Source organism: Klebsiella sp. P1927, assembly GCF_018204675.1.
Lineage (GTDB): Bacteria > Pseudomonadota > Gammaproteobacteria > Enterobacterales > Enterobacteriaceae > Klebsiella > Klebsiella pneumoniae.
Genome location: NZ_CP073377.1, coordinates 2,814,334 through 2,869,615 on the forward strand (window position 1 = coordinate 2,814,334; position 55,282 = coordinate 2,869,615).

At 56.3% G+C, this 55,282-nt stretch carries 60 protein-coding genes, 2 pseudogenes and 1 other annotated feature (2 of these 63 running past the window's edge); of the genes and pseudogenes, 33 read left to right on the forward strand and 29 right to left on the reverse strand.

Annotated features, from left to right (window positions below):
- Positions 1 to 568: the 3' portion of a hypothetical protein gene (locus KB892_RS14310; RefSeq protein ID WP_004218530.1), read on the forward strand. The gene continues 461 nt to the left of window position 1, outside the view; only the last 568 of its 1,029 coding nucleotides appear in the window; its start codon lies off the left edge, out of view; it ends in the stop codon at positions 566 to 568.
- Positions 569 to 775: 207 nt separating this feature from the next.
- Here KB892_RS14310 and KB892_RS14315 read toward each other — a convergent pair whose 3' ends face one another.
- The 6 genes from KB892_RS14315 to KB892_RS14340 all read right to left on the reverse strand — a co-directional run bounded on the left by KB892_RS14315 (position 776) and on the right by KB892_RS14340 (position 3,656).
- A complete protein-coding gene (locus KB892_RS14315) occupies positions 776 to 1,021 on the reverse strand; it encodes a hypothetical protein (RefSeq protein ID WP_004196831.1) in 246 nt (81 codons plus the stop codon).
- A gap of 55 nt (positions 1,022 to 1,076) precedes the next feature.
- Positions 1,077 to 1,379, reverse strand: coding sequence for a MarR family transcriptional regulator (locus KB892_RS14320; RefSeq protein ID WP_004218528.1), 303 nt, complete (start codon positions 1,377 to 1,379; stop codon positions 1,077 to 1,079).
- Entirely contained in the window at positions 1,376 to 2,224 is an 849-nt protein-coding gene (locus tag KB892_RS14325) for an ATP-binding protein (protein WP_004201118.1), read from the reverse strand. The genes KB892_RS14320 and KB892_RS14325 overlap by 4 nt, the downstream gene beginning before the upstream one ends.
- The gene (locus tag KB892_RS14330; RefSeq protein WP_004201117.1) at positions 2,221 to 3,081 is read right to left on the reverse strand and encodes a replication protein; all 861 of its coding nucleotides are present in this window, start codon (positions 3,079 to 3,081) and stop codon (positions 2,221 to 2,223) included. Before KB892_RS14330 ends, KB892_RS14325 begins: the two co-directional genes overlap by 4 nt.
- A gap of 85 nt (positions 3,082 to 3,166) precedes the next feature.
- Complete coding sequence (locus tag KB892_RS14335; RefSeq protein ID WP_001548453.1) at positions 3,167 to 3,388, reverse strand: CII family transcriptional regulator; 222 nt, start codon at positions 3,386 to 3,388, stop codon at positions 3,167 to 3,169.
- A gap of 40 nt (positions 3,389 to 3,428) precedes the next feature.
- A complete protein-coding gene (locus tag KB892_RS14340) occupies positions 3,429 to 3,656 on the reverse strand; it encodes a helix-turn-helix domain-containing protein (protein ID WP_004201115.1) in 228 nt (75 codons plus the stop codon).
- Between the two features lie 111 nt (positions 3,657 to 3,767).
- Between KB892_RS14340 and KB892_RS31675 the strand changes: the two genes are divergently transcribed.
- Positions 3,768 to 4,466 (forward strand): XRE family transcriptional regulator, encoded by a 699-nt coding sequence (locus KB892_RS31675; protein WP_004201113.1) that lies wholly within the window; start codon positions 3,768 to 3,770, stop codon positions 4,464 to 4,466.
- Between the two features lie 287 nt (positions 4,467 to 4,753).
- Positions 4,754 to 5,515 (forward strand): annotated as a pseudogene (locus KB892_RS14350) (ParA family protein); the annotation flags it as partial.
- Here KB892_RS14350 and KB892_RS31530 read toward each other — a convergent pair.
- Positions 5,416 to 5,652 carry a hypothetical protein gene (locus KB892_RS31530; protein ID WP_306430929.1) on the reverse strand — a complete coding sequence of 79 codons (237 nt, stop codon included), beginning with the start codon at positions 5,650 to 5,652 and terminating at the stop codon, positions 5,416 to 5,418. The pseudogene KB892_RS14350 and the gene KB892_RS31530 overlap by 100 nt on opposite strands.
- Positions 5,634 to 6,614 (reverse strand): IS5-like element ISKpn26 family transposase, encoded by a 981-nt coding sequence (locus KB892_RS14355; RefSeq protein WP_000019473.1) that lies wholly within the window; start codon positions 6,612 to 6,614, stop codon positions 5,634 to 5,636. The genes KB892_RS31530 and KB892_RS14355 overlap by 19 nt, the downstream gene beginning before the upstream one ends.
- 68 nt (positions 6,615 to 6,682) lie before the next feature.
- Between KB892_RS14355 and KB892_RS14360 the strand changes: the two are divergent.
- Positions 6,683 to 7,030, forward strand: a pseudogene (locus KB892_RS14360) (ParA family protein); the annotation flags it as partial.
- 81 nt (positions 7,031 to 7,111) lie between these two features.
- On the opposite strand, the gene KB892_RS14365 reads toward KB892_RS14360, so the two are convergent.
- Complete coding sequence (locus KB892_RS14365) at positions 7,112 to 7,315, reverse strand: hypothetical protein (RefSeq protein ID WP_004201108.1); 204 nt, start codon at positions 7,313 to 7,315, stop codon at positions 7,112 to 7,114.
- 310 nt (positions 7,316 to 7,625) lie between these two features.
- On the opposite strand from KB892_RS14365, the gene KB892_RS14370 reads away from it, so the two are divergent.
- From KB892_RS14370 to KB892_RS14405, 8 genes are all read left to right on the forward strand, one after another.
- Entirely contained in the window at positions 7,626 to 7,751 is a 126-nt protein-coding gene (locus KB892_RS14370; RefSeq protein WP_004219883.1) for a hypothetical protein, read from the forward strand.
- Positions 7,744 to 7,938, forward strand: a complete 195-nt coding sequence (locus tag KB892_RS14375; protein WP_004135674.1) for a hypothetical protein — start codon at positions 7,744 to 7,746, stop codon at positions 7,936 to 7,938. The genes KB892_RS14370 and KB892_RS14375 overlap by 8 nt, the downstream gene beginning before the upstream one ends.
- An 88-nt stretch (positions 7,939 to 8,026) precedes the next feature.
- Complete coding sequence (gene gamL, locus KB892_RS14380) at positions 8,027 to 8,311, forward strand: host nuclease inhibitor GamL (RefSeq protein ID WP_004201105.1); 285 nt, start codon at positions 8,027 to 8,029, stop codon at positions 8,309 to 8,311.
- Positions 8,312 to 8,326: 15 nt separating this feature from the next.
- Positions 8,327 to 9,172, forward strand: a complete 846-nt coding sequence (gene bet / locus KB892_RS14385; RefSeq protein ID WP_004201103.1) for a phage recombination protein Bet — start codon at positions 8,327 to 8,329, stop codon at positions 9,170 to 9,172.
- Entirely contained in the window at positions 9,169 to 9,456 is a 288-nt protein-coding gene (locus tag KB892_RS14390; RefSeq protein WP_088224434.1) for a hypothetical protein, read from the forward strand. Before bet ends, KB892_RS14390 begins: the two co-directional genes overlap by 4 nt.
- Before the next feature lies 1 nt (position 9,457).
- Entirely contained in the window at positions 9,458 to 10,138 is a 681-nt protein-coding gene (locus KB892_RS14395) for a lambda exonuclease family protein (protein WP_004201102.1), read from the forward strand.
- Positions 10,135 to 10,563: a hypothetical protein gene (locus KB892_RS14400; protein WP_004151898.1), complete on the forward strand. Its 429-nt coding sequence runs from the start codon at positions 10,135 to 10,137 to the stop codon at positions 10,561 to 10,563. The genes KB892_RS14395 and KB892_RS14400 overlap by 4 nt, the downstream gene beginning before the upstream one ends.
- Entirely contained in the window at positions 10,560 to 11,222 is a 663-nt protein-coding gene (locus tag KB892_RS14405) for an MT-A70 family methyltransferase (RefSeq protein ID WP_004151899.1), read from the forward strand. The genes KB892_RS14400 and KB892_RS14405 overlap by 4 nt, the downstream gene beginning before the upstream one ends.
- A 207-nt stretch (positions 11,223 to 11,429) precedes the next feature.
- On the opposite strand, the gene KB892_RS14410 is transcribed toward KB892_RS14405, so the two are convergent.
- Positions 11,430 to 12,647 (reverse strand): tyrosine-type recombinase/integrase, encoded by a 1,218-nt coding sequence (locus KB892_RS14410; RefSeq protein WP_004151900.1) that lies wholly within the window; start codon positions 12,645 to 12,647, stop codon positions 11,430 to 11,432.
- Positions 12,648 to 12,793: 146 nt separating this feature from the next.
- On the opposite strand from KB892_RS14410, the gene sapC reads away from it, so the two are divergent.
- Genes sapC through sapF form a run of 3 tightly spaced genes read left to right on the forward strand, consistent with a single transcriptional unit; the run spans position 12,794 to position 15,487 of the window.
- Complete coding sequence (sapC, locus tag KB892_RS14415) at positions 12,794 to 13,684, forward strand: putrescine export ABC transporter permease SapC (protein ID WP_004151901.1); 891 nt, start codon at positions 12,794 to 12,796, stop codon at positions 13,682 to 13,684.
- Complete coding sequence (sapD, locus tag KB892_RS14420; protein ID WP_004140266.1) at positions 13,684 to 14,676, forward strand: putrescine export ABC transporter ATP-binding protein SapD; 993 nt, start codon at positions 13,684 to 13,686, stop codon at positions 14,674 to 14,676. Before sapC ends, sapD begins: the two co-directional genes overlap by 1 nt.
- A 1-nt stretch (position 14,677) precedes the next feature.
- The gene (gene sapF, locus KB892_RS14425; RefSeq protein ID WP_004140269.1) at positions 14,678 to 15,487 is read left to right on the forward strand and encodes a putrescine export ABC transporter ATP-binding protein SapF; all 810 of its coding nucleotides are present in this window, start codon (positions 14,678 to 14,680) and stop codon (positions 15,485 to 15,487) included.
- A 44-nt stretch (positions 15,488 to 15,531) separates the two neighbouring features.
- Here the strand turns inward: sapF and KB892_RS14430 are convergent, their stop codons facing one another.
- Entirely contained in the window at positions 15,532 to 16,911 is a 1,380-nt protein-coding gene (locus tag KB892_RS14430) for a purine-cytosine permease family protein (protein WP_004151902.1), read from the reverse strand.
- 247 nt (positions 16,912 to 17,158) lie between these two features.
- Between KB892_RS14430 and KB892_RS14435 the strand changes: the two genes are divergently transcribed.
- The 7 genes from KB892_RS14435 (at position 17,159) to osmB (ending at position 23,705) form a co-directional block, all read left to right on the forward strand.
- Positions 17,159 to 17,701 (forward strand): HutD/Ves family protein, encoded by a 543-nt coding sequence (locus tag KB892_RS14435; RefSeq protein WP_004152967.1) that lies wholly within the window; start codon positions 17,159 to 17,161, stop codon positions 17,699 to 17,701.
- Positions 17,702 to 17,899: 198 nt separating this feature from the next.
- Complete coding sequence (gene fabI, locus KB892_RS14440; RefSeq protein ID WP_004140277.1) at positions 17,900 to 18,688, forward strand: enoyl-ACP reductase FabI; 789 nt, start codon at positions 17,900 to 17,902, stop codon at positions 18,686 to 18,688.
- 190 nt (positions 18,689 to 18,878) lie between these two features.
- The gene (locus KB892_RS14445) at positions 18,879 to 20,036 is read left to right on the forward strand and encodes a CMD domain-containing protein (RefSeq protein WP_004151905.1); all 1,158 of its coding nucleotides are present in this window, start codon (positions 18,879 to 18,881) and stop codon (positions 20,034 to 20,036) included.
- A gap of 81 nt (positions 20,037 to 20,117) precedes the next feature.
- The gene (locus KB892_RS14450; protein ID WP_002901787.1) at positions 20,118 to 22,052 is read left to right on the forward strand and encodes an exoribonuclease II; all 1,935 of its coding nucleotides are present in this window, start codon (positions 20,118 to 20,120) and stop codon (positions 22,050 to 22,052) included.
- 158 nt (positions 22,053 to 22,210) lie between these two features.
- Positions 22,211 to 22,390 (forward strand): YciZ family protein, encoded by a 180-nt coding sequence (locus KB892_RS14455; protein ID WP_002901786.1) that lies wholly within the window; start codon positions 22,211 to 22,213, stop codon positions 22,388 to 22,390.
- 71 nt (positions 22,391 to 22,461) lie between these two features.
- Complete coding sequence (locus KB892_RS14460; RefSeq protein WP_002901785.1) at positions 22,462 to 23,211, forward strand: DNA-binding transcriptional regulator YciT; 750 nt, start codon at positions 22,462 to 22,464, stop codon at positions 23,209 to 23,211.
- Positions 23,212 to 23,486: 275 nt separating this feature from the next.
- Positions 23,487 to 23,705: an osmotically-inducible lipoprotein OsmB gene (gene osmB / locus KB892_RS14465; protein WP_002901783.1), complete on the forward strand. Its 219-nt coding sequence runs from the start codon at positions 23,487 to 23,489 to the stop codon at positions 23,703 to 23,705.
- 131 nt (positions 23,706 to 23,836) lie between these two features.
- Here the strand turns inward: osmB and yciH are convergent, their stop codons facing one another.
- The 5 genes from yciH to pgpB all read right to left on the reverse strand — a co-directional run bounded on the left by yciH (position 23,837) and on the right by pgpB (position 27,479).
- Positions 23,837 to 24,163, reverse strand: a complete 327-nt coding sequence (yciH, locus tag KB892_RS14470) for a stress response translation initiation inhibitor YciH (RefSeq protein ID WP_002901782.1) — start codon at positions 24,161 to 24,163, stop codon at positions 23,837 to 23,839.
- Positions 24,163 to 24,900: an orotidine-5'-phosphate decarboxylase gene (gene pyrF / locus KB892_RS14475; protein WP_004151907.1), complete on the reverse strand. Its 738-nt coding sequence runs from the start codon at positions 24,898 to 24,900 to the stop codon at positions 24,163 to 24,165. Before pyrF ends, yciH begins: the two co-directional genes overlap by 1 nt.
- A 191-nt stretch (positions 24,901 to 25,091) precedes the next feature.
- Positions 25,092 to 26,261, reverse strand: coding sequence for a lipopolysaccharide assembly protein LapB (gene lapB / locus KB892_RS14480; RefSeq protein WP_002901781.1), 1,170 nt, complete (start codon positions 26,259 to 26,261; stop codon positions 25,092 to 25,094).
- 6 nt (positions 26,262 to 26,267) lie between these two features.
- Positions 26,268 to 26,576 (reverse strand): LapA family protein, encoded by a 309-nt coding sequence (locus KB892_RS14485; RefSeq protein ID WP_002901780.1) that lies wholly within the window; start codon positions 26,574 to 26,576, stop codon positions 26,268 to 26,270.
- 135 nt (positions 26,577 to 26,711) lie between these two features.
- Positions 26,712 to 27,479 (reverse strand): phosphatidylglycerophosphatase B, encoded by a 768-nt coding sequence (gene pgpB / locus KB892_RS14490; RefSeq protein WP_002901779.1) that lies wholly within the window; start codon positions 27,477 to 27,479, stop codon positions 26,712 to 26,714.
- Positions 27,480 to 27,642: 163 nt separating this feature from the next.
- Here pgpB and ribA point away from each other — a divergent pair, with 163 nt between their 5' ends.
- Positions 27,643 to 28,245: a GTP cyclohydrolase II gene (ribA, locus tag KB892_RS14495; protein WP_002901778.1), complete on the forward strand. Its 603-nt coding sequence runs from the start codon at positions 27,643 to 27,645 to the stop codon at positions 28,243 to 28,245.
- 46 nt (positions 28,246 to 28,291) lie between these two features.
- Here ribA and acnA read toward each other — a convergent pair whose 3' ends face one another.
- The 4 genes from acnA to topA all read right to left on the reverse strand — a co-directional run bounded on the left by acnA (position 28,292) and on the right by topA (position 35,683).
- Complete coding sequence (gene acnA, locus KB892_RS14500) at positions 28,292 to 30,964, reverse strand: aconitate hydratase AcnA (protein ID WP_002901777.1); 2,673 nt, start codon at positions 30,962 to 30,964, stop codon at positions 28,292 to 28,294.
- A 388-nt stretch (positions 30,965 to 31,352) separates the two neighbouring features.
- On the reverse strand, positions 31,353 to 31,520 hold the full coding sequence (locus tag KB892_RS14505; protein ID WP_002901776.1) for a YmiA family putative membrane protein: 168 nt from the start codon (positions 31,518 to 31,520) through the stop codon (positions 31,353 to 31,355).
- 245 nt (positions 31,521 to 31,765) lie between these two features.
- A complete protein-coding gene (gene cysB, locus KB892_RS14510; RefSeq protein WP_002901772.1) occupies positions 31,766 to 32,740 on the reverse strand; it encodes an HTH-type transcriptional regulator CysB in 975 nt (324 codons plus the stop codon).
- Between the two features lie 345 nt (positions 32,741 to 33,085).
- Entirely contained in the window at positions 33,086 to 35,683 is a 2,598-nt protein-coding gene (gene topA, locus KB892_RS14515) for a type I DNA topoisomerase (protein ID WP_002901763.1), read from the reverse strand.
- Between the two features lie 406 nt (positions 35,684 to 36,089).
- Here topA and KB892_RS14520 point away from each other — a divergent pair, with 406 nt between their 5' ends.
- Positions 36,090 to 36,341 carry a YciN family protein gene (locus KB892_RS14520; RefSeq protein WP_002901761.1) on the forward strand — a complete coding sequence of 84 codons (252 nt, stop codon included), beginning with the start codon at positions 36,090 to 36,092 and terminating at the stop codon, positions 36,339 to 36,341.
- A 47-nt stretch (positions 36,342 to 36,388) separates the two neighbouring features.
- Here the strand turns inward: KB892_RS14520 and sohB are convergent, their stop codons facing one another.
- Together sohB and KB892_RS14530 are read right to left on the reverse strand one after the other, a co-directional pair.
- Positions 36,389 to 37,435: a protease SohB gene (gene sohB / locus KB892_RS14525; RefSeq protein WP_002901758.1), complete on the reverse strand. Its 1,047-nt coding sequence runs from the start codon at positions 37,433 to 37,435 to the stop codon at positions 36,389 to 36,391.
- 44 nt (positions 37,436 to 37,479) lie between these two features.
- The gene (locus KB892_RS14530) at positions 37,480 to 37,695 is read right to left on the reverse strand and encodes a hypothetical protein (RefSeq protein WP_004148112.1); all 216 of its coding nucleotides are present in this window, start codon (positions 37,693 to 37,695) and stop codon (positions 37,480 to 37,482) included.
- Between KB892_RS14530 and KB892_RS14535 the strand changes: the two genes are divergently transcribed.
- Complete coding sequence (locus KB892_RS14535) at positions 37,690 to 38,451, forward strand: YciK family oxidoreductase (RefSeq protein ID WP_002901754.1); 762 nt, start codon at positions 37,690 to 37,692, stop codon at positions 38,449 to 38,451. The two genes, KB892_RS14530 and KB892_RS14535, sit on opposite strands and share 6 nt — an antisense overlap.
- The gene (gene cobO / locus KB892_RS14540) at positions 38,448 to 39,038 is read left to right on the forward strand and encodes a cob(I)yrinic acid a,c-diamide adenosyltransferase (protein ID WP_002901749.1); all 591 of its coding nucleotides are present in this window, start codon (positions 38,448 to 38,450) and stop codon (positions 39,036 to 39,038) included. The genes KB892_RS14535 and cobO overlap by 4 nt, the downstream gene beginning before the upstream one ends.
- Before the next feature lie 59 nt (positions 39,039 to 39,097).
- Here the strand turns inward: cobO and rluB are convergent, their stop codons facing one another.
- Together rluB and gcvA are read right to left on the reverse strand one after the other, a co-directional pair.
- Positions 39,098 to 40,000 (reverse strand): 23S rRNA pseudouridine(2605) synthase RluB, encoded by a 903-nt coding sequence (gene rluB, locus KB892_RS14545; protein WP_211778014.1) that lies wholly within the window; start codon positions 39,998 to 40,000, stop codon positions 39,098 to 39,100.
- A 281-nt stretch (positions 40,001 to 40,281) separates the two neighbouring features.
- Positions 40,282 to 41,178 carry a transcriptional regulator GcvA gene (gene gcvA / locus KB892_RS14550; protein ID WP_004151909.1) on the reverse strand — a complete coding sequence of 299 codons (897 nt, stop codon included), beginning with the start codon at positions 41,176 to 41,178 and terminating at the stop codon, positions 40,282 to 40,284.
- A 111-nt stretch (positions 41,179 to 41,289) separates the two neighbouring features.
- On the opposite strand from gcvA, the gene KB892_RS14555 reads away from it, so the two are divergent.
- Entirely contained in the window at positions 41,290 to 42,198 is a 909-nt protein-coding gene (locus tag KB892_RS14555; RefSeq protein ID WP_002901739.1) for a DMT family transporter, read from the forward strand.
- Positions 42,199 to 42,219: 21 nt separating this feature from the next.
- Here the strand turns inward: KB892_RS14555 and KB892_RS14560 are convergent, their stop codons facing one another.
- Both KB892_RS14560 and rnm read right to left on the reverse strand, forming a co-directional pair.
- Positions 42,220 to 42,840 (reverse strand): L-threonylcarbamoyladenylate synthase, encoded by a 621-nt coding sequence (locus KB892_RS14560; protein WP_002901738.1) that lies wholly within the window; start codon positions 42,838 to 42,840, stop codon positions 42,220 to 42,222.
- A 16-nt stretch (positions 42,841 to 42,856) separates the two neighbouring features.
- The gene (rnm, locus tag KB892_RS14565; protein WP_002901735.1) at positions 42,857 to 43,720 is read right to left on the reverse strand and encodes an RNase RNM; all 864 of its coding nucleotides are present in this window, start codon (positions 43,718 to 43,720) and stop codon (positions 42,857 to 42,859) included.
- Positions 43,721 to 43,879: 159 nt separating this feature from the next.
- Positions 43,880 to 43,975: a sequence feature (Trp leader region), on the forward strand.
- A gap of 33 nt (positions 43,976 to 44,008) precedes the next feature.
- Between rnm and KB892_RS14570 the strand changes: the two genes are divergently transcribed.
- From KB892_RS14570 to trpA, 5 genes are read left to right on the forward strand one after another with little or no spacing between them, the layout of a single operon-like run.
- Positions 44,009 to 45,571: an anthranilate synthase component 1 gene (locus KB892_RS14570; RefSeq protein WP_004198226.1), complete on the forward strand. Its 1,563-nt coding sequence runs from the start codon at positions 44,009 to 44,011 to the stop codon at positions 45,569 to 45,571.
- A complete protein-coding gene (trpD, locus tag KB892_RS14575) occupies positions 45,571 to 47,166 on the forward strand; it encodes a bifunctional anthranilate synthase glutamate amidotransferase component TrpG/anthranilate phosphoribosyltransferase TrpD (protein WP_004148109.1) in 1,596 nt (531 codons plus the stop codon). The genes KB892_RS14570 and trpD overlap by 1 nt, the downstream gene beginning before the upstream one ends.
- A 3-nt stretch (positions 47,167 to 47,169) precedes the next feature.
- A complete protein-coding gene (trpCF, locus tag KB892_RS14580; protein WP_002901733.1) occupies positions 47,170 to 48,528 on the forward strand; it encodes a bifunctional indole-3-glycerol-phosphate synthase TrpC/phosphoribosylanthranilate isomerase TrpF in 1,359 nt (452 codons plus the stop codon).
- Positions 48,529 to 48,537: 9 nt separating this feature from the next.
- Entirely contained in the window at positions 48,538 to 49,731 is a 1,194-nt protein-coding gene (gene trpB / locus KB892_RS14585) for a tryptophan synthase subunit beta (RefSeq protein ID WP_002901730.1), read from the forward strand.
- Positions 49,731 to 50,540, forward strand: a complete 810-nt coding sequence (trpA, locus tag KB892_RS14590; RefSeq protein ID WP_002901728.1) for a tryptophan synthase subunit alpha — start codon at positions 49,731 to 49,733, stop codon at positions 50,538 to 50,540. The genes trpB and trpA overlap by 1 nt, the downstream gene beginning before the upstream one ends.
- A gap of 218 nt (positions 50,541 to 50,758) precedes the next feature.
- Here trpA and KB892_RS14595 read toward each other — a convergent pair whose 3' ends face one another.
- The 3 genes from KB892_RS14595 to KB892_RS14605 are packed head-to-tail and all read right to left on the reverse strand — an operon-like array spanning position 50,759 to position 54,434.
- The gene (locus KB892_RS14595) at positions 50,759 to 52,018 is read right to left on the reverse strand and encodes a glycerate kinase type-2 family protein (RefSeq protein WP_002901726.1); all 1,260 of its coding nucleotides are present in this window, start codon (positions 52,016 to 52,018) and stop codon (positions 50,759 to 50,761) included.
- A gap of 2 nt (positions 52,019 to 52,020) precedes the next feature.
- Positions 52,021 to 53,109, reverse strand: a complete 1,089-nt coding sequence (locus KB892_RS14600; RefSeq protein WP_002901724.1) for a tartrate dehydrogenase — start codon at positions 53,107 to 53,109, stop codon at positions 52,021 to 52,023.
- 14 nt (positions 53,110 to 53,123) lie between these two features.
- The gene (locus tag KB892_RS14605) at positions 53,124 to 54,434 is read right to left on the reverse strand and encodes an MFS transporter (RefSeq protein ID WP_002901722.1); all 1,311 of its coding nucleotides are present in this window, start codon (positions 54,432 to 54,434) and stop codon (positions 53,124 to 53,126) included.
- A 128-nt stretch (positions 54,435 to 54,562) separates the two neighbouring features.
- Between KB892_RS14605 and KB892_RS14610 the strand changes: the two genes are divergently transcribed.
- Positions 54,563 to 55,282 carry the 5' portion of a LysR family transcriptional regulator gene (locus KB892_RS14610; protein WP_002901720.1) on the forward strand. Its footprint extends 189 nt past the window's final position, so only the first 720 of its 909 coding nucleotides appear in the window; the start codon lies at positions 54,563 to 54,565; its stop codon lies off the right edge, out of view.

Sequence of the window (55,282 nt, forward strand, 5' to 3'; positions counted from 1 at the left end):
GAAAACAGAGGAGACAAAATTCTCAACAGCAGAAAGAGCAGCAGAGTCAAAATATAACATTAAAGAATTGCAAACCCAGCATGCCACGCTAAAAACTGAAGTCGCTCAACTTGAAAAGCAGAAGCAAAGTATGGAAACGATTTTAAGCGAGCAAGAAAAGAGAAGAAAAGGAGTTGTTGAAGAAATAACCTTACTCCAAGAAAAAGTCGCACCAGAAAGGGAAAGCGTCCAGAGAATTGAGCGAATAATAAATAGAAATATAGAATTAGAAAACCTTTTAACCACAAAGGAATCTCTGATTAATAGCAAACTTGATGAAACAAATCAAAAATATGCATTTTACTTCAGCAACATGGTAATGCTTGATATGTATAAAGTTGAGTGCGAAAATTACAGAAAAATATTTAAGGAATTAGAAGAAAAAACCACTCAGATTTTTAGTTATGTTGAATCTGATGACCCTACCAGAGGTAGGAGCAATGAAGGGTATTTCATGTTAAAAAGCGATATAAAGGAACTAGTAAGCAAAGGGCTAGATCACGAGCAGAAATTTAGAAATTCTCACTAAAAGTAAGGGGCGTAAACAGTTATGACGCGCCCCTGCTGCAGCCCCGTCGTGTTGAACTGTTTCTTCATCATCGGGTAAGCATAGGTCAGCACATAAGCATCAGCGTTGTTCGGCGACCGACCCAACGTCTCTTTGATCTCTTCTTTATCCTAAAGAATTTTCCGGCTGTCCATCAGGCGCACCTTGTACTCCGGTGCGCTCAGCTGTTCAAAGCCAGGCCTGTCCAAATTTTGTTTCTGGCCTGGCCAGTGATGACATGATTACGCCACGATATGCACCCATTCGAATTGTCTGTTTCTTTGGCAAGCGCTTCATCAGTGACTGACGACGGCGTTCAAACTCAGCTTCTGAATAAACTCGCTTAACAATCTGCACAGGTTTACAGCCGATTTGCAGGAGGATATTACGAGCGAAGTCGACAGTTAAATCATGCTCGTTGTCAGTATCCGCCATCACGTTCCGCACCCGTTCGCCGAGCAGGTGATGAGCTCGTTAATTGTTGAGATGTTCATTTCCTTACTCCCGCCAGGCACTGGTTAAACAGGTTGGTCATTGGGTTTACGCCTCCAGGACGCTGGCGATACTGAACAGATGGATCGCTTTCGGTTACGGCTGTCGTGTCGATCAGGGTGTAGCGATAGCTCCTGCACTCTCCCTCACGCTTAACCTGGCCGTCACGGTGCATCTGCCACAGGGAGGAATTGACCACTGAAGAGTCAAGCCCGGTACCGCGGCGGATATCCTGAAAGCTGCAGCCAGGGTGCTGGCCGATGAAGTTAATAACGGCTTGTTTGCCAGAGTTCTTTTTCATGACCGGTTCTCCCGATAGCTGTCCCAGGTAAACGAAATCGTGCAGCCTCCGCCGTCGTTCATGCGGTCGATGACGCGCTCGCCGATAAACTGCGTCAGCTCATCCTTCGGCAGGTTGCTGATCAGGATCGTCGGTTTCAGGCGCTCGTAGCGGGTGTTGATGATTTCAAACATGATCATCTCCTCGGCTTTGCTGCCGAACTGAATGCCTACCTCGTCGATAATCAGCAGGTCCGGCTTGGTGAAGAAGCGGATCACGTCTTCCTCGGAGCGGGTCGCCGTCTTTGACCAAGTGGATTTAAACTCCCGGGCGATTTTCAGCGCGGTGGTGAACACAACCGGGCTCTGGTGTTCTGCGATAACGCTTTTCGCAATTGCATAAGCCAGGTGGTTTTTTCCCGTGCCGGGTTTGCCGCACATAACCAGGCCGCCGCCGTTCTTCCGTCGATCTGGCCAGCGGGTGGCATACGCTCGGCAGACTTTCAGCGCAAACTCCGCGTCTTCGCTCACCGGCAGGTAGTTATCCAGCGTGCAGGCTTCAAACCGGGCCGGGACCTTGAGCTCCAGCATCAGGCGTTCAACATTCGCAGTGCGAGTTCTGTCATCCGTTTTGGCCTTCTCGTTTCGCAGGAAAACGAGCTCATCTTTCAGGCATCCCGGGCAGCTTGTCGGCGCACCTGGCAGACGGACAAGGCCAGTTGATACGCGCTGGCGTTGCTCATAGTCGCCGTGCTTTTCGCAGACCACTAACTGCTTAATGACTTCGGTGTTTGGGATGTCCAGCGCTGGCTGTGACAGCTCCTGCAGCTGTTTTTCGACCAGGGTGATTCTTTCGTCCAGGTTCATTGCTGATCCCTCATCCAGTTCGGAATTTCGGTTTTGCCGTAGTCTTTGTCAGCGAACCGCTCAGTGACGCGGGACTCCTGCCGGCGCTGCGCCTTGGCAACTTTCGGCTCAAAAAGTCCCTGCCAGCCATTAGCGATGCTCTGGTTAATAATTTCGTCAGGGGAGTAACCGTTCAGCCGGCAACGGTCCAGCAGGTTGATAGCCTGGGTGACGGTCTGCTGAGACTTGATCGGCTTTTTCAGGTCGCGACGGTATGCCACCCATGACGACCAGATTTCTGCAGAAAGCCAGTCAGGCAACTGAACAGCTGACGCATCGAACGAAACCGCCCGGGGGGATTTAGGGGGGTTATTAATATTGTCTTTATTGTCTTTTGTATGTTTGTCTTTTGTGTTTACCTGATTCGGGTAATAGGCGTTACCTGATTCGGGTAAACTTTTCTTACCTGATTCGGGTAATGTTACCTTTTTCAGGTAAGGTTTCTTTTCTGTACCTTTTATGGGTAAAGATGACCATTCGCTGACCGCTTTATTAATCCCGATTACGCGACCGGTTTGGGTTAATATCCCACGCTTAACCAGAGCGCTTTTTGCAGCTGAACACTTATGCGGAAGAATGCCGGTCAGCACGGAGATCTGCTCGTTACTAACCCAGTCAGATTTCTTGTTGAAGCCGTATGTTTTGCGCATGACAGCCATGAACACCAAAAGCTGATGCTGCGACAAACCCGCATGCATGACAGCTTCAAGGAGCTCATTGGCGATGCGCGTAAACCCATCGTCGAGATCTGCCACGCGCAGCTCCTGTAGTGCCACGACAGGCACAGGGAAATTGATTACTTCGGCAGTATTTGCCATAATTACTCCTGTGAATTGATCCAGTTAATTCGCGTAGAAAGCCGTTGGTGTCCTACCACCGCGGCTTTCGCCTTTCTGTTCCCACTCATGCTTCAAAATCACCTTTCTCTCCCGGCCTGTTAGAAATCAGGATGGCCAGCAGCAGCGACATGTTCGGCAGCAGACTTTCCCGCCAGCGACTCACCGTCGACTTATTCACTCCGGCCACTTTGGCGATATTCGTGGTTCCCAGTTCAGCTATCTGGCTGTGTAACCAGCTTTCTATCCTGCGAGCCTCCACTTTGTTGCGTGTCGTTGAACTCTCCATTTGCGATACTTCCTCTGGTGTTGTTTGGAATGGCCGCTGGTTAGGCGGCCGGTGAATGCGCACTTAGCAACTGTGCAAGGTCAGGCCGGATCTCTGCCGCCTTAATCTTGCCGTTAGTCGCAGACACGATTTTCATCACATAGCGGGCATCTATTCCGCCGCCATGCAGCCAGCGCCAAACTGTCGGCTGTGCTACGCCACACAGATCGGCCAATTTTTTCTGACTTCCAGCGATATCAATTGCCTTCTGGATGGTTTTGTTCGTCATGTTCCAATTCCTATAAGTATTGGTGCAAAGTGATAATAGCAATGCGTATTGGCTTTAGCAATAGCAAAACGTGTTTTGACCAGTAATACGCAAGCGTATAAATTTGAAATTATGAAAAAAGAAACTCTTGCAGATCGTCTAAACGAAGCCATGAATTTGGCTGGAATGTCCCAGGGGGCGCTTGCTAAGGCCTCAGGTATTGCTCAGCCGACCATTTGGCGCCTTGTAAGCGGAAACGCCAGGGGATCAACAAAAATTGTCGAGATAGCTAATGCTTTAGGCGTCAGGTCTGAATGGTTATCAACCGGCAATGGACCGATGCGCGATGATGGCCAGCTTCCTCGTGCTGCCCAGGTTAAAAGTCAGGATACTGATGCATTCAGGATTGATGTGCTGGACCTTATGGTTAGTGCCGGTCCGGGCATCGTGAACCAGGAGTTCGTGGAGATCCTCCGCTCCGTAGAATATGCACCGGCGGAAGCGCGCCACATGTTCGATGGACGCAAGGCTGAGAGCATCCGTATCATTAACGTCCGCGGAGACAGCATGTCTGGGACGATCGAGCCTGGCGATCTGCTGTTCGTGGACATCAGCGTTAAGAGCTTTGACGGCGACGGGATATATGCGTTCCTGTACGACGACACTGCTCACGTGAAGCGCCTTCAGAAGATGAAGGACAAGCTGCTGGTTATCTCAGACAACAAGAGCTATGCAGCATGGGACCCGATCGAGAAAGACGAGATGAATCGGGTGTTCGTGTTCGGCAAGGTGATAGGCAGCATGCCGCAGACGTACAGGAAGCATGGGTAAAGCCTTAGCACGCAGAGGAAGCATGTCTGATCTGATTATCCCAATACTCATTACTTTGCTGATTATCGGACTAGTTGGGATAGCGCTCAGGTTGGAGAAGGTATTCTTCAAGCGAAGGGAGGAGCGGAATGACTTTGAATAAATCAGTGCAGAAGGTTGATTTGATGTATTGAGGGAATGAATCATCTCCAACGCAATGATTATTAATATCTTTTTGTAAGTCTATGATGACCGGATAATTTTCTGGTCGCTTTTTTCATTACACACGGTAAACTTAGGATTAAATTATGAAGTCGGAACTGGCGGAAGTTGCGAACGATATGGTAGATACAAATAAGAAATATTTGATCTGGAACAATAAAGGCGGCGTTGGGAAAACGTTTTTGACCTATAATCTTGCTGTCGAGTATGCAATAGCGCATTCGGATGAAGATGTAGTCGTTATAGATGCCTGCCCTCAATCAAATGTTTCTGAGATTATTTTGGGCGGCAATGGAGTTGGAGAAGAAAATCTTAACAACCTCCGTGATAGAAATACTACTATAGCTGGTTACATTAAAGAGCGCTTTAGCAACTCTCCACTTGCACGCCTGGGGAATGAGTCTTCATATTTTGTTAAGGCTCATTCTGTAAATCCAAAAATGCCAAACAATCTTTATCTTTTACCAGGTGACGTAGACTTAGATATTTGTTCAAGGCTTATTGCGCATATTGGATCCTCACCGGTTAAAGAAGCTTGGAAAAAAAGTCGATCACTTTTGATAGACCTCATCGCTTCATTTGAGGCAGATAAAACTATTTCCGAGAGGCCTAAAACGTTTTTTATTGACTGCAACCCTAGTTTTGCAAGCTACACAGAACTTGGAGTTGTCGCATCAAATCGAGTAATTATTCCATGTACAGCCGATGCTGCCTCAATTCGTGGTATCAAAAACTTAGTTAAATTGATTTATGGAGTTTCTATTGATAGCACTGAACAAGACGAAATGTTCCTTGATTTCAACAAGGAAGCAAAACAAAGGAAGGTGCGAATAAGCAGGTCATTTCTTCCCAAGCTGACTCGCTGATTAAAATTTCGCGGATCTGGGCCGATTTTTTTCCCGCAAACACATCGAATCAGCCTATTTAGGCTATTTTTTCCACCATTTCTGGCGTTATTTCCGGTTTTTACTGAGATCTCTCCCACTGACGTATCATTTGGTCCACCCGAAACAGGTTGGCCAGGGTGAATAACATCGCCAGTTGGTTATCGTTTTTCAGCAGCCCTTTGTATCTGGCTTTCACGAAGCCGAACTGCCGCTTGATGATGCGAAACGGGTGCTCCACCCTGGCACGGATGCTGGCTTTCATGTATTCGATGTTGATGGCCGTTTTGTTCTTGCGCGGATGCTGCTTCAAGGTTTTTACCTTGCCGGGACGCTCGGCGATCAGCCAGTCCACATCCACCTCGGCCAGCTCCTCGCGCTGTGGCGCTCCTTGGTAGCCGGCATCGGCTGAGACAAATTGCTCCTCTCCATGAAGCAGATTACCCAGCTGATTGAGGTCATGCTCGTTGGCCGCGGTGGTGACTAGGCTGTGGGTCAGGCCACTCTTGGCATCGACACCAATGTGGGCCTTCATGCCAAAGTGCCACTGATTGCCTTTCTTGGTCTGATGCATCTCCGGATCGCGTTGCTGCTCTTTGTTCTTGGTAGAGCTGGGTGCCTCAATGATGGTGGCATCCACCAAAGTGCCTTGGGTCATCATGACGCCTGCTTCGGCCAGCCAGCGATTGATGGTCTTGAACAATTGACGGGCCAGTTGATGCTGCTCGAGCAGGTGGCGGAAATTCATGATGGTGGTGCGATCCGGCAGGGCGCTATCCAGGGATAATCGGGCAAACAGGCGCATGGAGGCGATTTCGTACAGGGCATCTTCCATGGCACCGTCGCTCAGGTTGTACCAATGCTGCATGCAGTGAATACGCAGCATGGTCTCCAGCGGATAGGGCCGTCGGCCATTGCCCGCCTTGGGATAAAACGGCTCGATGACTTCCACCATGTTTTGCCATGGCAGAATCTGCTCCATGCGGGAGAGGAAAATCTCTTTTCGGGTCTGACGGCGCTTAGTGCTGAATTCACTATCGGCGAAGGTGAGTTGATGGCTCATGATGTCCCTCTGGGATGCGCTCCGGATGAATATGATGATCTCATATCAGGAACTTGTTCGCACCTTCCCAAAGTAAAATAGAATTCCCCAAGCTACATCTATTCGTCCAAAACCGATCTCGAACCAACGAAAGCGACGCTGCAAAAGCATTCAAGTCGCACGCTGAAGAAATAAAAAGAATCACATCTGAATTATTAAAAACACACCCTCATTTATTTACTGATGAAAGCATTGATGATCGCGTTAAGCACGTTAAAGATGGCAACACTCTTGCCGCAATCATTAATCATGAAGGCTGCCCATTAAGCAATCTTCAACACAAAAGTTACACTATTTATGGTATGGCAACACAAGCAAATAAAGCTCAAATTGATGCTTTAGAAGCTGATGTAAATGGTGTTGTCTCCTGTATCTGATTAGTTAACTTGATATTGTAACCAACAATCATTATCTATTTACAATCCACAACCCGGCCCCCGCGCCGGGTTTTTACTGCCCTACTCTTCCCGCGGCATCAACACATCCAGTGCCAGCTCTACCGCCAGATCTACCTGCTCACCCTGCCACAACACCTGAATCATCTCTATCAGCGCCTCTCTTGAGGGCTCGCGCTTCTCAACCAGCAGCTGCATAACCGCTATCCCGATGACCTGCGCTATCTGCTGATGCATCTCTGTGAAAAACTCATCCTCATTTGACATGCCGCCACCCTTGCTGATGTTTTTTTGAGCACAACAGCACAATAGCAAAAAATAAATTCATTTAGCTATCAATGGTTTAATAGCCATTGCTATCAATTAATATCAATACGTATTGCTATGGTTAATACTCATTGCTATTATCATCTCATCCAAACAACACCGGCAACGCCGGGTAATCGTAACAACGCTCAGCTGGCCGGCTTTAAGGCAAAGGTGAAGAGATGATCCGCAAAGAAGACAAGCCTGCATGGCGTAATTTTTGGTTAAAGGTCGTTCCGTTTTTGGTTGCTGTTATCGCAGTTAGCTATCCGTGCTGGGGTGGCAAATGAGCAAACAAGGCATTCGTTCACTGATTTACTGCCTGCTGATCTGCGGCGTTATCTGGACAGCGTTGATTATCAAAATTCTGCACGTTACGGGGGTGTTCAATGGCTAACTCAATTCCTAACAACGGACGCGCCGTGATGATGCGCAATCGCCGCACCGGAGCCGCCTGGCTGGTCAGCTTCGACTATCGCGACGGCAGCTACTGGCATGAGCCGCAGGGCAATCTGCGCCACATCCGCCGGCCATACGCATCACGCAATATCGAGCCGAACCTGGTTCCAGCCGGGACGCATTAACCACGCATATCAGCGCACGAATTTAACTGAGCTATCAGGCAGCCATTACGGTGCCGGGATTCTTACAACCAAATTTCAGGAGCGAGCTATGAACGCATACCGCGCATATGACGCTATCGAAGAACGGAAATGGGCTGAACAGTCGCTCACCGAAGAGAAGCAAAAGTGGATTGACGATCGGGCGCAGGAAATTATCGACTCGCTGCCGAAAGAGCCGTCAGGGCTGTTCCGCTTCTCTGTGCCGATGGACAAAAGCCCATATGAAGGCCTCCGCAGCGATGCAGCTGGCGAGGCATATAACGATCTCATCTCGGCAGTAGCTTACGCCCAGGCGGAATACGACTGGGATCACCGCACCGGCTGCCCGTTTTAACTTTGGGGAATAGCAATGGCTAACGAACTTGTGATTACAGCCAGCTCTCTTGCTGAGCGAGGCATTGACAGCGCTACCTGGAGCGCCCTCAAAAACAGTATTTACCCTGGCGCCAAAGACGAATCGGTAATGATGGCGCTGGACTACTGCCGGGCCAGAAACCTAGATCCGCTTCTGAAGCCCGTTCATCTGGTGCCAATGAGCGTTAAGGACTCGAAGTCGGGTAAAAGCGAGTGGCGCGATGTGGTTATGCCAGGCATCGGGCTTTATCGGATTCAGGCCGATCGCTCCGGTGATTACGCTGGCGCAAAAGAACCAGAGTTCGGCCCGGACGTCACTCTGACGCTTACCGGTATTGAAGTGACCGTACCTCAATGGTGCAAGTACACGGTCAGCAAGCGCATGCCAAGCGGGGAAATCGTCGAATTCAGCGCGAAAGAATACTGGGTTGAGAACTATGCCACCGCCGGCCGCGACACTACCGCGCCAAACGCAATGTGGAAAAAGCGCCCTTACGGCCAGCTGGCGAAGTGTGCCGAGGCCCAGGCTCTGCGTAAGGCGTGGCCTGAAATTGGCCAGCAGCCCACTGCCGAAGAGATGGAAGGTAAAACGCTGGAAGTGGATATGCGTGACGTTACGCCGCGCAACACGACAGAGGCTCTCCCCCTGGTGGCCAGTGGGGAAACGTTGCAGGCAATTACTGACCTCCTGACGTCCCTGAATAAGGACTGGGAGCAGGACTTCCTGCCTCTGTGCAGCAACATCTTCAAGCGTGACATTTTCCAGGCATCACAGCTCACCGAAGAAGAAGCGCAGAAAGGCTTTAGCTTCCTCCAGAAAAAAGCGCAGGTGGCAGCATGACCGGAAAAACTGTTGAAGTGACCTGCAAGTGCTGCCCGGACAAATTCCTTGCCCGAGTTGCTGACAGAAAAAGAGGCTGGGCGCAGTTTTGCAGTAAGTCATGCGCAGCTTATTGGAAGCAATATGGCCGTCGTAGAGGCCATCAATCATTAGAGATGCGTCAGGCGGCCATTGACAGAAATTCTATTGAGCGACTTCAGCGCGATAAACATGGGCGCGATTCATCTAGCGGTTTTGTTTATGTAGGTGGATTTGGGCCATGGGATGACCATAAGGACTGCTGACATGACACCAGAAATTATCCTCGATCGAACTGGCATTGACGTTACCCGCGTTGAACAGGGAGATGAATCCTGGCACCGCTTACGCCTGGGCGTGATCACCGCCTCGGAAGTCCATAACGTCATTTCGAAGCCGAGATCAGGCACCAAGTGGACTGACATGAAAATGTCTTATTTCCACACGCTGCTCGCAGAGGTTTGCACCGGCGCGGCGCCGGAAGTTAACGCCAAGGCGCTGGCCTGGGGGAAACAGTATGAGGCCGACGCTCGCACTCTTTTTGAGTTCACCACCGACGTGAAGGTAACGGAGTCACCGATCCTTTTCCGTGACGAAGGTATGCGCACCGCCTGCTCACCAGACGGCCTGTGCAGTGATGGCCGCGGCCTTGAGCTGAAGTGCCCTTTCACCTCTCGCGACTTCATGAAATTCAGGCTTGGCGGCTTCGAGGCTATCAAATCCGCCTACATGGCCCAGGTGCAATTCAGCATGTGGGTAACCGGTAAGGATGCCTGGTACTTCGCGAATTATGACCCTCGCATGAAGCGAGAAGGCATTCACCACGTGGTTGTTGAGCGCGACGACAAATACATGTCCGACTTCAACGAAATGGTGCCGGAGTTCATCAGCAAGATGGATGAATCGCTGGCTGAGATCGGGTTCATCTTCGGGGAGCAGTGGAAATGAAACGCACTCCATTTTACCGCAGGCCCGGCAAAGCAGGGAAATTCTCCGGCCTTCGCGAGCGCGTGATCTGGATGATTCAGACGCGCGGCCGCCCCGTTACCGGCAGCGAAATAGCGGAGAAATTCGGCGTGACGCTTGTCGAATTTAACCGCGTTGCGAACGGCATAACCAAGGGAGAAGGCCGCATTGCACAGCTGATCGCATCGGAAACCTGGCTCAACGAGGATGGCATATGCGATCGCACCTTTGACCTGATCACAAGGCCAAAGGTCATTACCCCGCAGGGTAAAACGCGCCTGTTCACTAAGCGCTCGATAGCTCAGGCCGCCTCTGGCAACCGCCAGAAATGTATTGATAAAGCGGCCCGGCGCCGCCGGCTTATCGCATCTGGACTCTATTTCGATGAAATGGAGTCAGTCCTATGAACCGCTACTCACTTATCTATGCTGACCCGGCCTGGTCTTACGGGAACACGATAAGCAACGGCGCCGCCGTCGATCACTACCCCACCATGAGCTTGCTCGATATGAAGCGGCTCCCGGTGTGGGAGCTCTCCGCGGATAACGCTGTGCTGGCGATGTGGTACACCGGCACCCACAACCAGGAGGCGATCGAGCTGGCCGAGGCCTGGGGATTTACGGTGCGCACGATGAAGCTATTCACTTGGGTGAAGCTGAACCAGCTGGCCGAGCTACGCATTACCAAGGCCCTGGCAGAGGGTGACGTCGCCGACTTTTACGACTTCCTCGACCTGCTGAATGCTGAGACGCGCATGAACGGCGGCAACCACACCCGCGCCAATACCGAAGACGTGTTGATCGCCACCCGCGGCGCCGGGCTGGAGCGCAAGCACGCCGGCATTAAGCAGGTGGTCTACAGCCCGCTCGGCGCGCACAGCGAGAAACCGTGGGAAGTTCGCCACCGCCTGGAACTGCTCTACGGCGACGTGCCGCGGATTGAGCTTTTCAGCCGCAGCGCAGAGCCAGGCTGGAGCCACTGGGGCAACCAGTGCGCCTCCGCTTCCGTTGAGCTGATACCCGGCTACACCATCTGCCTGGACAATGTAACTAAGGGGTTTTTATGACTAATACATCTCATAAATCAGATGAAATTTTGATAACCGATGACGTTCTGTCCAGATACAAAATATCGCGCAGCACACTCTATTTCTGGAGCACCCCATCCCGGATGCCCTCTTACTTTGCTCAGCCATTCCCGCAGCCTAAAATAAATGGCAGCCCTAAAAGGTGGAGACTTTCAGACCTGCTGGCCTGGGAGGATAACGTGGGGATCAAACCAGAGGCTGACCAACCAGCTTCTCAAGGTGATCCTGCCAAACAGCAAGCCAGTGACGCTGATCATCCAGATAATCATGCAGGTTATAACGTGCCATGACACCTGCCATATGATGGCCAAGCAGTTTTTCCACAACATGTGGCGGCGCACCTAATTCAGAAAGGCGTGTCGCCACTGTTCGTCTGAGGTCATGGAGAGACCAGGGCTTCATGCCTGTTTTAGCTATAATCTGAGCAGAAAACAGAGCGACGTTTGGTTGTTGTGGCGGTCTGTCATCTTCTGGCCCTCTGTAGCGTGACAGTGTCACAACGTGTTTTGAAACTGACGTTTCCTTCTCTGCTAACATCATTCTTACTACTGCCTCGGGAAGTGCCCTTCTGACCGATTTCCCGGTTTTATAATCGCTTGCCGGAATGGTCCACGTTTGCTCATGGAAATCGAACCACTCCCATCTTGCTGTCCTGATCTCCGTACTCCGGCAGCCAGTCATGATGAGAAACTTCATTATCAGCTGTTGTCTGTACTTCATTTCAGGAAGGATGTTCCAAACTGTTTTGATTTCCTCATCACTCAATCTGCGATCTTTTACGGATGCTGTGAGACCTACGTCAGAGCGCCTAAGGCTCTCAATTGGGTTCACATTAATGACCCCTCGATTGGAGCAAAAACGGAACGTACGCTGCATCAGCCCAAGCATCTGACCAGTGACAACTCTTCGCCCCATGCCATCAAAAAGGTTAAGCCAGTGCGCTTTAGTGGTCTGATCAACAATCATGTTCCCCAGCACAGGCGCTATATGGTTATTGAAGTCCCGCCGGTTAACCTTGATTTTCACAAGACCTTCAGGGATGCAGTAATACTTTTCCCAGTAATCGAAAGCCTCTTTAACGGTGAGTGCTTCGACTTTTTTCTGTTTCTCCAGAACTGTTTGCCGTCTCGGATCGAGTCCTTCTGTCAACCAAGCCCTGAACTGCTGTCTACGTTCGCGAGCTTGAGATAAGGAGGTGGTGGGATAATCGCCAATCGTTAGCTGAGCGGCTTTCCCGTTCCATCTGTAGCGGTAAAAGAATGTTATACTGCCGGAAGTAGACAACCGGACATTCAGACCATGAGCGTCCGATATGACCTCGATCTGGTCTCTCTTTTTGCCAAGAGCTTTTCTTAATTTTGTGTCGGTAAGCAATGTGTACACCCCGGAAGATGATATACACATCAGTGTACACATTTTGGTTAAATTGATAACCTTCAAATCAATGCAGAACACACAAAATTAAAGCACTCAATGCTGGCAAGGTGTTGGTATTAGCGGGATTTTTGAAAAGACTTAAAGCATGACTAACAAACTTAAAACGGATTCATATGCCCTACGATAGCGTTTATCTGGAAAAGCGTCCGCCCGGCGCGCTGCGCACCGTATGGCGTAAGTTCTATGGCGACACCACGGCGATGATCGGTCTGTACGGCTGCGCGGGCCTGCTGCTGCTCTGCGTCTTCGGCGGCTGGTTCGCCCCCTACGGCATCGACCAGCAGTTCCTCGGCTACCAGCTGTTGCCGCCGTCGTGGTCGCGCTATGGCGAAGTCTCCTTCTTTCTGGGAACCGATGACCTCGGCCGCGATGTGCTGAGCCGACTGCTGAGCGGCGCGGCGCCCACCGTCGGCGGCGCTTTTGTCGTCACCCTCGGCGCCACGCTGTTTGGTCTGGTGCTGGGCGTGATTGCCGGATCGACCCACGGCCTGCGCTCGGCGGTGATGAACCATATCCTCGACACCCTGCTCTCCATCCCCTCGCTGCTGCTGGCGATTATCGTCGTCGCCTTTGCCGGGCCGCATCTGAGCCATGCGATGTTCGCCGTCTGGCTGGCGCTGCTGCCGCGCATGGTGCGCTCCGTCTACAGCATGGTCCACGATGAGCTGGAGAAAGAGTACATCATCGCCGCCCGCCTCGATGGCGCCTCGACGCTGAATATTCTGCTGTTCGCCATCCTGCCCAATATCGCCTCCGGCCTGGTGACCGAGATCACTCGCGCCCTGTCGATGGCCATTCTGGATATTGCCGCGCTGGGCTTTCTTGATCTCGGCGCCCAGCTGCCTTCGCCGGAATGGGGAGCCATGCTGGGCGATGCGCTGGAGCTTATCTATGTGGCGCCGTGGACCGTGATGCTCCCCGGGGCGGCGATTATGCTCAGCGTACTGCTGGTCAACCTGCTGGGCGACGGTATTCGCCGGGCGATCATTGCCGGGGTAGAATAATGCCGTTACTCGATATTCGTCACTTAACCATTGAATTTAAAACCAGCGAAGGCTGGGTAAAAGCCGTCGATCGCGTCAGCCTGACGCTGACCGAAGGCGAAATCCGCGGCCTGGTGGGGGAATCCGGCTCCGGGAAAAGCCTTATTGCCAAAGCTATCTGCGGCGTGACCAAAGACAACTGGCGGGTCACGGCCGACCGCATGCGCTTCGATGACATCGACCTGCTGCGACTGTCGAACCGCGAGCGCCGGAAGCTGATCGGCCATAACGTGTCGATGATTTTTCAGGAGCCCCAGTCGTGCCTCGATCCCTCTGAGCGCATCGGCCAGCAGCTGATTCAGAGTATCCCCGGCTGGACCTACAAGGGCCGCTGGTGGCAACGGCTGGGCTGGCGCAAGCGCCGGGCCATCGAGCTGTTGCACCGCGTCGGCATTAAAGATCACAAAGATGCCATGCGCAGCTTCCCCTATCAGCTGACCGAGGGCGAGTGCCAGAAGGTGATGATCGCCATCGCCCTGGCCAACCAGCCGCGTCTGCTGATTGCCGACGAGCCGACCAACGCCATGGAGCCGACCACCCAGGCGCAGATTATTCGCCTGCTGACGCGGCTCAACCAGAACAACAACACCACCATCTTGCTGATCAGCCATGACCTGCAAATGCTCAGCAAATGGGCGGATAAAATCAACGTCATGTACTGCGGGCAGACGGTGGAGAGTGGGCCCAGCGAAGAGCTGATCACCCTCCCACATCACCCCTACACCCAGGCGTTAATCCGCGCGATCCCGGATTTCGGTAGCGCCATGCCGCATAAAAGTCGCCTCAACACCCTGCCTGGAGCGATCCCGCTGCTGGAGCAGTTGCCTATCGGCTGTCGGCTGGGGCCGCGCTGCCCGTACGCCCAGCGCGAGTGTATCGAAACGCCGCGTCTTACCGGGGCGCGCAACCATCTGTACGCCTGTCATTTCCCGTTGAACATGGAGAAAGAGTGAAATGGTCGAAACATTGCTGGAAGTTCGCCAACTCAGTAAGACCTTTCGCTACCGCACCGGCTGGTTTCACCGTCAGACGGTTGAGGCGGTTAAGCCACTGAGTTTTACCCTGCGCGAACGGCAGACGCTGGCGATTATCGGCGAGAACGGCTCCGGGAAATCGACCCTCGCGAAGATGCTGGCGGGCATGGTGGAACCCACCAGCGGCGAACTGCTGATTGACGATCATCCGCTGACTTTTGGGGATTACTCCTACCGCAGCCAGAAGATTCGCATGATCTTTCAGGATCCGTCGACCTCGCTAAACCCGCGCCAGCGCATCTCGCAGATCCTCGATTTTCCGCTGCGACTGAATACCGATCTCGACGCCGAGGCGCGGCAGAAGCAGATAATCGACACCCTGCGCATGGTCGGTCTGCTGCCGGACCACGTCAGCTACTACCCCCATATGCTGGCGCCCGGTCAGAAGCAGCGTCTCGGCCTCGCCAGGGCGCTGATCCTGCGCCCGAAGGTTATCGTCTGCGATGAGGCGCTGGCCTCGCTGGATATGTCGATGCGCTCCCAGCTTATCAACCTGATGCTGGAGCTGCAGGAGAAACAGGGCATCTCTTATATCTATGTCACTCAGCACCTGGGAATGATGAAACACATCAGCGATCAGGTGCTGGTGATGCATAACGGCGAAGTGGTCGAGCGCGGCAGCACTGCCGATGTGCTGGCCTCGCCGCTGCACGACCTGACCCGGCGCCTGATCGCCGGCCACTTCGGTGAAGCCCTCACCGCCGACGCCTGGCGCAAAGACGGGAAATAGCTGGCAGGCAACGGCAGGGGCGGCCCTCACGCCGCCCTTGTCATTCAGGTGGAAGGGAAAAGACTCTGCGCCGGCAGCGACCGGCGGTCAAAGCGGCGCAGCGCGTAGTAAAGAACCCCGGTGCCAAACCAGCCTATTATCCATGAGACATCGTTACCGGCGAAGATCCACGTGAGCGAACCATGGAACAACGGGTTCTCAATGAACGGCAACTGGATAAGCACACCGACGATATACAGGGTGATCGCGTACAGGTTCCAGAACCCGTAGCGTTGCTGCGGGTCGCTTAGCGCCGGAATATCGATGGCGCCCTTCGAGATAAGATAATAATCCGTCAGACAGATGGCGCTCCACGGCACGAAGAACGCCAGCAGAAACAGAAGAAAATGCGTGAAATGCTTTAAGAAAGCGGGTTCGCTAAGCAACGCGATAATGCAGGAAGCCGTCACCATCAGCACCACGAATGCAATGCGACACTTTTGCGACAGCACGGTTTGCCGGCGGAAGGCGGAAACAATGGTGGTCAGCGACATAAAGCTGCCGTACGCATTGAGGGTAGTGAAGGTAATTTTACCAAAACAGATGGCGAAATAGATAACCATGGCCATCGCCTGACTCTTACCTAATCCCACCAGATAGCTCACCTCGTGACCAGGGAACGCGCTGCCGGCAATGGCCGCTGTCAGAACCCCGAGCGTCATCGACGTTTGGGTGCCCAATACGGTGCCGAAAAACACTGAGCACCACGTTTTCGTGGCGGAAACATCGCGTGGCAGGTAGCGCGAATAGTCGGATACATAGGGGCAAAAAGCGATCTGCCACGATGAGGAGAGCGATACGGCTAATAAAAACGTCGGCAGCGAAAAATGGTTATTGTGCGCGAGCGCACTGAGATCGGCCGAAAGTAGCAGCGTGATGAACATATAAACGAAGGCGAGAATTCCGACGATACTCGCCAGTTTGCCCAGCTTGTGGATCACCTTATAACCGAGGACGGCGATAACGATAATAATCGCACTGAATATCAGCATCCCGGCTACGTGGCTGATATTCAGTAGTTTGGCCATTGCCTGCCCGGCCAATACGGTGCCGCTGGCAGAAAAACCGATATACATGACGCAAACCAGCACCAGCGGCACCACCGCGCCAAAAACCCCAAACTGGGCGCGGCTAAGGATCATTTGCGGAAGTCCCAGTCGCGGTCCCTGCAGCGCATGCAGAGACATCACCGCCGCCCCCAGCATCTGACCGACCAGAAGCCCGACCAGAGACCACACTACATCGCCGCCCAGCACAACGGCTAAAGCGCCAGTGACAATCGCCGTAATTTGCAGATTGCCGCCAAACCAAAGGGTGAACTGGCTAAAAGGGTGTCCATGCCGTTCGCTTTCCGGGATGTAATCAATCGACCGCCTTTCACTCATTCCAGCATAATTGCTCTTTGACTGCCCGTCTGTAGACGAAAACGAAGACATAGGTTCCTCACTCAAGTTATTAATATCACCTCACTCAATCGTTCTTGTATATACAAGCATTGACAACTCACCGCCTTGCATGCACTCTCATTTTGTGACGAATATGTAAAATATTTGTATTGCAGAAAGTTACTAAACTAGCTCAAGGCGGTGCTTATTGTTGACGCCGGAAGCGATTAACTAAGGTATGCTGCCCATGATGGTCCCTTTTCAACTTTCGACGCTCCCCGTCACGCCGTGGAAAAACGGCGGCGGAGAGACGCGCGAAATCATCTGCGTACCCGCTCCAGATGCCCCTTTTCTCTGGCGAGCGAGTATTGCCACCCTGCAGGCGGATGGCCCTTTCTCCCCCTTTCCTGGCGTCGACCGGGTCATTACTCTGCTGGCGGGGCAGCCGCTACGGCTGTGTGGCGAGAATATCGACCAACCGCTGGCGCTCTGGCAGCCGTGGGCTTTCCCCGGCGAATGGGCGCTGTCCAGCGTCGGGATCGTTGCGCCAGGGCTGGACTTCAATATCATGACTCAGCGCGGGCGCGCGTCGGCGACAGTTCAGGTCGTTAGCGACCTGCAATGCCCTGCCAGCGAGGGGGTCGCTTATGTTCTACAAGGCGAGTGGGATCTGGCCGGGCGGCGCTGCGCGGCCGGCAGCGGCCTCTGCTGGCGCGGTGGATCCCCGCGGAATCTGCGTCCCGTGGGCAGCAATGGACGCCTGCTGCTGGCGGAGATCGCGCTCAAATAATCGTCAGGAGAGATGATATACTGCAGCTATCGCGATGTACTTTTGCCCCGCGCGGCGCGGACCGGCTGAAAAATATCGTGACACAAGGGGTCGTCAGTGGGATATAATTCCCGGCTAAATTTGAGTTATTTTGAAATAACAATGTTAACGTTATGATTGTTAAAGTAAAAATAAGCAATAACGATAAGGATTAAAGCTATGGGTTTTCTTTCCGGTAAGCGCATTTTGATCACTGGCGTCGCCAGCAAACTGTCCATCGCCTACGGCATCGCGCAGGCAATGCACCGCGAAGGCGCGGAACTGGCATTCACCTATCAGAATGAGAAACTGAAAGGTCGCGTAGAAGAGTTTGCTGCCGCGCTGGGTTCTGACATTGTGCTGCCGTGCGACGTTGCTGAAGATGAGAGCATCACCGCGCTGTTCACCGAGCTGGAAAAAGTCTGGCCAAAATTCGATGGTTTCGTCCACTCAATCGGTTTTGCCCCGGCTGACCAGTTAGACGGCGACTACGTTGACGTTGTCACTCGCGACGGCTTTAAAATCGCGCACGACATCAGCGCTTACAGCTTCGTGGCAATGGCCAAAGCCTGCCGCGGCATGCTGAACCCGGGTTCGGCTCTGCTGACGCTCTCCTACCTGGGCGCAGAGCGCGCGATCCCGAACTATAACGTGATGGGTCTGGCCAAAGCCTCTCTGGAAGCTAACGTCCGCTATATGGCTAACGCCATGGGTCCGGAAGGCGTTCGCGTCAATGCCATCTCTGCCGGTCCTATCCGTACGCTGGCCGCGTCCGGTATTAAAGATTTCCGTAAAATGCTGGCGCACTGCGAAGCGGTCACCCCGATCCGTCGCACCGTCACCATTGAAGATGTGGGTAACAGCGCAGCCTTCCTGTGCTCCAACCTGTCTGCGGGGATCTCCGGTGAAGTCGTTCACGTTGACGGCGGGTTCAATATCGCCGCCATGAACGAGCTGGAACTGAAATAAGTTCCTTCCCCTCCTCGCCCCGGTGAGGAGGGTTCTTCCCTCCCCCACGCCTTACGCCCCACCTGTTATTCCAATCGGCTATTTGTTAGCACGTATCAATATTTTCTCCTGCTTCCGGGTTACGCCAGGATAGTTCTGCATAAACGATCCGCGGAACGGCGGTTCGCCACATACCGAACAAGGAAAGCCCATGGAGCCACGCCGCGTGAATGGCAAAAATCACTGGTATCACGAAACCCAGTCAACAATCTGCCCGGTGGATGTCCTGCCGCTCGTCCCTGAAGCCGCCCATGTTGAAGACCGCTTTTTGCTGGACCTGACGCTGCCGGCCGCCTGGCTACGTGCCCACGCTGACTGGCTACACCCCGCACGCCAGCTGGCCGAACTGCTGTTTCCCGACCAGGTGGCGGTGAGTCGCCTGCAGACCTTTACCGCTTACGATCGACTCAGCACCGCGCTCACCGTCGCCCAGGTCTACGGCGTCCAGCGGCTGTGTAACCACTACGCCGCCCGCCTTGCTCCCCTGCCAGGCCCCGATTCCTCGCGCGAGAGCAACCGTCGTCTGGCGCAAATCACGCAATATGCTCGTCAGCTTGCCGGTTCGCCCTCGGTTATTAACGCTCTCTCCCGTAGCCAGCTGGACGAAGTGGGCTTAACCAGTCGGGACATTATTCTGTTCAACCAGATTATCGGATTCGTCGGCTTCCAGGCGCGGGCGATTGCCGTCCTGCAGGCGGCCCAGGGCTTTCCGGTGCGCTGGATCCCCGGTATGCCCCAGCAAGAGGAGGCACCCGCGGAACTGTTCGCCCCGCCGCCGGGAGCATGGCAGGCAGACATTGCGGATCCCGACCTGCAGTATGCCGATGATGAGCGTCAGCGGCGCATCGCCGGCTGGCAGTCGCTGCCCGGTCTGGGCGAGCTGGCGCCGCTGCTGGCCTGCGACCCACAGTTATTCGCGCCTCTGGAGACCTTGATCCGCCAGCTCAGCACGGATGATACCTTTGGCCCGCAGGTCGCCTTACTCACGGCGCGCACCAATGGCAGCCCCACCTGTTTTGACGCCTGGCTCCCCCACTGGCAGGGTGAAGAGGAGTTCGCCAGCCATCTGCGGGAGGGCGACCAGGCCCTCCATCACTGGCTCCAGCAGCATCCTCAGGCCCGGTCTCTCGTGACCGCGGTGCAGCTGTTAACCCGCTCGCCTGACCGGTTTAGCGCCGCCCAGTTAACGCCCCTCGCGGAATATCGACTCTCTGAGCAACAAGCAATCGATCTGTTGATCTGGAGCGGGCTGTGCGGATGGATGAATCGTCTGAAAATCGCCCTCGGCAATGTGCGTCAGCAGACGTAAATTGCTGAAACAGCGCTTGCTGCGGCAGGCATATTCGCGTAAAAATGTCAGCCGCTCTTTTAGCCACGAAAATACCTAATTATGTTTCAGGATAACCCGCTGCTAGCGCAGCTTAAACAGCAACTGCATTCCCAGACGCCGCGCGCGGAAGGGGTCGTTAAGGGCACGGAAAAGGGCTTTGGCTTCCTCGAAGTGGACGCTCAGAAGAGCTACTTCATTCCGCCGCCGCAGATGAAAAAAGTGATGCATGGCGACCGTATCGTCGCGGTGATCCATTCTGAAAAAGAACGCGAAAGCGCCGAGCCGGAATCGCTGGTTGAGCCCTTCCTGACTCGTTTTGTCGGTAAAGTCCAGAAGAAAGACGATCGCCTCGCTATCGTTCCTGACCATCCGCTGCTGAAAGACGCCATTCCCTGCCGCGCCGCCCGCGGCGTTGAGCACGATTTTAAACAGGGTGACTGGGCCGTCGCCGAGATGCGCCGTCATCCATTAAAAGGCGACCGCGGATTTTACGCGGAGTTGACCCAGTTCATCACTTTTAGCGACGACCACTTCGTCCCATGGTGGGTAACCCTGGCGCGCCATAATCTTGAGAAAGAGGCACCGGACGGCGTCGCCACCGAGATGCTCGACGAGGGGCTGACGCGCCGCGACCTAACCGCCCTCGACTTCGTCACCATTGACAGCGCCAGCACCGAAGATATGGACGATGCGTTGTATGCCGAATCCACTGCTGATGGCAAACTGCTGCTGACGGTCGCCATTGCCGACCCGACCGCCTGGATTGCCGAAGGCAGCAAGCTGGATAACGCCGCAAAAGTGCGCGCCTTTACCAACTATCTGCCAGGCTTCAACATTCCAATGCTGCCGCGCGAGCTGTCGGACGACCTCTGCTCCCTGCGCGCTAACGAAGTGCGCCCGGTGCTGGCCTGCCGGATGACCCTGGCGGCCGATGGCACCATCGAAGACAATATCGAGTTCTTTGCCGCCACCATCGAATCGAAAGCCAAGCTGGCCTATGACGACGTCTCTGACTGGCTGGAAGGCCGCGGCAGCTGGCAGCCGGACAGCGAGGCGATCGCGCAGCAAATTACGCTGCTGAAGGACGTGTGCCAGCGTCGTAGCGAATGGCGTCAGACCCATGCGCTGGTGTTCAAAGACCGTCCGGACTACCGTTTTGTTCTCGGCGAAAAAGGCGAAGTGCTGGATATCGTCGCGGAACCGCGTCGCATTGCCAACCGCATTGTCGAAGAGTCGATGATCGCCGCCAACATCTGTGCCGCCCGCGTTCTGCGCGACAAGCTCGGCTTCGGCGTTTATAACGTTCATACCGGTTTCGACCCGGCGAATACCGAGCAGTTGGCCGCCCTGCTGAAAACCCATGATGTGCACGTCGACCCGACGGAAGTGCTCACCCTGGAAGGGTTCTGCAAGCTGCGCCGGGAACTGGACGCTCAGCCGACCGGTTTCCTCGACAGCCGCATTCGCCGCTTCCAGTCGTTTGCGGAAATCAGCACCGAGCCGGGCCCGCACTTTGGTCTTGGGCTTGAAGCCTATGCCACCTGGACCTCGCCGATCCGTAAGTATGGCGACATGATCAACCACCGTCTGCTGAAAGCCATCATTAAAGGCGAGACCATTGCGCGTCCCCAGGATGAAGCCACCGTGCAGATGGCGGAGCGCCGTCGTCTCAACCGGATGGCCGAGCGCGACGTCGCCGACTGGCTGTACGCCCGTTTCCTCAACGATAAAGCCGGGACCGATACCCGCTTCGCGGCGGAGATCATCGACGTCAGCCGCGGCGGGATGCGCGTGCGTCTGGTGGACAATGGCGCGGTCGCCTTTATTCCGGCCCCGTTCCTCCACGCCGTGCGCGACGAACTGGTGTGCAGTCAGGAGAACGGTACCGTGCAGATCAAAGGTGAAGTAGTCTATAAAGTGACTGACGTTATCGATGTCACTATCGCTGAAGTTCGCATGGAAACCCGCAGCATTATTGCGCGTCCGGCGGTCTGACGCCCCTTCACAGCGGTTCCTGCGGGAACCGCTGCTTCTTTCCTCTCTATCCAGCCATTTCCGTCGCACCGATTAAGGTTGTGCGTTTTTTTCGCTTCTCTTTTTCATTCATTTTTAGCATCATTGATTTCATTCGTTTTTGTTACCAGGATAATGCCATGTCAGATGTGAATGCCCACCTGCTCGCTCAACGTATCGATACCGTGCTGGATATTCTGGTTGCCGGTGATTACCATTCTGCGATCCATAATCTGGAGATCCTCAAAGCGGAGCTGCTGGCGCTGGCGGCGGACGATGCTGAACAACAAAACCAACCCAAGGCGCCCTGGGAAATCTGAATATCAGCCATGCCGCAGCCGGCCATATGGACCGGTTGCTCGCCATATAGCCCCCTAACAGTGATGTTGCTATGAACGCCCGACAACAAAGTATTTTGCAAGTGGTCATCGATAAAGGCCGCATGAGCGTCGCCGATCTGGCGAAGATGACCGGTGTCTCTGAGGTTACTATTCGTCAGGATTTGAATTTGCTGGAAAAGCAGAGCTATTTGCGCCGTACTCATGGCTATGCCGTACCGCTGGACAGCGAAGATGTCGAAACCCGCATGATGACCCATTTCGCCATTAAGCGTGAGCTGGCCAGCCGGGCTGCGGCGCTAGTGAATACCGGTGAAACGGTATTTATCGAAAACGGCAGCAGCAATGCCCTGCTGGCGCGTACGCTGGCCGAGCGCGGCGATATCACCATCATTACCGTCAGCAGCTATATCGCCCATCTGCTGAAAGAGACCCCAGGAGAGGTGATCCTGCTGGGCGGAATTTATCAGAAACGCAGTGAGAGTATGGTCGGTCCGCTAACCCGTCAGTTCATCCAGCAGGTGCATTTCAGCAAAGCCTTCATCGGGATCGACGGTTGGCAGGCGGAAACCGGCTTTACCGGCCGCGATATGATGCGTGCGGACGTGGTGAACGCCGTGCTGGAGAAGCATTGTGAGGCAATTATTCTTAGCGACAGTTCAAAATTCAGCGCGGTACATCCCTATCCGCTCGGTCCCGCCGGCCGCTTTAATCGCGTTATTACCGACGATCGCTTACCGGACGCCTGTCGCGAACAATTGCTCCGCAGCGGCCTGACCGTCGATATCGTGCCCTACATCTGATCCTCCGCCGCCCCATCTTCTGCCAAAGCGCCGGAAGGGGCGCTTTATCGCTCTGAGAGTATTCCGAGCCGCTAATTAAGACTTTTTACCTGACGATAAATTTTAAAAAAAGTAAAATTATTATTAGCGATATAACAGGAAGTGACTATCACCTGCGTGATTTTCGTGACACCTGCGCACCTTAACTTCATGGAATTGCCCTAAAGCTGCTTTATCAGGCTATGCTTAAAGGAGCGCTGTAATCCATGAATAGATTATTCAGGAGAAAAAAAATGATGACTTCAACGAGCAAAAAAATGGCTGCTGTCGTTCTGGCTGTCACTGTAGCAATGTCTCTGAGCGCTTGCTCTAACATGTCTAAACGCGATCGTAACACGGCTATCGGCGCTGGCGCCGGCGCTATCGGTGGTGCGGTGTTAACTGACGGTAGCGCGCTCGGTACCCTGGGTGGCGCAGCAGTCGGTGGTATTATTGGTCACCAGGTCGGCAAATAATTTAATTATCTGACGAAATAAAAGAATAATTCACACGAATTGACTTACGCACGTTAAATCATTCAAGGCCGCGGCATTTACCGCGGCCTTGTTATTTCAACCAGACCATTGGAGCAGAGGGAAAATAGCGATCAGCCACCGGCTAACTTGACCTTCATCCCTTTCGCCTCAAGCAGCGACTTGAGTAGATCCCGCTTATCGCCCTGGATCTCGATCACGCCATCTTTCACCGCGCCGCCGCAGCCGCACTTCTTTTTCAACTCTGCCGCCAGAGCGGTTAGCGCAGCATCGTCGGCATCAATCCCGCTAATCAGACAGACGCCTTTGCCCTTGCGGCCGCTGGTCTGGCGCTGAATCCGCACAATGCCGTCGCCTTTCGGGCGCACCGGCGCCGGTTTCGCCTCGTCGATACGCCCGGTTTCGGTGGAGTAGACCAGACGGCTGTTGGAATCGCTCATTATGCCCCCTTGCGCAGAGAATCGTTGATCGCCCGCAGCGTCGCGGCTGGATCCGCCGACTGAGTAACCGGGCGACCAATCACCATATAGTCTACCCCAGCTTCCTGAGCCTGCTCAGGAGTCATAATTCGCCGCTGATCGCCAGCGTCGCTGCCCTGCGGACGAATCCCCGGGGTCACCAGCTTAAACGCCTGCCCCAGCTCATGCTTAAAGCGCACAGCCTCCTGGGCTGAACACACCACCCCATCAAGGCCGCAGCGTTGGGTCAGCGCCGCCAGCTTCGCCGCGTAGTCAGCCGGAGATAAGGTAATGCCCAGATCCTGTAGATCGCTGGACTCCATGCTGGTGAGCACCGTGACAGCGATCAGCAGCGGCGCATCTTTGCCAAACGGCAGCAGCGCTTCGCGCGCGGCGGTCATCATTCGCGCGCCGCCGGAAGCATGGACATTCACCATCCATACGCCCAGCTCAGCCGCTGCGGCCACCGCGCGGGCGGTGGTGTTGGGAATATCGTGAAACTTAAGGTCCAGGAACACCTCAAACCCACGCTGATGCAGATCGCGGACAAACTGCGGGCCCAGCAGGGTGAACATCTCTTTGCCCACCTTCAGGCGGCAGTCGCGCGGGTCGATGCGGTCGACAAATGCCAGCGCTTTATCGCGATTATCATAGTCGAGCGCAACCACAACGGGAGAGGATGTGACAGCGCGGGAAGATGGGATAGCTGTAGACGTCATGACCAGACCTTAGTGTTGATGGGCGCCGGGGTGGCGCAAAAAAGGTAAACGGGCAGCATTCTACCTGTGAAGCGAACAAAATAACAGACTGCCGTACCTGCCCTGACCGGACGATGGCGCTGCCGGGGCCGCGCCTGGAGAGGAGTGAAGCGATAAGTATGTTGTAACTAACGGAGGGCTTTTTTTTGGCTTTACTGGCCGTCGAGACCGCGAATAGGTTTAATGGTCGCCCACGAGCGGCAGGACGGACAATGCCAGTAAAGTGTATGAGCGGTAAACCCGCATTTCTGGCAGCGATAGCGTGGTTTGCTGCGCACCTGCTCACCAACCATGTTTCGCAGCACTCCAAGGCTTTCTTTCGCCCGCCCTTCTTCCGCTTCGTTGAGATGGTAGTCCATCAGCTTATGGAAGACGCGCATGGTCGGGTGGCGTTCCAGCTGCCGGGTGACGTAGTTTTGCGCCGCTTCGACGCCTTCCCGTTGCTCGAGGATCTGCGCCAGCATCAGTTCGGCGGTCGCCCCGGCGTTCTCCTCCACGCAGCGGCGCAGAAAAACTTCCCATTCATCGGTTTTGCCGAGCTGCTGGTAGCAGGTCTGCAGCATCTCCAGCGTTTCACCCACCAGCTCTTTATCCTGATCGATAACCCGCTCGAGGCTCTCCACCGCTTTGGCGTAGTCGCCCTTTTCCATCCACACCCGGCCCATCATGATCGATACCCGGGCGCTGGTGCGGTCCGCGGCGGCGCCTTTTCTCAACAACGCCATCGCTTTATCCAGATCGTTGGCTGCCATCTGCTGCAGGGCCAGTTCGCACCAGAAGTTGGCGATTTCGCCACGATGTTTCTCTTTCCCTAGCTTCACCAGCCGTTCAGCCACTTCAATAGCCGACTGCCAGTCGCTGGTCGCCTGGTAAATCTGCAGCAGTTGCTGCAGCGCGCCGAGGCGGAAATCGGTCTCATCCACCAGCTGTTTGAACATGTCTTCCGCGCGGTCATACAGTCCGGCGGCCATATAATCCCGTCCCAGCTGCTGCACCGCTAACAGGCGCTGATCGTAGGTTAACGACGCGCTTTCCATCAGGCTCTGGTGAATTCGGATCGCGCGGTCGACTTCGCCGCGCGAACGGAACAAATTACCGAGCGTCAGGTGCGCCTCAACGGTACCGGTATCCTCTTTCAGCATATCAAGGAACAGGTCGACGGCTTTATCCTGCTGGTTGCTGAGCAGGAAGTTAACCCCCGCCACGTAATCTCGCGACAGGCGGCTCGCATCGTCCTGTTTGGACTGTTGTGCACTTCTGCGCCCCATGTACCAGCCGTAAGCGGCGGCAACGGGTAAAAGCAGAAACAACAACTCCAGCATAAGAGGTTATTCCTTCACCGCAGGCACGCCTGCGTCGACAGCCGCCGGGCTGACGGGGGCAATCTGATGCTCAAGACGCTTAATTTTCCGCTCCGCGCGCGCCAGTGAGACACGCACCCGCAGCCAGAACAGGCCGCAGATCAGCCAGCCAATGGCAAAGCCCGCGGCAAACAGCACCGCCAGCAGCGTCGATATGCGGAATTCACCCTGAGCGAGTAAATAGTTGAAAGTGACCTGTTGGTCATTCTGCGCCCCCAGCGTCACTGAAATGACGAAGATTGCTAACACCAGTAAGAAAATGAGTAAATATTTCACATGACTTCCCGTTATGTGGGTTGCGCGAAAAAAGCCCGCTTTCAGCCCTATAAAGTATCATTTTCGCCGCAGCGGTGGAATGAAAAAGCATGGCAACTCTTCAGGATATGCGGTCGGATGCCGCCAAAATCAACATTATTCCGCTTCAGGCATCCGTTTTTTAATATCCTGCGCCTCTTCTCCGGGCGGCGAGAGCGGCCCACAAAGGCGCTGCGTCAGCCAGCAGGCCACCGTGACCAGCAGCCAGGAGATCAGCGTGGCGACGATGAGATCCAGCGGCCAGTGCATGCCCAGCGCCAGGCGACTGCCCATCACCGCCGTCGCCCACACCAGCAGCACCGCGATTGTGCCCCAGCGGCGACGCGGCCACAGCAGTCCCGCAGCGAGTAACGCCCAGCTGGCGGCAAACATGGTGTGACCTGACGGGAAAGCAAACCCCGTCTCCTTCTGCCAGTGTTTGCGTAAAAATGACGGAATGTCCTGCGCCTGCGCCAGCTGTTCATGCACCAGTTTAGCGCGTTCTTTACGCTTTAACGCGTAGAATTGCGTCACCGGCACCTGCCTTGTGTTTTCCAGCCAGATGACGAACGGTCTCGGCTCCTGGACCCGCGCCTTGACCCAGGATTTCGCCCCCTGTCCCGCCAGGATAGCGGCGGCAAGGATAAGGAACAGGATCAACGCCGCGCGCAGCCGAAAGCGCAGACACCAGAGGAACCAGCCGCAAAGCACGACATGAGTGATAATTCCCCACGGTTGGGTCACCGTTTCCGTCACCCACCACAGGCTTTTCAACATGGCAACCGGCAGTCCAGGCTGCCACAGCCACCCGGAAAGCCAGACCGTGAGGGGCATAACCAGCAGCAGCGCCGCCGCGAGAGCAGTTCGTCGGGCTATCAACAGCATTTTCTCTCCTTCTCCTTGTAGATGAACATCATAGCGGAAAGTAGATCGTTTGTGCGCTTTCCACACGGCTAACCGTTCGCGATTAGGAGAACGTCCAGGCGTTGTGGCAAAATAGCGGGAAACAGAAAGCACAGTCAGGTGCTGACAGAATCTGGAGAATCACATGCAGCTTAAACGTGTGGCAGAAGCCAAACTGCCAACCCCCTGGGGCGATTTCCTGATGGTGGGTTTTGAAGAACTGGCAACCGGACAGGATCATGTCGCGCTGGTGTATGGCGATATATCAGGGCAGTCGCCGGTCCTCGCCCGCGTACATTCAGAGTGTTTGACGGGCGATGCCCTGTTTAGCCTGCGCTGTGATTGCGGCTTTCAGCTGGAAGCGGCTCTGTCGCATATCGCTGAAGAAGGTCGGGGGATCCTGCTCTATCACCGCCAGGAAGGACGCAACATTGGTTTATTGAATAAGATCCGCGCCTACGCGCTGCAGGATCAGGGCTACGACACTGTCGAAGCGAACCATCAGCTTGGCTTCGCCGCCGATGAGCGCGATTTCACCTTGTGCGCCGACATGTTCAAATTGCTCAACGTTGAGCAGGTGCGGTTATTAACCAATAACCCGAAAAAAGTGGAAATTCTTACCGAAGCCGGGATCAACATTGTGGAGCGGGTGCCGCTGATCGTCGGGCGTAACCCGAAAAACGCTCACTATCTGGACACCAAAGCCGCCAAGATGGGCCATCTGCTGAACAGCAAGCCGACAGAATAAACCGGTGGAATAACCGAAAAAGGGCCAGCGATGCTGGCCCTTTGTTTCACAGCATATTACGAATAACGTAGTGCAGGATGCCGTCGTTGCGGTAGTAGGTGAGTTCTGTCGCCGTGTCGATACGGCACCGACAAGGGATCGCTTCCTGCGAGCCGTCAGCGCGAGTCAGGGTCACCGGCACCGTAGCGCCAGGCTGAAGCGACTGCAGATTACTGATATCAATCCGCTCTTCCCCGGTCAACCGTAGCGTTTTGCGGGTGACGCCCTGCGGGAACTCCAGCGGCAAAATGCCCATTCCGATCAGGTTGGAACGATGGATACGCTCGAAGGACTCGGCGATCACTACCCGAATCCCCAGCAGGCGCGGCCCCTTCGCCGCCCAGTCACGGCTGGAACCTGAGCCATACTCCTTACCGGCAATCACCGCCAGCGGTGTGCCCTCAGCCTTGTACAGCATCGCCGCATCGTAAATCGCCATCGGTTCAGGATCCGGCAGATGGCGGGTCATACCCCCTTCCACCCCTGGGACCATTTCGTTACGGATGCGGATATTGGCGAAGGTGCCACGCATCATCACCTCATGGTTACCGCGACGGGAACCATAGGAGTTAAAGTCGCGCCGGGCAACCCCATGCTCCTGCAGATAGCGGCCTGCCGGACTATCGGCTTTGATGCTCCCCGCCGGCGAAATGTGGTCCGTGGTGACTGAGTCGCCCAGCATGGCGAGGATCCGCGCGCCGCGAATATCCTCTACCGGCAGCGGCTCGACGCCCATCTCGTCAAAGAACGGCGACAAGCGAATATAGGTCGAGTCCTCCTGCCAGTCGTAGGTATCTGACGCCTCCACCTTGATCGCCTTCCACTCCTCAGTGCCGGAAAACACTTCCGCGTACTCTTTGCGGAACATCTCGGTGGAGACCTGTTCCACCGCGCGGGCAATCTCCTCCCCGCTCGGCCAGATATCTTTCAGATAGACCGGCTCGCCATTCTTGCCCTGTCCCAACGGCTCGCGGGTGAGGTCGATATTCATGTTCCCCGCCAGCGCATAGGCGACCACCAACGGCGGCGAGGCCAGCCAGTTGGTTTTCACCAGCGGATGAATACGCCCTTCGAAGTTACGGTTACCGGAGAGCACTGCCCCGACGGTCAGATCGCCTTTTTTGATCGCTTCTTCGATAGGTTCAGGCAATGGACCGGAGTTACCAATACAGGTGGTGCAACCATATCCCACCAGATTGAAGCCGAGCTGGTCGAGGTAAGGCGTCAGGCCGGCATGGGCCAGATAATCCGACACCACTTTCGAGCCTGGGGCCAGAGAAGCTTTCACCCACGGCTGCGGCTGCAGGCCGCGTTCGACGGCTTTTTTCGCCAGCAGGCCGGCGGCCATCAACACGCTGGGGTTAGAGGTATTGGTGCAGGAGGTAATCGCTGCAATAGCCACCGCGCCATCCGGTAGCGAATAGTGATGCCCGTTCAGCGTATAGTCAACCGGCTGACGCTGACGCTGAAGGTGGTTAACCTCCAGCTCGCCGCTGGCGGCGAAGGCTTTCGGAACATCGCCCAGCGCCACGCGATCCTGCGGTCGCTTCGGCCCGGCGAGGCTCGCTTCGACGCTGCTCATATCCAGCGCCAGGGTACTGGTAAAGACCGGCTCATCGCCAGGCTGGCGCCACATGCCCTGGGCTTTAGCGTAGGCTTCCACCAGCGCGACCTGTTCTTCGCTACGGCCGCTGAGACGCATATAGCTGAGCGTTACGTCATCGATAGGGAAAAAGCCACAGGTGGCGCCATACTCCGGCGCCATATTGGCGATGGTCGCCCTGTCGGCAAGGGGTAAGGTATCCAGGCCGTCACCGTAGAATTCAACAAACTTGCCGACGACGCCATGCTGACGCAGCATCTGGGTAACCGTCAGTACCAGGTCAGTGGCGGTGATGCCTTCGCGCAGTTTGCCGCTGAGCTTAAAGCCCACAACATCGGGGATCAGCATTGACACCGGCTGGCCCAGCATAGCGGCTTCCGCTTCAATCCCGCCCACGCCCCAGCCCAGCACGCCAAGACCATTAATCATGGTGGTATGGGAGTCGGTGCCCACCAGCGTATCCGGCCACGCCATCCACTGGCCGTTCACCTCCTCGCTCCAGACCGCCCGGCCAAGGTATTCCAGGTTCACCTGGTGGCAAATACCGGTGCCCGGCGGCACCACGCTGAAGCGGCTGAAGGCCTGCTGCCCCCAGCGCAGAAAAGCGTAGCGTTCGTGGTTCCGCTCCATTTCCAGGCGGACGTTGTCTTCGAAGGCCTCGTCGTCGCCGAAGCGGTCAACGGTCACCGAGTGGTCGATCACCAGGTCAACCGGCGATAGCGGATTAACCTTCGCCGTATCGCCGCCAAGGCGTTTCACCGCCTCGCGCATGGCGGCCAGATCCACTACCGCCGGCACGCCGGTAAAGTCCTGCATCAGGACGCGTGCCGGACGGTAGGCGATTTCCCGGTCGGCATGGGCCTGTTGCAGCCAGCCGGCCAGGGCGCGAATATCTTCTTCAGTTACCGAGTCACCGTCCTGCCAGCGCAGCAGGTTCTCCATCAGCACCTTCAGCGACTTGGGCAGTCGACTGATCTCGCCCAGTTGCTTCTCCGCCAACGGCAGACTGTAGTAATGCCAGGTTTTATCGTTGACCTGCAGCGTGTCCTTACTGGCTTCTCGTAGGGTTGACGACATAGCTCCTCCTTTATCTCAGGGATGGCATACCCTGATTCTCCTCAGGGTCTCCATTAAAGATAACACATACTGAGCATAACACTTTGATAACAACCCAAATTGCTAAATACGACGAGACAGAGAGAGAGGAAACGGGAATTATCCGAGAGCAGGCGAAATAGCACCAAAATAGTGCAAAGAGGGCGTATGCCGATATTGTATTAGTACACGAGGACAAAAAAAGAGCTAATCGGCCAGCGGGCAGTGATTAGCTCTGGTGAGTGATTTCAGGTTGGATGAATCCAGCGGCAAAATATATTCTCCCTGTATTGCCGGTCACTGATTTTATATTACAGTTTCCTTTCACTGTCATAAAAATGACATGTATCTACAACGATGACCTACAGCTTTAGCTGACAATCCAGATGTTGCAGATGGTGAGCGCGATGATGCTCCAGAACATCGCCAACCCTACCAACACTACGCCCCATACGCGACTACGCAGAACGGGATCGATTTCGGTTTTGTCATTCTCGTATGACATCGCCAGTTTCATGTAATCGATATTACTTATCATATTGTCACCACCAATTGCTCAAATCATCAGGTACAGATAAATCTTAATTATGGATAAAAGATTAATCCAGTGAATTTAGGCCTGATGGAATATATTTAACCGGTTATTTGATCGCGGCGGGCATAATGAAAAACGTGTTGCCAAAAATTATTAATTTTGTGATTGGTTCGAGGTTTAAGTTGTTAAATACAGTCCATCATAGTTAATGGCACTCCTCGCAGGGAGTGCCATTATTATTTTCAGGGTTATTTTTCCGGAAGTTTTATATCTTTGAACATCGCTTCAATATCTTCATTCGAGCGTAAAGCCACCGCGGTATCTACCACGTCCCTGGTCAAATGGGGAGCAAAACGTTGAATAAAATCATACATGTAGCTTCGTAAGAAGGTGCTACGGCGGAAACCTATCTTAGTGGTGCTGTGGCTGAAAATACCGTTCGCATCCAGCTTCACCAGATCCGGGTCAGAGACCGGATCCACCGCCATGCTGGCGATTACCCCTACCCCCAGCCCCAGGCGAACATAGGTTTTGATGACGTCGGCATCGGTGGCGGTAAAAACAATGCGCGGCGTCAGGCCCGCACGGTTAAACGCGGTATCCAGTTCGGAGCGGCCGGTAAAACCAAAGGTATAGGTTACCAATGGATACTGGGCCAGTTCCTCTATGGACACCGAGCCCTTGGTGGCCAGAGGATGCTCGGGGGTCACTACAATCGACCGGTTCCAGTGATAGCATGGCAGCATCACCAGATCGTCATACAGATGCAGCGCCTCGGTGGCGATGGCGAAATCGGCATTGCCTTTCGACACAGCCTCCGCAATCTGAGTCGGCGAGCCCTGATGCATATGCAGCGACACCCGCGGGTAGCGTTCAATAAACCCCTTGATCACTCCCGGTAACGCATAGCGCGCCTGGGTATGGGTGGTGGCGACGTAAAGAGACCCTTTGTCAGGCCAGGTATGCTCTCCGGCGACAGATTTGATGGCATCGACTTTCGACAGCACTTCGCGGGCGATGCGGATGATCTCCTGCCCGGCCGGCGTCACCTGGGTTAAGTGTTTACCGCTGCGGGCAAAGATCTGAATGCCCAGCTCATCCTCCAGCATGCGGACCTGCTTACTGATACCCGGCTGGGAGGTATAGAGCCCTTCGGCGGTGGATGAAACATTCAGGTTATGGTTAACCACCTCAACGATGTAGCGAAGCTGTTGTAGTTTCATGGCTGATATCCGTTTGCGCGTAAAATGAAGCCGCTTAATACACTTTACGTTCAGGCAACTTGTCGCCGATGAAGGCCCTGGGCTCCCGGCAGTTGGCCATAGTGGCGCCGCAATGCATCCTGAAAGCGATGATGTATAAGACGTTTTAATAATAAAAAAGGCATTAACTATAACCACTATATCATTTATATCAACACTGTATAGACGCTAACGAAAAATAATATAGGTGGTTATAAGGGGAGGAAATTAACGCAAAGAGGGGAAGACGACACGGCAGAGAAATGCACTCTCTCTGCCGGTCGCCTGAGCAGGAAAAGCGCGCTTTTCCTGCCCGAACGAACGCCATTACTTTTTGGCTTCCGTCCACTTACCGTCGATAAAGAAAGCTGACCAGCCGGTCGCTTTGCCCTCTTTTTCAGACGCCACGTACTGCTGCTTGGTTTTACGGCTAAAGCGTACCAGCGTTTTATTGCCTTCCGGATCCTGCTGCGGCGCATCGGCGAGATAACGCAGTTTTTCCGGCAGACGATCGCGGAAGCGGTACAGCTCCTCCACCAGCGGCGCACGCGTTTCCCGTGATTTCGGGAAGGTGTTGGCCGCCAGGAAGACGCCCGCCGCCCCGTCGCGCAGCACAAAGTAGGCGTCAGACTTCTCACACGGCAGCTCCGGCAGCGGCACCGGATCTTCCTTCGGCGGAGCCACTTCGCCATTGCGCAGGATCTTACGCGTGTTCTTACACTCGTCGTTGGTACAGGCCATGTACTTACCGAAACGCCCCATTTTCAGGTGCATTTCAGAACCGCACTTCTCGCACTCCACCACCGGGCCGTCATAGCCCTTGATGCGGAATTCGCCCTCTTCAATCTCGTAGCCGTCGCAGGTCGGGTTATTACCACAGACGTGCAGCTTACGCTTAGGATCGATAAGGTAGCTGTCCATCGCCGTCCCACACTTCTGGCAGCGACGTTTGGCGCGCAGCGCGTTGGTTTCCGCGTCATCGCCTTCCAGCACGTTGAGGACTTCGTTCTCCGGCACCAGGTTGATGGTGGTTTTGCACCGCTCTTTCGGCGGCAAGGCATAGCCCGAACAGCCGAGGAAAACGCCGGTGCTGGCGGTACGGATCCCCATTTTACGGCCGCAGGTCGGGCAGTCGATGCTGGTGAGCACCATCGGGTTCGGCTGCATGCCGCCCTCTTCCGGATCTTTCTCTGCCGTCGCCAGCTGGGTGGTAAAATCGCCGAAGAAGTGGTTCAGCACCTCTTTCCACTCGGCCTGGTGGTTCGCAACCTGGTCGAGGCGATCCTCCATCTGCGCGGTAAAATCGTAGTTCATCAGATCGCGGAAGTTTTCTTCCAGCCGGTCGGTAACGATCTCGCCCATTTTTTCGGCGTAAAAACGACGATTTTCCACCCGCACGTAGCCGCGATCCTGAATGGTCGAAATAATCGACGCGTAGGTCGACGGACGGCCAATCCCGCGTTTTTCCAGCTCTTTCACCAGCGAGGCCTCGCTGAAACGCGCCGGCGGCTTGGTAAAGTGCTGCGCAGGCGTCAGCTCCACCAGGCTCAGGCGGTCGCCCTGTTTGACCAGCGGCAGCGTTCGGTCTTCATCGCCCTTGCGCAGCGCCGGCATGACTTTTGTCCAGCCGTCGAAACGTAAAGTGCGACCGCGCGCTTTCAGTTTGAAATCACCCGCAGCCACGGTCAGCGTGGTGGAGTCGTACTGCGCCGGCGTCATCTGACAGGCGACAAACTGGCGCCAGATCAGCTGATAAAGCTTCTGCGCATCCGCTTCCATATCTTTCAGCGTTTCCGCCAGCACGTTCACATCAGACGGACGAATCGCTTCGTGCGCTTCCTGCGAGTTTTCTTTGCTGGCGTACTGGTTCGCGCTATCCGGCAGATATTTTTTGCCAAATTTGTCGCTGATGTAGCCGCGAACCATGTTCAGCGCGTCCTGACTCAGGTTGGTGGAGTCGGTACGCATATAGGTGATGTGCCCTGCCTCATAGAGTCGCTGAGCCATCATCATGGTCTTTTTCACGCCGAAGCCCAGACGGGTGCTGGCCGCCTGCTGCAGGGTGGAGGTGATGAACGGCGCGCCCGGCTTGCTGCTGGTCGGCTTATCTTCACGCTCCAGTACGCTGTAGCTGGCTTTTTCCAGCAGCGATACCGCCGCCATGGTCTCATCACGGCTGACCGGACGGAACGGCTTATCATCCTTATGGGTTACCTGCAGCGGCAGGGCGTCACCGCCCGGCGTGGTGGTGCTGGCGTCGACTTCCCAGTACTCTTCCGGGACGAACGCTTTAATTTCACGTTCACGCTCCACCACCAGGCGGACCGCGACGGACTGCACGCGCCCGGCAGAAAGACCACGGGCGATTTTTTTCCACAGCAGCGGCGAAACCATATAGCCCACCACGCGGTCCATAAAACGACGCGCCTGCTGGGCGTTAACCCGATCGATATTCAGTTCGCCCGGCTTTTCAAAGGCCTGACGAATAGCGTTTTTGGTGATCTCATTGAACACCACGCGGCTGTAACGCTGTTCATCGCCGCCGATGACTTCCCGCAGGTGCCAGGCAATGGCTTCCCCTTCGCGGTCAAGGTCGGTTGCGAGATAGATGTGGTCAGCTTTTTCCGCCAACTGTTTGAGTTCTGAAACTACCTTTTCTTTACCCGGAAGTACTTCATAGTGCGCATTCCAGTCATGCCATGGGTCCACGCCCATACGGTTAACCAGAGCACTACGTTCGTCCTTTTTAGGCTTTTTAGCCCCTTTGGTGGCGGTAGAGTCGGCGCTCTTTTTGGAAGCTGATCCACTGGTCGGCAAATCGCGGATATGACCGACGCTGGATTTCACCACGTAGTCATTACCCAGATACTTATTGATCGTTTTGGCTTTTGCCGGGGACTCAACGATAACGAGAGCTTTACCCATATTCACCTTTACCTAATTTGATTCATCCAGGAATACATCGCACATTCATACACCCTCCACTGGCGACTGCCTCATATGTTGCGGCACCGTCGGTGAATATCAACCCTGAACACCCGTTTCATCTCCGTAAAACCAGGCGCTTGAGTTTGCTGACTTTTTCTCGTCAGGTGACATAGCACGAAGAATTTTTGGCCGAATGTCAAGCAAATCTGTTGCCAGATCGCCGAAAGCGTCACACTGTACCTGATAAAATTCGTTACGCAACTTTATTAGCATGCAAAAGCAAATCCCGCCAGTAAACGGCTGTTTCTCCACTGGTTACCATTACCCCTGATTTATGCATGGAAAATTTGCCCCACGCCGCCGCGCGGCGTAAACTACGCGCGGAGAAAAAGAGGAGTCCGTTATGCAAGGTACAACCCAACCAATCGATCGCCAGACGCTGCTCGAAAAAGCCAACAAACTTATTCGCGAACATGAGGATACGTTAGCCGGTATCGAAGCCACCGACGTCGTTCAGCGCAACAATGTCCTGGTGTTTAGCGGTGAGTTTTACCTTGATGAGCAGGGACTACCGACGCCGAAGAGTACAGCGGTATTTAACATGTTTAAGTATCTTGCTCACGAGCTGTCGGACAAGTACCACCTGGTCGATTAAGACCAGTGAAAACAATAATGCGAGGCCCAGGCCTCGCGTTATGTTATTTACATCAGCGGTTTCTGACCGCGCTGCCACCAGCGCAGCAGAAGCCGATCGGCGCTCTCCGCCGCGCTACCGGTAAAGCGGTCGAGCATCTTCTTACGCTGTTGATAACGCACCCCGATCACCTCGTGGCTCTCCATCAGCCCCAGCAGCAGCTCATCGCTGGTTTCAACCGCATCCACCAGACCTTTTTCCAGCGCCTGCACCCCGTACCAGTGTTCGCCGGTGGCCACCTGCTCAATATCAAGTCCCGGACGCATCCGGTGGACGAAATCCTTGAACAAATGATGTGTTTCATTGAGATCCTCGCGGAACTTGCGCCGCCCTTCCTCGGTATTTTCGCCCAGCATGGTGAGCGTTCGTTTGTACTGCCCGGCGGTGTGCAGTTCGATATCGATATCTTTATTCTTCAGGAAGCGGTGCAGGTTCGGGATCTGCGCCACCACGCCAATAGAGCCGAGGATCGCAAACGGCGCCGAGACAATTTTGTTCGCCACGCAGGCCATCATATAGCCGCCGCTGGCCGCCACTTTGTCGACCGCCACCGTCAGCGGGATCTGCTTGTCGCGCAAGCGCTGCAGCTGAGAGGCGGCCAGACCGTAGCCGTGCACCACCCCGCCGGGGCTTTCCAGGCGAATCACCACCTGATCGCGCGCTTTCGCCGCCGCCAGTACCGCGGTGATCTCTTCCCGCAGGCTATTGACCTCATGGGCATCCATACTGCCTTTGAAATCCAGCACCCAGGCGCGCGGCTTGCCTTCCGGCTCGGCATTACCCAGCTTCGCCCGCGCTTTGGCCGCCTTCGCCTCTTGTTTTTGCTTTTTCTTCTGCGCCTTATGCCACTGCTTCTGCTGCGGGCCGTCCAGCAGCGCCACCGCCAGCGATTCCTTCATCTCTTTATAATGCTCGCTAAGATTGGTCACCCGCAGCTCGCCGCGCTGCTTCTTGCGCTGAGCGAGGTTGACGATAATAGCGGCAATCACCGCGATGGCGACGACAACCGTCGCGATCTTGGCTAAAAATAAGCCGTACTGAGCAAGTAATTCCACGTTTTCACCTTGTGTAAAGCACTGACGTTGCTGCACAGTGTACCTCAGCCGCTGGCGAGAAGTCTTTGTGCTTTGTGTTCTCTGCGCAGCGGATTCCGTTTTTTTTCGCGCGGCTGAAATCGTTGCAAGATATTAATTTTGTGAATACTTTCCGCTTCGCCGATTGCAATGGCGGGCGCTTTCAGGCATAACAGCGCAAAAGTGAGATACCAAAGATGAAGCGCGATCGGGAACCGATCGCCCAAGGAGTTGCCGTGCATTATCAACCACAACGTCACTTGCTGAAAGAGCGCATCATCCTGGTCACCGGGGCCAGCGACGGGATTGGTCGTGAAGCGGCCCTGACCTACGCGCGCTATAGCGCCAGCGTTATCCTGCTGGGTCGCAACGACGACAAACTGCGCACCGTCGCCCAGGAGATTGAGCGTGAGGGTGGTATTCCCCCTCGCTGGTTTACCCTCGACCTGCTCACCTGTACGCCCCAGGCGTGCCAGCAGCTGGCGCAGCAGATCAGCATGCACTATCCCCGCCTTGACGGCGTGCTGCATAACGCTGGCCTGCTCGGCGACATCTGCCCAATGGAAGAGCAGAAGCCGGAGGTCTGGCAGCAGGTGATGCAGGTGAACGTTAATGGCACCTTTATGCTGACCCAGGCGCTTCTTCCTTTATTACTCCGTTCGGAATCGGGCTCGCTGGTCTTCACCTCATCCAGCGTCGGTCGTCAGGGCCGCGCCAACTGGGGCGCCTATGCCGTTTCCAAATTCGCCACCGAAGGGATGATGCAGGTGCTGGCCGACGAGTATCAAAGCCGCCACCTGCGGGTAAACTGTATCAACCCCGGCGGCACTCGCACCGGAATGCGCGCCAGCGCGTTCCCGACGGAAGATCCGCTGAAACTGAAAACCCCCGCTGACATTATGCCCGTCTATCTGTGGCTGATGGGTGACGACAGTCGTCGCAAGACGGGAATGACCTTCGACGCCCAACCGGGACGTAAACCAGGAATTGCCCAATGAGTGATGAACGCTACCGCGAACGCCAGCAGCGGCTGAAAGATAAAGTTGACGCCCGGGTGGCGGCGGCCCAGGACGAGCGCGGCATTGTGATGGTCTTTACCGGCAACGGCAAAGGCAAAACCACCGCCGCCTTTGGCACCGCGACCCGCGCCGTCGGCCATGGCAAAAAAGTCGGCGTGATCCAGTTTATCAAGGGGACCTGGCCTAACGGCGAGCGTAATCTGCTGGAGCCTCACGGCGTCGAATTTCAGGTGATGGCCACAGGTTTCACCTGGAACACCCAGGATCGCGACAGCGACACCGCCGCCTGCCTGGCGGTCTGGGAGCATGCCCGCCGTATGCTCGCTGACGACCAGCTCGATCTGGTGCTGCTGGACGAGCTGACCTACATGGTGGCGTATGATTACCTGCCGCTGGAGTCGGTGCTGAGCGCCCTGCGTGAGCGCCCTGCCCATCAGTCGGTGATCATCACCGGCCGCGGCTGTCATCGCGATATTATTGAACTGGCCGATACCGTCAGCGAACTGCGTCCGGTCAAGCATGCATTTGATGCCGGGATTAAAGCGCAGATGGGGATTGACTACTAAGGGCCTGATAGCGCGGAGGAAGTACGCGTTCCGGCGGCAAGTCACCGGAACGCATAACATTAACCGTTAGTCTTATTGCGAGTACTGGAACGACGGTTGCTGTTGTTACCCTGGCGCGGATTAGCGCTGGTCTGGCTGTGACGCTTCACCGCCCGACGGATCTGATTGGCTTTCAACCGCCGACGGTCTTTCTCGACGGCAACCTTAGAGCTGGTTTCCGGCGTGAGCTCCACCAGCTCGCGCAGGTAGTTGATCTGCGCCAGGTCCAGCTCGGTATAGCCGCCGCGCGGCAGGCCTTTCGGCAGCAGAATATCGCCGTAGCGCACGCGGATCAGACGGCTGACCTGCACGCCGACCGCTTCCCACAGGCGACGCACTTCGCGGTTACGCCCTTCGGTCAGGGTAACGTTATACCACTGGTTAATCCCTTCGCCGCCGGTGAATTTGATGGTTTTAAACGCTGCCGGACCATCTTCTAACTGTACGCCTCGCGACAGCTGGCGCAGCTTATCATCATCCACCTGGCCGAAAACGCGAACGGCGTACTCACGCTCGACTTCACGGCTCGGGTGCATCAGGCGGTTGGCCAGTTCGCCATCGGTGGTGAACAGCAGCAGGCCGCAGGTATTCACGTCCAGACGACCAACGGCAATCCAGCGCGCGCCGCGCAGTTTAGGCAGACGATCAAACACCGTCGGGCGTCCTTCCGGATCGTTACGGGTGCACAGCTCGCCTTCCGGTTTATAGTAAGCCAGCACGCGGCAGATCTGCTCGGCAGACTCTTTCACCGAGATCAGATGACCATCGATACGAATTTTTAAACCAGGGACAATTTCCACACGATCGCCGAGGGTGGCGATTTTGCCGTCGACGCTGACGCGGCCAGCTTCGATTTTCGCTTCAATTTCACGGCGGGAGCCGTGGCCGGCGCGGGCCAGCACTTTTTGCAGTTTCTCGCTCATTGAGCTTCCTTAAGGTGTCGCCTTCCCAGGCGTCTGGTATGCTTTATGAAACAATGAGGCCAAAAGCACAACTCATTGTTACGTATATACTTTTAACGTAAAGTCTCGTCGGCGCGTTCAGGATATCCACCGCGAGCCCGTATTCGTGGCCGAACATACTACACTAACTTCGTCGGGAAAGCTTCTGTTCGCCGCGCCCCGTCTTTAGTATGGAACAGATTTTCCTCATTCTCCTGTGCCCATTCACGCATACGGATCTTTATCGGACAGCGCCCCCCTCATTACGCGCGCTCCTCAGCAACGGCCGGGCGCTGGCCAAGCAGCCAGTCGCGAAAACAGCGGTTGGCAGGCGCCAGCAGCGCGGTCTCGTGGTAAACCAGATGATAGGCCAGCGGACAGGCGATGGGCTGCGCCAGAGGATTAACCAGCCGCCCCTGCGTCAGCGCAGGCGCTATGAATGAGCGTCGCAGTAATGCCATCCCCATACCGGCGAACGCCGCCTCCGTCACGCCGTTGGAATCAGTGAACACCGGCCCACGCCGCGCGAAGTGCGGCGCCAGCCCCACGGCCTTACACCACAGCGCCCAGTCTTCACGATGTTCATCGTGCAGCAGCGGATACTGCAGTAGATCGCTCGCATCGGTGAGCGTCCGGCGCGGAGCAATCAGTTGCGGGCTACAGACCGGCATCAGGTCGTCATCCAGCAGGCGGTAAGCCTGCAGTTCCGGCCAGCCGCCGACACCATGACGCACGGCAAAATCGATCCCTTCACTCAGCAAATCCACTCGCCGGTTGGTGGTGCCGATCTGGATCTCTATCTGCGGATAGCGTTGTTCAAAATCAGCCAGCCGCGGCAGCAGCCACTGAATGGCGAAGCCGCTGGTACAGCTGATAGCTACCTTTTCTGGTCCCGGGGGCACCTGCAGACGCTGGGTGGCGGCGGCTATCTGATGAAACGCCGGCTGAACGGCCCGCAGGTAGATCTCTCCCACCGCCGTTAACTGTAACCGTCGCGGAGTACGGATAAATAGCGGGACATTCAGCGTCTCCTCAAGGCGGGCAATCTGCTGGCTGACGGCGCTGGGCGTGACGCAAAGCTCACTGGCGGCCAGCTTCAGGCTGAGCAGCCGCGCCGCCGCCTCAAAGCAGCGCAACGCATTCAGCGGCGGGAGTTTCATGGGTATGGAACCTCGGTTAAGAAAAACTTAATCATGTAAGCATAACGCGTTTGTCGCACGCTGCACGTGGGTTCTACAGTTGACTTCCTTCGTGACTACAAGGAGTCAATCATGCGTGTTATCGACTATGGCCGCCTGCTGCTGCTCGCCGCCCTCTGGGGCGCCAGCTTTTTGTTTATGCGCATCACCACCCCGGCCTTCGGGGCGTTGAACAGCGCTTTTCTTCGCGTACTGTTCGCCGCTATCGCGCTCGGGCTGTTACTCGGCGTGCAGGGTAAATGGAGCGGGTATCAGGGAAAATTCACATCCACTCTGCAGCTGGGGGTCATTAATTCAGGCCTTCCTTTTCTCATGTACTGCCTTGCCGCGCAATGGCTGCCGGCAGGGTACTCCGCCACGCTTAACGCCACGGCGCCGATGATGGGGGTGCTGATCGGCGCGTTATGCTTTGCAGAACCGTTAACCCTGCGCAAAGGCGGCGGCGCGATACTGGGCGCCATTGGCGTGGCGGTGATCGCGCGCCCGACGTCTGGCCTTAGCGCCGCCCTGCTGCTGCCGGGGATTGGCGCCTGCCTGACCGCGACCGCCTGTTACGGTCTGGCCGGCTTTCTGACCCGCCGCTGGATCCAGCAGCGAGGCGGCCTCGAGGCTGAACGCGTCGCGCTGGGTAGCCAGGTCGGCGCCACGCTGTTTCTGTTTCCTTTCTTTCTCTGGTCCTGCTGGCATGGGCCTGCCGTAGACTGGCGGCAGAGTCTGCCGTGGATAGCGATAGTCATGCTGGGCGTGGTCTGCACGGCGGCAGGGTATATTATCTACTTCCGCTTGATTGCAGATATAGGGCCGCTGCGTTCGCTGTCGGTGACCTTTTTGATCCCACCTTTTGCGGCGCTGTGGGGCTATCTCTGCCTCGGAGAGACAGTGGAGAAAGGATTGATTCTCGGCGCGCTGCTGGTTTGTGTAGCGCTATGGATGATTATCGTGCCGTCGGGGCGAAAACGCGGGGTACCGGACGGCGCATGATGCACCGCCCGGCAGATAGCCTTAGAGAAACGGCCTCACGTCGCCGACGCCTTCGCGCAGCACCACCGGGGTGTCTTCAGTGAGATCGATAACCGTGGTCGGCTGCTGCCCAAGGAAACCGCCGTGAATGATGAGGTCCACCACTTTCTCCAGACGATCTTTGATCTCTTCCGGGTCGGATTCGGTAAAGTCGCTGCCGGGCAGCATCAGCGACGTGGAGAGCATCGGCTCGCCTAAGGTCTCGAGCAACGCCTGAGCGATGGGGTTAGACGGGACGCGCATGCCGATGGTTTTACGCTTCTCCTGCAGCAGCCGACGCGGCACCTCTTTGGTCCCCTTAAGGATAAAGGTATAGTTGCCCGGCGTGTTGTTTTTCATCAGGCGAAATGCCACATTATCCACAAAAGCGTAGGTTGACAGCTCGGACAGATCGCGGCACATCAGGGTAAAGTTGTGGCCGTCCGGCAGCTGACGGATGCGGCAGATCCGCTCCATCGCCCCCTTGTCTTCAATTTTGCAGCCCAGCGCGTAGCCGGAGTCGGTAGGATAAACGATCACCCCGCCCTTACGCACAATCTCCACCGCCTGGTTAATCAACCGCGCCTGCGGGTTATCCGGATGGATATAAAAAAACTGGCTCATACTTCCCTCTCAATTTTTATTCGGCGGCCGCTTCCCAACTGTGCCAGACGCCTTCCACGCCGGCAGGAAGCCAGAGCTTACGGCCAAGTTCGATCCACGCGCAGGGCTGATGAAAATCGGATCCCTGCGACGCCAGAAGACCAAACTGCACGGCCAGGGTGGCCAGCTGGGCGCGTTCATGGGGCGCCTGCTGACACTGGGCCACTTCCATGGCATCACCGCCCTGCTCGCTAAAGTGGGCCAACAGCCGCTTCAACCACTTGGCGGAGAGATCGTAGCGCCCGGGATGGGCAATCACCGCCTTGCCGCCAGAATGATGAATCACATCAATCGCTTGTTTTATTGTACACCACTGCGGCGGCACGTAACCGGTTTTCCCGCGGGCAAGGTATTTTTTGAAGACTTCCGCCATGTTTTTCGCATGGCCGGCCTCCACCAGAAAACGGGCAAAATGGCCGCGGGTGACGGCGCCACCGTCCGCCAGTCGCAGCGCCCCTTCCCAGGCGCCGGGGATCCGCGCCTTCTCCAGGCGCTCGGCAATCATCTGACCGCGCTGCTGGCGCCGCGCTTTCTGCTCCTCCAGCAGGGCGGTCATCGTTGGGTGCGCAATATCAATATTCAGACCCACAATATGAATCTCGTGATTCTCCCAAAGGGTGGAAATCTCGACGCCGTTCACCAGGGTCAAGGGTAATCCGGCGCGGGCGATCTCCTCCCGGGCCGCCGGGATCGCCGCCACGCTGTCATGGTCGGTGATCGCCAGGGTGCCGACGCGCATCTCATGGGCGCGATGGACCAGTTCCTGCGGAGTCAGCCGCCCGTCAGAGGCGGTGGTATGGCTGTGCAGATCGTAAATCACTGCGTATTGGCTGTCGCTCAAAAGGACTCCTGCTGGACATCAACGTAAATAAGCGCATTATCATACCGACAGGCAGAGAAAATCTGCAAACAAGGGTTGACTTTATTCCATTGAACTAGTTAACTAGTACGCAAGTTCACATGAAGGGGTATCACGATGAAAATGCACTTTATCACTCTGCACAGCTGGTGGCGCACCTCCTGACGACGGGCGGCGTGATCGCGTTTTGCATTCAGCATACAGATACCCGGCCCGCCAATGAGCGGGCTTTTTATTGGACAAAAATAATACGAACAGGCGAGAACAATAATGCAAACATCCAAACCGGCACTCGAGCTTCTCACCAGCGACGCCATCTACCGGGAGAACCCGACGGCGTTATTCCACCAACTGTGCGGCGCCCGTCCGGCGACGCTGCTGCTGGAATCCGCTGACATCGACAGCAAAGATGACTTAAAAAGCCTACTGCTGGTCGATAGCGCGCTGCGCATTACGGCCCTTGGTGACACTGTCACTATTCAGGCCCTCTCCGCCAACGGCGCGGCGCTGCTGGAACTACTGGACGGCGCGCTGCCCTCCGGGATCATCAATCAGCGCCAGCCCAACGGCCGCATCCTGACCTTCCCGGCCGTCAGCGCCCTGCTCGATGAAGACGCCCGTCTCTGCTCACTGTCGGTGTTTGACGCCTTCCGTCTCCTGCAGGAGCTGGTGAGCGTTCCGGACAACGAGCGCGAAGCGATGTTCTTCGGCGGCCTGTTCGCCTATGACCTGGTGGCCGGTTTTGAAGATCTTCCCCAGTTGCAAAGCGACACCACCTGCCCGGACTACTGCTTCTATCTGGCGGAAACCCTGCTGGTCATCGACCATCAGACCAAGCATACCCGCATTCAGGCCAGCCTGTTCACCCCGCTGGAGAGTGAAAAACAGCGCCTGGAGCAGCGCCTGAGCCAGCTGCGTCAGCAGCTGAACGAGCCGCCGGCGCCGCTACCGGTTACCACCGTGGCCGAAATGCGCTGCGACGTTGACCAGAGCGATGAAGAGTACGGCGCGGTGGTGCGCAAAATGCAGCGCGCGATCCGCGCCGGGGAAATCTTCCAGGTGGTTCCTTCCCGCCGCTTCTCGCTGCCCTGCCCATCGCCGCTGGCCGCTTATGATGTGCTGAAGAAGAGCAACCCCAGCCCGTACATGTTCTTTATGCAGGACAATGATTTCACCCTGTTCGGCGCCTCGCCGGAAAGCTCGCTGAAGTATGATGCCGTCAGCCGTCAGATTGAGATCTACCCCATCGCCGGCACCCGGCCACGCGGCCGCCGCGCCGACGGCTCGCTGGATCGCGACCTCGACAGCCGCATCGAGCTGGAAATGCGCACCGATCATAAAGAGCTTTCCGAACACCTGATGCTGGTGGACCTGGCGCGTAATGACCTGGCGCGCATCTGCACCCCGGGCAGCCGCTATGTCGCTGATTTAACCAAGGTTGACCGCTACTCCTTCGTGATGCATCTGGTCTCCCGTGTAGTAGGCGAATTGCGTCAGGATCTCGACGTCCTCCACGCCTATCGCGCCTGCATGAATATGGGCACCCTCAGCGGCGCGCCGAAGGTCCGCGCCATGCAGCTGATTGCCGCCGCCGAAGGTAAACGCCGCGGCAGCTACGGCGGCGCGGTGGGCTATTTCACCGCCCACGGCGACCTCGACACCTGCATCGTCATCCGTTCCGCCTACGTGCAGGAAGGTATCGCTACCGTCCAGGCCGGAGCCGGCATTGTGCTCGACTCGGTTCCCCAGTCGGAAGCGGATGAGACCCGAAATAAAGCCCGCGCGGTGCTGCGCGCCATTGCCCAGGCCCATCACGCGAAGGAGATTTTCTGATGGCTGACATTCTGCTGCTCGATAATATCGATTCCTTTACCTATAACCTGGCAGACCAGCTGCGCGCCAACGGCCATAACGTAGTGATTTATCGCAACTCCGTTCCGGCGCAGGCGCTGATTGAGCGTCTGGGCACCATGGACAACCCGGTGCTGATGCTCTCCCCGGGCCCGGGTACGCCAAGCGAAGCCGGCTGCATGCCGGAGCTGCTGACCCGTATGCGCGGCAAGCTGCCGATCATCGGCATCTGCCTCGGCCACCAGGCCATTGTCGAAGCCTACGGCGGCTATGTCGGCCAGGCGGGGGAGATCCTCCATGGCAAAGCCTCCAGCATTGAGCACGACGGCCAGGCGATGTTTGCCGGTCTGGCTAACCCGCTGCCGGTGGCGCGCTACCACTCGCTGGTCGGCAGCAATATTCCCGCCGGGCTGACGATTAACGCCAATTTCAACGGTATGGTGATGGCGGTGCGTCACGATGCGGATCGGGTGTGCGGCTTCCAGTTCCACCCGGAATCGATCCTCACCACCCAGGGCGCGCGACTGCTGGAGCAGACCCTGGCCTGGGCGCTGCAGAAGCTGGAGCATACCAACACCCTCCAGCCGATCCTTGAGAAGCTGTACCAGGCGGAAACCCTGAGTCAGCAGGAGAGCCACCAGCTGTTCTCCGCCGTCGTGCGCGGCGAAGTGAAGCCTGAGCAACTGGCCGCCGCGCTGGTCAGCATGAAAGTGCGCGGTGAGCAGCCGCAGGAAATTGCCGGCGCCGCTACCGCGCTGCTGGAAAACGCCGCGCCGTTCCCGCGCCCGGACTACCTGTTTGCCGACATCGTTGGCACCGGTGGCGACGGCAGCAACAGCATCAATATCTCCACCGCCAGCGCCTTTGTCGCTGCGGCCTGCGGGTTAAAAGTGGCGAAACACGGCAACCGCAGCGTCTCCAGTAAATCAGGCTCTTCTGACCTGCTGGCGGCCTTCGGCATTAATCTCGATATGAACGCCGATAAATCCCGCGCCGCGCTTGATGAGCTGGGCGTCTGCTTCCTGTTCGCGCCGAAGTACCACACCGGTTTCCGCCACGCGATGCCGGTCCGTCAGCAGCTGAAGACCCGCACCCTGTTCAACGTGCTGGGCCCGCTGATCAACCCGGCGCATCCGCCGCTGGCGCTGATTGGCGTCTACAGCCCGGAACTGGTGCTGCCGATCGCCGAGACCCTGCGCGTGCTGGGTTATCAGCGCGCGGCGGTGGTGCACAGCGGTGGGATGGATGAAGTTTCGCTGCATGCGCCTACGGTGGTGGCCGAACTGCATAACGGGGAAATTAAAAGCTATCAGCTGACCGCCGACGACTTCGGCCTGACGCCTTACCATCAGGCGCAGCTGGCGGGCGGCACCCCGGAAGAAAACCGTGACATTCTGACGCGCTTGCTACAAGGTAAAGGTGAAGCCGCTCACGAAGCCGCCGTCGCCGCCAACGTCGCCATGTTGATGCGTTTACACGGGCATGAAGATCTGAAAGCTAACGCTCAGCAGGTACTGGATGTGCTGCACAGCGGCGCGGCCTATGACAGAGTGACCGCCTTAGCGGCAAGAGGGTAAATAATGCAAACCGTTTTAGCAAAAATCGTTGCCGACAAAGCGATTTGGGTGGAAGCCCGCAAACAACAACAACCGTTAGCCAGTTTTCAAAATGAGATCGTTCCGACGCAGCGCAATTTCTATGACGCGCTGGCCGGCACCCGCACCGCGTTTATTCTTGAGTGCAAGAAGGCCTCACCGTCGAAGGGGTTGATTCGCGAGGATTTCGATCCGGCAGCGATCGCCAGCATCTACAAGCACTACGCCTCGGCGATCTCGGTGCTGTGTGATGAGAAATATTTCCAGGGCAGCTTCGATTTCCTGCCGATCGTCAGCCAGGTCGCGCCGCAGCCGATCCTGTGTAAGGACTTCACCATCGACCCTTACCAGATCTACCTGGCGCGCTACTATCAGGCCGACGCCTGCCTGCTGATGCTCTCGGTGCTCGACGATGAACAGTATCGTCAGCTCTCGGCGGTGGCTCACAGCCTGAATATGGGCGTGCTGACCGAAGTCAGCAATGAAGAGGAACTGGAGCGCGCCATCGCCCTGAAGGCGAAGGTGGTGGGCATTAACAACCGCGACCTGCGCGATATGTCGATTGACCTTAACCGCACCCGTCAGCTGGCGGCGCGTCTCGGCCCGGATGTCACGGTGATCAGCGAATCCGGCATCCATACCTATGCCGAAGTGCGCGAGCTGAGCCACTTCGCCAACGGCTTCCTGATCGGCTCCGCCCTGATGGAGCAGGCGGATCTGGAAGCGGCGGTTAAACGCGTGCTGCTCGGCGAGAACAAAGTGTGCGGCCTGACGCGCCCGCAGGATGCCCAGGTGGCCTGGGAGTCCGGCGCCATTTACGGTGGGCTGATCTTCGTCCCGACCTCGCCGCGAGCGGTGAATGACGCCCAGGCCAAAGCGGTGATCGCCGCTGCGCCGCTGCAGTACGTCGGCGTCTTCCGCAATGCGCCGCTGGAGGAGGTGGTCGCCCGCGCGCAGGCTCTGGGGCTGGCCGCCGTGCAGCTGCACGGTGATGAAGACCAGGCCTATATCGACGCGCTGCGCGACGCCCTCGCGGACAACGTCCGCATCTGGAAAGCGCTGAGCGTCGGCGAAACCTTCCCGGCCCGTACGCTCCACCATGTCGACAAGTACCTGCTCGACAACGGCCAGGGCGGCAGCGGCCAGCGCTTTGACTGGAGCCTGCTGCAGGGCCAGGATCTGCGCAACGTCATGCTGGCGGGCGGCCTCGGCGCCGATAACTGTGTGGAAGCGGCCAAAAGCGGCTGTGCCGGACTCGATTTCAATTCAGGCGTAGAGTCGCAACCAGGGATGAAAGACGCCAGCAAGCTGGCCTCCGTATTCCAGACGCTGCGCGCATATTAAGGAGCAATAATGAGCACTTTACTGAACCCCTACTTCGGCGAATTCGGCGGCATGTATGTGCCGCAGATCCTGATGCCCGCCCTGCGCCAGCTGGAAGAAGCCTTTGTCAGCGCGCAGAAGGACCCGGCCTTTCAGGCGGAATTCACCGACCTGCTGAAAAACTACGCCGGTCGTCCGACGGCCCTGACCAAATGCCGGAATCTGACCGAAGGCACCCGCACCACCCTGTACCTGAAACGCGAAGATCTGCTGCACGGCGGCGCGCACAAAACCAACCAGGTGCTGGGCCAGGCCCTGCTGGCCAAACGGATGGGTAAAACCGAAATTATCGCCGAGACCGGCGCCGGCCAGCACGGCGTCGCCTCAGCGCTGGCCAGCGCCCTGCTCGGCCTGAAATGCCGTATCTACATGGGTGCCAAGGACGTCGAGCGCCAGTCGCCGAACGTGTTCCGTATGCGCCTGATGGGCGCCGAGGTGATCCCGGTGCACAGCGGCTCCGCCACGCTGAAAGATGCCTGTAACGAGGCGCTGCGCGACTGGTCCGGCAGCTACGAAAAGGCGCACTATATGCTGGGCACCGCCGCCGGTCCGCACCCGTTCCCGACGATTGTGCGTGAATTCCAGCGCATGATTGGCGAAGAGACCAAAGCGCAGATCCTTGAAAAAGAGGGCCGCCTACCGGACGCGGTGATCGCCTGCGTCGGCGGCGGATCAAACGCCATCGGCATGTTCGCTGATTTTATCGAGGAAACCAACGTCGGCCTGATCGGCGTGGAGCCCGCCGGACACGGTATCGAGAGCGGCGAGCACGGCGCGCCGCTGAAGCATGGCCGCGTTGGGATCTACTTCGGTATGAAGTCGCCGATGATGCAGACCGCCGACGGCCAGATCGAAGAGTCTTACTCCATTTCCGCCGGGCTGGACTTCCCGTCCGTTGGGCCGCAGCACGCGTTTCTGAACAGCACCGGTCGCGCTGACTATGTGTCGATCACTGACGACGAAGCGCTGGACGCGTTTAAAGCGCTTTCCCGCCACGAAGGGATTATCCCGGCGCTGGAGTCCTCTCACGCTCTGGCCCACGCGCTGAAGATGATGCGCGAGAACCCGGAAAAAGAGCAGCTGCTGGTGGTTAATCTCTCCGGCCGCGGCGACAAAGACATTTTCACCGTACATGACATCCTGAAAGCGCGAGGGGAAATCTGATGGAACGCTATGAGACGCTGTTTGCCCAACTGAAAAATCGCCAGGAAGGCGCCTTCGTCCCCTTTGTCACCCTTGGCGATCCGGGACCGGAGCAGTCGCTGAAAATTATCGATGCGCTGATCGAAGGCGGCGCTGATGCCCTTGAACTGGGGATCCCTTTCTCCGACCCGCTGGCGGACGGCCCGACCATCCAGGGCGCGGCCCTGCGCGCCTTCGCCGCGGGAGTGACCCCGGCGCAGTGCTTTGAGATGCTGGCGGCGATCCGCCAGAAGCATCCGACCATCCCAATCGGCCTGCTGATGTATGCCAACCTCGTCTTCAGCCCGGGCATCGATGCGTTCTATGCCCAGTGCGCCCGCGTCGGCGTCGACTCGGTGCTGGTGGCCGACGTGCCGGTGGAAGAGTCCGCCCCGTTCCGCCAGGCGGCGATGCGCCATAACATCGCACCGATTTTCATCTGCCCGCCCAATGCGGATGACGATTTACTGCGCCAGATTGCCTCTTATGGCCGCGGCTACACCTATCTGCTGTCGCGCGCCGGAGTGACGGGTGCGGAAAATCGCGCCGCGCTGCCGCTGCACCACCTGGTGGAGAAGCTGGCGGAATATCACGCCGCGCCGCCGCTGCAGGGCTTTGGTATCTCCGCGCCGGAGCAGGTGAGCGCCGCCATTGACGCCGGAGCCGCCGGGGCTATCTCCGGTTCCGCCATCGTCAAAATCATCGAACGCCACCTCGATGAGCCGCAGACCATGCTCGACGAGCTGAAAGCCTTCGTCCAGAGCCTGAAGGCAGCGACCAAAACCGCCTGACCATCAGCCGCCTGGTATCGCGCCAGGCGGCGATTTCCACGCGTTACCTTCCTTTCCATGTCATCTTGCACGCCAACACATCAGACGGCCCGATGATCGACACCTTGACGCCAGGCGATGCGCTTTAGCGTGGAAATGGATGGCGGGCGGATACCGAAGATTTGAACTATGTTGAAAGGGAAAAATATCGCTCTCCCTGGCACAGGAGAGCGATACAGTCAGGCAATCAATATTGCCCGAATATCATTGACGTTGGTTAACGTCGGGCCGGTGATCAGCAAATCATTAAGCGCGTGAAAATAGCAGTAACTATCATGGCCATCCAGATATTGCACTGCATTAAGACCGCTCAGCTTGCCGCGCGCAAGCGTATCCGGGAAGACGATCGCACCTGCGGCATCTTCTGTGCCATCAATACCATCGCTATCTCCCGCCATGGCCCAGATACCGTGTTCCCCCTGGAGCGCACAGGCCAGACTGAGTAAAAACTCGGTATTGCGGCCCCCTTTTCCAGGCTGAGTGTTGTTTACTGTCACCGTGGTTTCGCCACCTGACAACAGCACAGCAGGCCCTGAAATCGGGTGACCATACTGCTTCGCCGATTTCGCCATACCGGCCATGACCACCGCCACTTCCCTGCTTTCACCTTCTATAGCATCCCCCAAAATAAGGGGGGTGAACCCATGTTGTCGTGCGGCCAGCCCCGCCGCCGCTAACGCCATCGCCGGCGTGGCGATAAGCCTGACCTCGCCTGTCGCGGCGTTTTCCATCGGGCCGGCCGGCTGGTTTAGCCGTTCGCTAACGGGCTTCGGGATCGTAATGCCATACCGCTGCAGTACCCGGAGCGCATCACGTGGTGCGCTGTTATCGGCAACGGTGGGGCCAGACGCTACGTCCGTCGGATTATCGCCAGGCACATCGCTGATAATCAGTGATACGATGCGCGCCGGTTGCGCCATGGTCGCCAGCTTTCCGCCTTTCACCGCTGAGAGATGACGACGTACCAGATTCATCTCTTTGATGTTGGCCCCGCTATGGAGCAGGGCCCGGGTGATGGTCTGCTTATCTGCCAGCGTTAACCCCGGGGCGGGCAGCGCCATCAGCGCCGACCCTCCCCCTGAAATCAATGCCAGCACCAGATCATCGGCAGTTAAACCGCGCAGCGTCTCCACAATCAGCATTGCGGCAACCTCGCTCATGGCATCTGATACGGGATGAGCCGCCTCAATAATGCGGATGCGGCCCGCAGGAACCGCGTAACCGTAACGCGTCACCACCACGCCCGACACCGCCACATCCGGCCAGGCCGCATCCACGGCAGCCGCCATTGCCGCGGACGCTTTACCCGCACCGATCACCACACAACGGCCGCGAGGTTTTTCCGGCAGGTTAGCCAGGGTCACCGGCCCGGCGCGGGCACTGTTGACCGCATGTTGAAAGATATCCTGCAGGATCTCTGCAGCCTGTTCGTTATTCATGTTTATGCGGTCTCGGCAATGTCAGCTTTAGCGTCAATGTAGTGCACCACGGCGCGTGTCACCTCCGCGGTATTGGCTGAGCCACCGACATCTGGCGTCAGAATGCCTTTTTCACACACATACTCAATGCTTTCCATAATCAGCGCAGCGGCATGGCGTTCGCCCAGATGTTCAAGCATCTGTACCGCGGTCCAGAAAGTGGCAATGGGGTTCGCAATCCCTTTGCCGGTGATATCGAATGCGGAACCATGGATCGGTTCGAACATGGAAGGGAAACGGCGTTCAGGATCAATATTCGCGGTCGGCGCTACGCCCAGACTACCCGCCAGCGCGCCAGCCAGATCGGAAAGGATATCGGCGTGCAGATTGGTGGCAACGATGGTATCCAGGGTCTGGGGATGCAACGTCATACGGTGCGTCATGGCATCGACCAACATTTTGTCCCACTGCACATCCGGGAATTCCTGCGCCACTTCAGCGGCAATCTCATCCCACATCACCATACCATGGCGCTGGGCGTTGGATTTGGTCACCACGGTCAGCAGTTTACGTGGACGAGACTGTGCCAGTCTGAAGGCATAGCGCATAATGCGTGTCACCCCAACACGGGTAAAGATTGCCACTTCGGTACCGACTTCTTCAGGTAAACCACGGTGGGTACGGCCGCCGTTACCAGAATATTCACCTTCGGAGTTTTCGCGCACGATGACCCAGTCAAGATCGCCAGGCCCGCGGTTGCGCAGCGGTGAAGTGACGCCCGGCAGAATTTTGGTGGGTCGCACATTGGCGTACTGGTCAAAGCCCTGGCAAATAGGCAGCCGCAGGCCCCAGAGTGTGATGTGGTCAGGGACATCCGGGGCCCCCACCGCGCCGAAGTAAATGGCATCAAATGCTTTCAGCATGTTCAGCCCTTCTTCCGGCATCATCACGCCATGTTTTTTGTAATAGTCTGACCCCCAGTCAAAGGTCTCTATATCAAATTTCAGTTGCGGATCGTGGCGCGTCAGCGCGTGCAAGACTTCAATACCTGCCGAAATGACTTCCGGTCCGATACCGTCCGCAGGGATGGCAGCAATTTTGTAGTGACGCATCGTTACTTCTCCAGTTAATGAGTATGAGGATGTGGAAGCTCTGCCGTCGGCGATTTGTTCGCTCTGGCAGAAAGAATCATGACCACGAGGGCCGAGAGCGCCAGCAATCCGGCGACAAAGTACAGGCCCCAGCTGTAACTACCGGTTTGCTCGCGGATCACGCCAATCATCATCGGGCCAACGAAACCGCCGAGGTTGCCGATGGAGTTGATAGCCGCAATGCCAGCGGCCGCAGCCGGTCCGCTGAGGAACAGGGTTGGCATGCTCCACAAAGGGGGTTTTGATGCGCTAATCCCCACGGTGACCAGCGTTAAGGCGACCATTACGGTAAACAATGTGCTGACATTACCGGCGTATATCAGCCCGGCAGCCGCCAGCAGGCAGGCGCCAATGACGTGCCAGCTGCGCTCTTTGGTTCGATCGGAATGACGCGCCCAGAGGATCATGGCGATGACGCCGATCACCGCCGGAAAGGCGTTCAGGAAACCAATCTCCAGCGAGGAAGCACCGAAACTGCGAATGATTTGCGGGGACCAGATGCCAAGCGTATACAGCCCGGCTGAGGTACCGAAATAGACCAGCGCCAGCGCCAGGACGCGTATATCCGCTAGCCCTCGCCATGCGCTGGAATGGCTCTGTTTTGCCGCCCGTGCCCGCTCCTCGTCTTGCATGGCGTTTTCCAGCCAGGCACGCTCTTGATCAGTCAGCCATTTGGCCTTGGCCGGACGATCCGTCAGGAAGAACAGAACCACAACACCGAGCACCAGCGCCGGCAAAGCTTCCAGTACAAACATCCACTGCCAGCCGGCGTAGCCAAGGAAGCCATGCATCTCCAGCAGTGCGGCCGAAACCGGCGATCCCAGTGCTGTCGACAGGGGAGCTGCGGCCATAAAGATGGCAGTGACCTGCGCACGCCTGGCGGCAGGAAACCAGTAGCTGAGATAGAGAATGATCCCCGGGAAGAAACCGGCTTCCGCCACGCCGAGCAGAAAACGCAGAATGTAGAAGCTCGTCGTGCCCTGCACAAAAGCCATGCAGCCAGAGACGAATCCCCAGGTAATCATGACGCGGGCGATCCAGATGCGGGCGCCCACTTTATGAAGAATTAAGTTTGACGGTACCTCAAACAGAAAATAACCCAGGAAGAAAATTCCAGCGCCCAGACCAAAAACGGTGGGTGAAAATCCCAGATCCTGATTCATGGTCAGGGCGGCAAAGCCAATGTTGACGCGGTCAAGGAAGGCAATGAAGTACAGCAGCATGATGAAAGGAATAATGCGCAGGGTAACCTTACGCATCACCTTCTTTTCGAGGTCGTTTTTCATGACGGGATGCTCCATAGTGATGTAGGGTTGTTATCGTTTTGTAATAATCCCAGTATGAAGTTTTGAACCGCTTTATCATCGGCTCGGCTTTATATAAATAATTTGTATAATCAGGTTTTGGTGAAAAAATGGATATAAATCAGCTACGTTGCTTTGTGGTGTTAGGTGATGAGCTTCACTTTGGCCGGGCTGCCCGTAAACTCGAAATGATGCCTGCGTCACTGAGTCGCTTTATTAAGCTACTGGAAGATGATTTGGGGATCAGGCTACTGAATCGATCGACCCGCAACGTGTCGCTAACACCTGAAGGCGCCGCCTTTTTAAATGAGGCCAAAACGGTCATTGCTGATTTCGATGCGCTACGGCAGCGATTCCGGAAAAATAGCCTGTTGCAGAAAAGAACGTTGCGGATCGGGGCTATCGACAGCGCAGCCAAAGGATTACTTCCTGAATTGCTTAATCTTTTCGTCAGGCGTTTTCCTGAAGCAGATATTCATCTTACAGAAGATAAATCTCACAAACTTATCCCCCGACTCATTTCAGGGTGGCTGGATGTGGTTTTTGTGCGCCCGCCGGAACACATTGATGCCATGCTGACAACGCGATTTATTGCCAATGAAACTTGCGTGCTCGCCGTGCCCGCTCATCACCGGCTGGTCAGTTATGATGAAGTCAGTATCGATGACTTTCGGCACGAGCCTGTTATCTTGCCGGAAAGACGCACCCGGCGTCACAGCCATGACCTGACAATGAATATTTTCAAAGAGGGGGGCAGCATGCCTGTCATCGCGCAGTATGCTGAAGAGAAGCAGACTATCCTGAGTTTTGTTGCCGCAGGACTCGGCATT

Coding starts and splice junctions, on each gene's coding strand:
- bet (WP_004201103.1), top strand. CDS start 8,327: ATGGCTAACGAACTTGTGATTACAGCCAGCTCTCTTGCTGAGCGAGGC.
- pgpB (WP_002901779.1), bottom strand. CDS start 27,479: ATGCTGTTGATAGCCCGACGAACTGCTCTCGCGGCGGCGCTGCTGCTG.
- KB892_RS14325 (WP_004201118.1), bottom strand. CDS start 2,224: ATGAACCTGGACGAAAGAATCACCCTGGTCGAAAAACAGCTGCAGGAG.
- KB892_RS14400 (WP_004151898.1), top strand. CDS start 10,135: ATGAAACGCACTCCATTTTACCGCAGGCCCGGCAAAGCAGGGAAATTC.
- gcvA (WP_004151909.1), bottom strand. CDS start 41,178: ATGAAACTCCCGCCGCTGAATGCGTTGCGCTGCTTTGAGGCGGCGGCG.
- ribA (WP_002901778.1), top strand. CDS start 27,643: ATGCAGCTTAAACGTGTGGCAGAAGCCAAACTGCCAACCCCCTGGGGC.
- osmB (WP_002901783.1), top strand. CDS start 23,487: ATGACTTCAACGAGCAAAAAAATGGCTGCTGTCGTTCTGGCTGTCACT.
- KB892_RS14605 (WP_002901722.1), bottom strand. CDS start 54,434: ATGAAAAACGACCTCGAAAAGAAGGTGATGCGTAAGGTTACCCTGCGC.
- KB892_RS14410 (WP_004151900.1), bottom strand. CDS start 12,647: ATGTGTATATCATCTTCCGGGGTGTACACATTGCTTACCGACACAAAA.
- KB892_RS14555 (WP_002901739.1), top strand. CDS start 41,290: ATGCGTGTTATCGACTATGGCCGCCTGCTGCTGCTCGCCGCCCTCTGG.
- KB892_RS14530 (WP_004148112.1), bottom strand. CDS start 37,695: ATGCACGGCAACTCCTTGGGCGATCGGTTCCCGATCGCGCTTCATCTT.
- yciH (WP_002901782.1), bottom strand. CDS start 24,163: ATGAGCGATTCCAACAGCCGTCTGGTCTACTCCACCGAAACCGGGCGT.
- KB892_RS14560 (WP_002901738.1), bottom strand. CDS start 42,840: ATGAGCCAGTTTTTTTATATCCATCCGGATAACCCGCAGGCGCGGTTG.
- KB892_RS14460 (WP_002901785.1), top strand. CDS start 22,462: ATGAACGCCCGACAACAAAGTATTTTGCAAGTGGTCATCGATAAAGGC.
- KB892_RS14600 (WP_002901724.1), bottom strand. CDS start 53,109: ATGCGTCACTACAAAATTGCTGCCATCCCTGCGGACGGTATCGGACCG.
- fabI (WP_004140277.1), top strand. CDS start 17,900: ATGGGTTTTCTTTCCGGTAAGCGCATTTTGATCACTGGCGTCGCCAGC.
- KB892_RS14355 (WP_000019473.1), bottom strand. CDS start 6,614: ATGAGCCATCAACTCACCTTCGCCGATAGTGAATTCAGCACTAAGCGC.
- KB892_RS14595 (WP_002901726.1), bottom strand. CDS start 52,018: ATGAATAACGAACAGGCTGCAGAGATCCTGCAGGATATCTTTCAACAT.
- trpA (WP_002901728.1), top strand. CDS start 49,731: ATGGAACGCTATGAGACGCTGTTTGCCCAACTGAAAAATCGCCAGGAA.
- KB892_RS14570 (WP_004198226.1), top strand. CDS start 44,009: ATGCAAACATCCAAACCGGCACTCGAGCTTCTCACCAGCGACGCCATC.
- KB892_RS14405 (WP_004151899.1), top strand. CDS start 10,560: ATGAACCGCTACTCACTTATCTATGCTGACCCGGCCTGGTCTTACGGG.
- KB892_RS14320 (WP_004218528.1), bottom strand. CDS start 1,379: ATGAAAAAGAACTCTGGCAAACAAGCCGTTATTAACTTCATCGGCCAG.
- acnA (WP_002901777.1), bottom strand. CDS start 30,964: ATGTCGTCAACCCTACGAGAAGCCAGTAAGGACACGCTGCAGGTCAAC.
- KB892_RS14455 (WP_002901786.1), top strand. CDS start 22,211: ATGTCAGATGTGAATGCCCACCTGCTCGCTCAACGTATCGATACCGTG.
- cysB (WP_002901772.1), bottom strand. CDS start 32,740: ATGAAACTACAACAGCTTCGCTACATCGTTGAGGTGGTTAACCATAAC.
- KB892_RS14395 (WP_004201102.1), top strand. CDS start 9,458: ATGACACCAGAAATTATCCTCGATCGAACTGGCATTGACGTTACCCGC.
- sapC (WP_004151901.1), top strand. CDS start 12,794: ATGCCCTACGATAGCGTTTATCTGGAAAAGCGTCCGCCCGGCGCGCTG.
- rluB (WP_211778014.1), bottom strand. CDS start 40,000: ATGAGCGAGAAACTGCAAAAAGTGCTGGCCCGCGCCGGCCACGGCTCC.
- trpB (WP_002901730.1), top strand. CDS start 48,538: ATGAGCACTTTACTGAACCCCTACTTCGGCGAATTCGGCGGCATGTAT.
- gamL (WP_004201105.1), top strand. CDS start 8,027: ATGAACGCATACCGCGCATATGACGCTATCGAAGAACGGAAATGGGCT.
- KB892_RS14445 (WP_004151905.1), top strand. CDS start 18,879: ATGGAGCCACGCCGCGTGAATGGCAAAAATCACTGGTATCACGAAACC.
- trpD (WP_004148109.1), top strand. CDS start 45,571: ATGGCTGACATTCTGCTGCTCGATAATATCGATTCCTTTACCTATAAC.
- KB892_RS14330 (WP_004201117.1), bottom strand. CDS start 3,081: ATGGCAAATACTGCCGAAGTAATCAATTTCCCTGTGCCTGTCGTGGCA.
- KB892_RS14435 (WP_004152967.1), top strand. CDS start 17,159: ATGATGGTCCCTTTTCAACTTTCGACGCTCCCCGTCACGCCGTGGAAA.
- KB892_RS14365 (WP_004201108.1), bottom strand. CDS start 7,315: ATGTCAAATGAGGATGAGTTTTTCACAGAGATGCATCAGCAGATAGCG.
- KB892_RS14315 (WP_004196831.1), bottom strand. CDS start 1,021: ATGGCGGATACTGACAACGAGCATGATTTAACTGTCGACTTCGCTCGT.
- KB892_RS14340 (WP_004201115.1), bottom strand. CDS start 3,656: ATGACGAACAAAACCATCCAGAAGGCAATTGATATCGCTGGAAGTCAG.
- sapF (WP_004140269.1), top strand. CDS start 14,678: ATGGTCGAAACATTGCTGGAAGTTCGCCAACTCAGTAAGACCTTTCGC.
- KB892_RS14520 (WP_002901761.1), top strand. CDS start 36,090: ATGCAAGGTACAACCCAACCAATCGATCGCCAGACGCTGCTCGAAAAA.
- KB892_RS14390 (WP_088224434.1), top strand. CDS start 9,169: ATGACCGGAAAAACTGTTGAAGTGACCTGCAAGTGCTGCCCGGACAAA.
- lapB (WP_002901781.1), bottom strand. CDS start 26,261: ATGCTGGAGTTGTTGTTTCTGCTTTTACCCGTTGCCGCCGCTTACGGC.
- sapD (WP_004140266.1), top strand. CDS start 13,684: ATGCCGTTACTCGATATTCGTCACTTAACCATTGAATTTAAAACCAGC.
- pyrF (WP_004151907.1), bottom strand. CDS start 24,900: ATGACGTCTACAGCTATCCCATCTTCCCGCGCTGTCACATCCTCTCCC.
- KB892_RS14505 (WP_002901776.1), bottom strand. CDS start 31,520: ATGATAAGTAATATCGATTACATGAAACTGGCGATGTCATACGAGAAT.
- trpCF (WP_002901733.1), top strand. CDS start 47,170: ATGCAAACCGTTTTAGCAAAAATCGTTGCCGACAAAGCGATTTGGGTG.
- KB892_RS14430 (WP_004151902.1), bottom strand. CDS start 16,911: ATGAGTGAAAGGCGGTCGATTGATTACATCCCGGAAAGCGAACGGCAT.
- cobO (WP_002901749.1), top strand. CDS start 38,448: ATGAGTGATGAACGCTACCGCGAACGCCAGCAGCGGCTGAAAGATAAA.
- KB892_RS31675 (WP_004201113.1), top strand. CDS start 3,768: ATGAAAAAAGAAACTCTTGCAGATCGTCTAAACGAAGCCATGAATTTG.
- KB892_RS14375 (WP_004135674.1), top strand. CDS start 7,744: ATGGCTAACTCAATTCCTAACAACGGACGCGCCGTGATGATGCGCAAT.
- KB892_RS14450 (WP_002901787.1), top strand. CDS start 20,118: ATGTTTCAGGATAACCCGCTGCTAGCGCAGCTTAAACAGCAACTGCAT.
- topA (WP_002901763.1), bottom strand. CDS start 35,683: ATGGGTAAAGCTCTCGTTATCGTTGAGTCCCCGGCAAAAGCCAAAACG.
- KB892_RS14335 (WP_001548453.1), bottom strand. CDS start 3,388: ATGGAGAGTTCAACGACACGCAACAAAGTGGAGGCTCGCAGGATAGAA.